This window comes from Flavobacterium tibetense, from assembly GCF_003293845.1.
Lineage (GTDB): Bacteria > Bacteroidota > Bacteroidia > Flavobacteriales > Flavobacteriaceae > Flavobacterium > Flavobacterium tibetense.
In genome coordinates this window covers 115343-172178 of sequence record NZ_QLST01000007.1, presented here as the reverse complement: position 1 = coordinate 172178, position 56836 = coordinate 115343, and the positions used below count along the sequence as shown (strand labels likewise).

General features: G+C 34.3%; 46 protein-coding genes, 2 tRNA genes, 2 rRNA genes and 1 riboswitch (1 of these 51 only partly in view). Of the genes, 13 read left to right on the top strand and 37 right to left on the bottom strand.

What is annotated here, in order from left to right:
* From DPN68_RS07335 to DPN68_RS07315, 5 genes are all read right to left on the bottom strand, one after another.
* A 23S ribosomal RNA gene (locus DPN68_RS07335) occupies window positions 1–1952 on the bottom strand; the annotation flags it as partial.
* Between the two features lie 136 nt (window positions 1953–2088).
* Window positions 2089–2162, bottom strand: a tRNA-Ala gene (locus DPN68_RS07330).
* A gap of 85 nt (window positions 2163–2247) precedes the next feature.
* Window positions 2248–2321: transfer RNA gene (locus DPN68_RS07325), tRNA-Ile, on the bottom strand.
* An 82-nt stretch (window positions 2322–2403) separates the two neighbouring features.
* Window positions 2404–3921: ribosomal RNA gene (locus DPN68_RS07320) — 16S ribosomal RNA — on the bottom strand.
* Between the two features lie 1126 nt (window positions 3922–5047).
* Window positions 5048–6280, bottom strand: coding sequence for an ABC transporter permease (locus DPN68_RS07315; RefSeq protein WP_113988999.1), 1233 nt, complete (start codon window positions 6278–6280; stop codon window positions 5048–5050).
* Between the two features lie 11 nt (window positions 6281–6291).
* On the opposite strand from DPN68_RS07315, the gene DPN68_RS07310 reads away from it, so the two are divergent.
* Window positions 6292–7539 carry an exo-beta-N-acetylmuramidase NamZ family protein gene (locus DPN68_RS07310; protein WP_113988998.1) on the top strand — a complete coding sequence of 416 codons (1248 nt, stop codon included), beginning with the start codon at window positions 6292–6294 and terminating at the stop codon, window positions 7537–7539.
* A gap of 9 nt (window positions 7540–7548) precedes the next feature.
* Window positions 7549–8271 (top strand): hypothetical protein, encoded by a 723-nt coding sequence (locus DPN68_RS07305; protein WP_113988997.1) that lies wholly within the window; start codon window positions 7549–7551, stop codon window positions 8269–8271.
* A 57-nt stretch (window positions 8272–8328) separates the two neighbouring features.
* Here DPN68_RS07305 and DPN68_RS07300 read toward each other — a convergent pair whose 3' ends face one another.
* Window positions 8329–8823: a YkgJ family cysteine cluster protein gene (locus DPN68_RS07300; RefSeq protein WP_113988996.1), complete on the bottom strand. Its 495-nt coding sequence runs from the start codon at window positions 8821–8823 to the stop codon at window positions 8329–8331.
* Window positions 8824–8897: 74 nt separating this feature from the next.
* Between DPN68_RS07300 and DPN68_RS07295 the strand changes: the two genes are divergently transcribed.
* Complete coding sequence (locus DPN68_RS07295; protein ID WP_113988995.1) at window positions 8898–9602, top strand: class I SAM-dependent methyltransferase; 705 nt, start codon at window positions 8898–8900, stop codon at window positions 9600–9602.
* A 76-nt stretch (window positions 9603–9678) separates the two neighbouring features.
* On the opposite strand, the gene DPN68_RS07290 is transcribed toward DPN68_RS07295, so the two are convergent.
* From DPN68_RS07290 to DPN68_RS07280, 3 genes are all read right to left on the bottom strand, one after another.
* Window positions 9679–10080, bottom strand: a complete 402-nt coding sequence (locus DPN68_RS07290; protein ID WP_113988994.1) for a DUF2059 domain-containing protein — start codon at window positions 10078–10080, stop codon at window positions 9679–9681.
* Between the two features lie 64 nt (window positions 10081–10144).
* Window positions 10145–10522, bottom strand: a complete 378-nt coding sequence (locus DPN68_RS07285; RefSeq protein WP_113988993.1) for an energy transducer TonB — start codon at window positions 10520–10522, stop codon at window positions 10145–10147.
* 4 nt (window positions 10523–10526) lie between these two features.
* On the bottom strand, window positions 10527–11159 hold the full coding sequence (locus tag DPN68_RS07280; protein ID WP_113988992.1) for a 7-carboxy-7-deazaguanine synthase QueE: 633 nt from the start codon (window positions 11157–11159) through the stop codon (window positions 10527–10529).
* A gap of 183 nt (window positions 11160–11342) precedes the next feature.
* On the opposite strand from DPN68_RS07280, the gene DPN68_RS07275 reads away from it, so the two are divergent.
* Window positions 11343–11705 carry a cupin domain-containing protein gene (locus tag DPN68_RS07275; RefSeq protein WP_113989005.1) on the top strand — a complete coding sequence of 121 codons (363 nt, stop codon included), beginning with the start codon at window positions 11343–11345 and terminating at the stop codon, window positions 11703–11705.
* A gap of 9 nt (window positions 11706–11714) precedes the next feature.
* On the opposite strand, the gene DPN68_RS07270 is transcribed toward DPN68_RS07275, so the two are convergent.
* Window positions 11715–13055, bottom strand: a complete 1341-nt coding sequence (locus tag DPN68_RS07270) for an FAD-dependent oxidoreductase (RefSeq protein WP_113988991.1) — start codon at window positions 13053–13055, stop codon at window positions 11715–11717.
* Between the two features lie 151 nt (window positions 13056–13206).
* Between DPN68_RS07270 and DPN68_RS07265 the strand changes: the two genes are divergently transcribed.
* The 4 genes from DPN68_RS07265 (at window position 13207) to DPN68_RS07250 (ending at window position 16974) form a co-directional block, all read left to right on the top strand.
* Window positions 13207–13842, top strand: coding sequence for a flavin reductase family protein (locus DPN68_RS07265; protein WP_113988990.1), 636 nt, complete (start codon window positions 13207–13209; stop codon window positions 13840–13842).
* Window positions 13842–13979, top strand: coding sequence for a DUF2256 domain-containing protein (locus tag DPN68_RS07260; RefSeq protein WP_113988989.1), 138 nt, complete (start codon window positions 13842–13844; stop codon window positions 13977–13979). The genes DPN68_RS07265 and DPN68_RS07260 overlap by 1 nt, the downstream gene beginning before the upstream one ends.
* 169 nt (window positions 13980–14148) lie before the next feature.
* The gene (locus DPN68_RS07255) at window positions 14149–15441 is read left to right on the top strand and encodes a DASH family cryptochrome (RefSeq protein ID WP_113988988.1); all 1293 of its coding nucleotides are present in this window, start codon (window positions 14149–14151) and stop codon (window positions 15439–15441) included.
* Window positions 15442–16974 carry a cryptochrome/photolyase family protein gene (locus DPN68_RS07250; RefSeq protein ID WP_113988987.1) on the top strand — a complete coding sequence of 511 codons (1533 nt, stop codon included), beginning with the start codon at window positions 15442–15444 and terminating at the stop codon, window positions 16972–16974.
* Between the two features lie 21 nt (window positions 16975–16995).
* Here DPN68_RS07250 and DPN68_RS07245 read toward each other — a convergent pair whose 3' ends face one another.
* The 13 genes from DPN68_RS07245 to DPN68_RS07185 all read right to left on the bottom strand — a co-directional run bounded on the left by DPN68_RS07245 (window position 16996) and on the right by DPN68_RS07185 (window position 30595).
* Complete coding sequence (locus DPN68_RS07245; RefSeq protein WP_193477855.1) at window positions 16996–17526, bottom strand: hypothetical protein; 531 nt, start codon at window positions 17524–17526, stop codon at window positions 16996–16998.
* Window positions 17527–17613: 87 nt separating this feature from the next.
* Complete coding sequence (locus tag DPN68_RS07240; RefSeq protein WP_113988986.1) at window positions 17614–18690, bottom strand: agmatinase family protein; 1077 nt, start codon at window positions 18688–18690, stop codon at window positions 17614–17616.
* A 91-nt stretch (window positions 18691–18781) separates the two neighbouring features.
* Window positions 18782–20074 carry a kynureninase gene (gene kynU / locus DPN68_RS07235; protein WP_113988985.1) on the bottom strand — a complete coding sequence of 431 codons (1293 nt, stop codon included), beginning with the start codon at window positions 20072–20074 and terminating at the stop codon, window positions 18782–18784.
* Between the two features lie 131 nt (window positions 20075–20205).
* Window positions 20206–21255 carry a tRNA preQ1(34) S-adenosylmethionine ribosyltransferase-isomerase QueA gene (gene queA / locus DPN68_RS07230; protein ID WP_113988984.1) on the bottom strand — a complete coding sequence of 350 codons (1050 nt, stop codon included), beginning with the start codon at window positions 21253–21255 and terminating at the stop codon, window positions 20206–20208.
* Between the two features lie 146 nt (window positions 21256–21401).
* Window positions 21402–22682, bottom strand: a complete 1281-nt coding sequence (aroA, locus tag DPN68_RS07225) for a 3-phosphoshikimate 1-carboxyvinyltransferase (RefSeq protein ID WP_113988983.1) — start codon at window positions 22680–22682, stop codon at window positions 21402–21404.
* Complete coding sequence (locus DPN68_RS07220) at window positions 22682–23008, bottom strand: DMT family transporter (protein ID WP_113988982.1); 327 nt, start codon at window positions 23006–23008, stop codon at window positions 22682–22684. Before DPN68_RS07220 ends, aroA begins: the two co-directional genes overlap by 1 nt.
* 73 nt (window positions 23009–23081) lie before the next feature.
* A complete protein-coding gene (locus DPN68_RS07215) occupies window positions 23082–23408 on the bottom strand; it encodes a nucleotide pyrophosphohydrolase (protein ID WP_113988981.1) in 327 nt (108 codons plus the stop codon).
* 1 nt (window position 23409) lies between these two features.
* The gene (locus DPN68_RS07210) at window positions 23410–25332 is read right to left on the bottom strand and encodes a DUF3857 domain-containing protein (RefSeq protein WP_113988980.1); all 1923 of its coding nucleotides are present in this window, start codon (window positions 25330–25332) and stop codon (window positions 23410–23412) included.
* Between the two features lie 9 nt (window positions 25333–25341).
* The gene (locus DPN68_RS07205; RefSeq protein WP_113988979.1) at window positions 25342–27240 is read right to left on the bottom strand and encodes a DUF3857 domain-containing protein; all 1899 of its coding nucleotides are present in this window, start codon (window positions 27238–27240) and stop codon (window positions 25342–25344) included.
* Window positions 27240–27692 carry a D-aminoacyl-tRNA deacylase gene (gene dtd, locus DPN68_RS07200; RefSeq protein ID WP_113988978.1) on the bottom strand — a complete coding sequence of 151 codons (453 nt, stop codon included), beginning with the start codon at window positions 27690–27692 and terminating at the stop codon, window positions 27240–27242. The genes DPN68_RS07205 and dtd overlap by 1 nt, the downstream gene beginning before the upstream one ends.
* A gap of 97 nt (window positions 27693–27789) precedes the next feature.
* Complete coding sequence (gene rsgA, locus DPN68_RS07195; RefSeq protein WP_113988977.1) at window positions 27790–28770, bottom strand: ribosome small subunit-dependent GTPase A; 981 nt, start codon at window positions 28768–28770, stop codon at window positions 27790–27792.
* Window positions 28771–28911: 141 nt separating this feature from the next.
* Entirely contained in the window at window positions 28912–29433 is a 522-nt protein-coding gene (locus DPN68_RS07190) for a hypothetical protein (protein WP_113988976.1), read from the bottom strand.
* 79 nt (window positions 29434–29512) lie between these two features.
* Window positions 29513–30595: a bifunctional 3-deoxy-7-phosphoheptulonate synthase/chorismate mutase type II gene (locus tag DPN68_RS07185; protein ID WP_113988975.1), complete on the bottom strand. Its 1083-nt coding sequence runs from the start codon at window positions 30593–30595 to the stop codon at window positions 29513–29515.
* 258 nt (window positions 30596–30853) lie between these two features.
* Here DPN68_RS07185 and gldA point away from each other — a divergent pair, with 258 nt between their 5' ends.
* Window positions 30854–31756, top strand: a complete 903-nt coding sequence (gldA, locus tag DPN68_RS07180) for a gliding motility-associated ABC transporter ATP-binding subunit GldA (protein ID WP_113988974.1) — start codon at window positions 30854–30856, stop codon at window positions 31754–31756.
* A 24-nt stretch (window positions 31757–31780) separates the two neighbouring features.
* Here the strand turns inward: gldA and DPN68_RS07175 are convergent, their stop codons facing one another.
* The 8 genes from DPN68_RS07175 to DPN68_RS07140 form a co-directional block, all read right to left on the bottom strand.
* Complete coding sequence (locus DPN68_RS07175; protein ID WP_113988973.1) at window positions 31781–32164, bottom strand: tetratricopeptide repeat protein; 384 nt, start codon at window positions 32162–32164, stop codon at window positions 31781–31783.
* A gap of 170 nt (window positions 32165–32334) precedes the next feature.
* On the bottom strand, window positions 32335–33291 hold the full coding sequence (gene metF, locus DPN68_RS07170) for a methylenetetrahydrofolate reductase [NAD(P)H] (RefSeq protein WP_113988972.1): 957 nt from the start codon (window positions 33289–33291) through the stop codon (window positions 32335–32337).
* Between the two features lie 76 nt (window positions 33292–33367).
* The gene (gene metH, locus DPN68_RS07165; protein ID WP_193477853.1) at window positions 33368–36082 is read right to left on the bottom strand and encodes a methionine synthase; all 2715 of its coding nucleotides are present in this window, start codon (window positions 36080–36082) and stop codon (window positions 33368–33370) included.
* Window positions 36083–36102: 20 nt separating this feature from the next.
* Entirely contained in the window at window positions 36103–37095 is a 993-nt protein-coding gene (locus tag DPN68_RS07160; RefSeq protein WP_113988971.1) for a homocysteine S-methyltransferase family protein, read from the bottom strand.
* 95 nt (window positions 37096–37190) lie between these two features.
* A riboswitch (SAM riboswitch) is annotated at window positions 37191–37301 on the bottom strand.
* A gap of 152 nt (window positions 37302–37453) precedes the next feature.
* Window positions 37454–38626 carry a trans-sulfuration enzyme family protein gene (locus DPN68_RS07155; RefSeq protein ID WP_113988970.1) on the bottom strand — a complete coding sequence of 391 codons (1173 nt, stop codon included), beginning with the start codon at window positions 38624–38626 and terminating at the stop codon, window positions 37454–37456.
* 115 nt (window positions 38627–38741) lie between these two features.
* A complete protein-coding gene (gene thrA / locus DPN68_RS07150; protein WP_113988969.1) occupies window positions 38742–41156 on the bottom strand; it encodes a bifunctional aspartate kinase/homoserine dehydrogenase I in 2415 nt (804 codons plus the stop codon).
* Window positions 41157–41163: 7 nt separating this feature from the next.
* The gene (locus tag DPN68_RS07145) at window positions 41164–42129 is read right to left on the bottom strand and encodes an alpha/beta fold hydrolase (protein WP_113988968.1); all 966 of its coding nucleotides are present in this window, start codon (window positions 42127–42129) and stop codon (window positions 41164–41166) included.
* 67 nt (window positions 42130–42196) lie between these two features.
* Window positions 42197–43489 (bottom strand): O-acetylhomoserine aminocarboxypropyltransferase/cysteine synthase family protein, encoded by a 1293-nt coding sequence (locus tag DPN68_RS07140; RefSeq protein ID WP_113988967.1) that lies wholly within the window; start codon window positions 43487–43489, stop codon window positions 42197–42199.
* A gap of 608 nt (window positions 43490–44097) precedes the next feature.
* Between DPN68_RS07140 and metK the strand changes: the two genes are divergently transcribed.
* Complete coding sequence (metK, locus tag DPN68_RS07135; protein WP_113988966.1) at window positions 44098–45348, top strand: methionine adenosyltransferase; 1251 nt, start codon at window positions 44098–44100, stop codon at window positions 45346–45348.
* A gap of 66 nt (window positions 45349–45414) precedes the next feature.
* Here metK and DPN68_RS07130 read toward each other — a convergent pair whose 3' ends face one another.
* Window positions 45415–48165 carry a TonB-dependent receptor gene (locus DPN68_RS07130; protein ID WP_113988965.1) on the bottom strand — a complete coding sequence of 917 codons (2751 nt, stop codon included), beginning with the start codon at window positions 48163–48165 and terminating at the stop codon, window positions 45415–45417.
* Between the two features lie 40 nt (window positions 48166–48205).
* Window positions 48206–49093: a GLPGLI family protein gene (locus DPN68_RS07125; protein ID WP_113988964.1), complete on the bottom strand. Its 888-nt coding sequence runs from the start codon at window positions 49091–49093 to the stop codon at window positions 48206–48208.
* Between the two features lie 223 nt (window positions 49094–49316).
* Between DPN68_RS07125 and DPN68_RS07120 the strand changes: the two genes are divergently transcribed.
* Genes DPN68_RS07120 through DPN68_RS07110 form a run of 3 tightly spaced genes read left to right on the top strand, consistent with a single transcriptional unit; the run spans window position 49317 to window position 51106 of the window.
* Window positions 49317–50027, top strand: coding sequence for a hypothetical protein (locus DPN68_RS07120; RefSeq protein WP_113988963.1), 711 nt, complete (start codon window positions 49317–49319; stop codon window positions 50025–50027).
* Window positions 50027–50641: a deoxynucleoside kinase gene (locus tag DPN68_RS07115; RefSeq protein WP_113988962.1), complete on the top strand. Its 615-nt coding sequence runs from the start codon at window positions 50027–50029 to the stop codon at window positions 50639–50641. The genes DPN68_RS07120 and DPN68_RS07115 overlap by 1 nt, the downstream gene beginning before the upstream one ends.
* 21 nt (window positions 50642–50662) lie before the next feature.
* The gene (locus tag DPN68_RS07110) at window positions 50663–51106 is read left to right on the top strand and encodes a hypothetical protein (RefSeq protein ID WP_113988961.1); all 444 of its coding nucleotides are present in this window, start codon (window positions 50663–50665) and stop codon (window positions 51104–51106) included.
* A gap of 112 nt (window positions 51107–51218) precedes the next feature.
* On the opposite strand, the gene DPN68_RS07105 is transcribed toward DPN68_RS07110, so the two are convergent.
* From DPN68_RS07105 to DPN68_RS07090, 4 genes are all read right to left on the bottom strand, one after another.
* Entirely contained in the window at window positions 51219–53678 is a 2460-nt protein-coding gene (locus DPN68_RS07105; protein ID WP_164496741.1) for a beta-mannosidase, read from the bottom strand.
* 54 nt (window positions 53679–53732) lie between these two features.
* The gene (locus DPN68_RS07100) at window positions 53733–54410 is read right to left on the bottom strand and encodes a copper homeostasis protein CutC (protein ID WP_113988959.1); all 678 of its coding nucleotides are present in this window, start codon (window positions 54408–54410) and stop codon (window positions 53733–53735) included.
* A gap of 143 nt (window positions 54411–54553) precedes the next feature.
* Window positions 54554–55555 (bottom strand): isoaspartyl peptidase/L-asparaginase, encoded by a 1002-nt coding sequence (locus DPN68_RS07095; protein ID WP_113988958.1) that lies wholly within the window; start codon window positions 55553–55555, stop codon window positions 54554–54556.
* A 6-nt stretch (window positions 55556–55561) separates the two neighbouring features.
* Window positions 55562–56836 carry the 3' portion of a glycoside hydrolase family 20 protein gene (locus DPN68_RS07090; protein ID WP_113988957.1) on the bottom strand. Its footprint extends 999 nt past the window's final position, so 1275 of the gene's 2274 nt are visible here — the last part of the coding sequence; its start codon lies beyond the right edge, outside the window; it ends in the stop codon at window positions 55562–55564.

The following is a 56836-nucleotide window of genomic DNA, read 5'->3' as shown; positions in this document are numbered from 1 at the left end:
GACAAGGAATTTCGCTACCTTAGGACCGTTATAGTTACGGCCGCCGTTTACTGGGGCTTCAATTCAATGCTTCTCCGAAGATAACATCTCCTCTTAACCTTCCAGCACCGGGCAGGTGTCAGGCCCTATACTTCATCTTACGATTTTGCAGAGCCCTGTGTTTTTGATAAACAGTCGCCTGGACCTTTTCACTGCGGCCAGCATTGCTGCTGGCGACCTTTCTCCCGAAGTTACAGGTCTATTTTGCCTAATTCCTTAGCCATGAATCTCTCGAGCACCTTAGGATTCTCTCCTCAACTACCTGTGTCGGTTTACGGTACGGGTACTTATAATCTAAGTTTAGAAACTTTTCTTGGAAGCCCTTAGGCACACTATCCCCTTGGCCGAAGCCTCAGAGTACTATCGTATTTCACCAAAATCTACGGATTTGCCTATAGATCTTATAGCTAAGTACTTCAACGAACTATTCCGTCAGTTCGCGGTGCTTTCATCACTCCGTCATTCCATCACAATTATAAGTAGTACGGGAATATTAACCCGTTGGCCATCGACTGTCCCTTTCGGGTTCGCCTTAGGACCCGACTAACCCACAGCTGATTAGCATAGCTGTGGAAACCTTAGTTTTTCGGTGTGCGGGTTTCTCGCCCGCATTATCGTTACTTATGCCTACATTTTCTTTTCTAAACAGTCCAGCATGACTCGCATCACACCTTCGACCCAGTTTAGAATGCTCCCCTACCACTTTACTTAACGTAAAATCCATAGCTTCGGTAGTATGCTTATGCCCGATTATTATCCATGCTCGTCCGCTCGACTAGTGAGCTGTTACGCACTCTTTAAATGAATGGCTGCTTCCAAGCCAACATCCTAGCTGTCAATGCAGACAAACCGCGTTTTTTCAACTTAGCATACATTTGGGGACCTTAGCTGATGGTCTGGGTTCTTTCCCTCTCGGACATGGACCTTAGCACCCATGCCCTCACTGCTGGTAAACATTATATAGCATTCGGAGTTTGTCAGGAATTGGTAGGCGGTGAAGCCCCCGCATCCAATCAGTAGCTCTACCTCTATATAACTTATACCCAGCGCTGCACCTAAATGCATTTCGGGGAGTACGAGCTATTTCCGAGTTTGATTGGCCTTTCACCCCTACCCACAGGTCATCCGAAGACTTTTCAACGTCAACCGGTTCGGACCTCCACTATGTGTTACCACAGCTTCATCCTGCCCATGGGTAGATCACACGGTTTCGCGTCTACCATTACTGACTATGGCGCCCTATTCAGACTCGCTTTCGCTACGGATCCATGACTTAATCACTTATCCTTGCCAGCAACGGTAACTCGTAGGCTCATTATGCAAAAGGCACGCCGTCACCCCACGAAAGGGCTCCGACCGCTTGTAAGCGTATGGTTTCAGGATCTATTTCACTCCGTTATTCACGGTTCTTTTCACCTTTCCCTCACGGTACTGGTTCACTATCGGTCTCTCAGGAGTATTTAGCCTTAGCGGATGGTCCCGCCAGATTCAGACAGGGTTTCACGTGCCCCGCCCTACTCAGGATACCACTATCGATATCTTCTCTTACCCATACAGGACTATCACCCTCTTTGGTTTACCTTTCCAGGTAATTCCGGTTCAATCCGCATCGAATATCGTGGTCCTACAACCCCAAAATTGCCGTAACAACTCTGGTTTGGGCTAATCCGCGTTCGCTCGCCACTACTTACGGAATCACTTTTGTTTTCTTCTCCTCCGCCTACTTAGATGTTTCAGTTCAGCGGGTTTGCTCTCCTATCGGAGTGACATGTCTTCAACATGCCGGGTTGCCCCATTCAGGTATCTACGGATCAATTCGTGTGTGCCAATCCCCGTAGCTTTTCGCAGCTTATCACGCCTTTCATCGCCTCTGAGAGCCAAGGCATCCCCCATACGCCCTTATTTTGCTTATGTGCCGCCTATTCATATAAATATAAATAGGACTTTCTATATAAATACGCAATAAATTACGCATTTAATGTATTTTCTACTTTTTAAATATTTGCTTTTCTCAATATGTCAATGAACTTTTTTCGCTTTAGCGAATAGTGGAGAATATCGGAGTCGAACCGATGACCTCCTGCGTGCAAGGCAGGCGCTCTAGCCAGCTGAGCTAATCCCCCGTTTTTCAGTCGGCAGTTAACAGTTTGCAGTTAACAGTAACTTAAACGGTTAGCTAACCCCTAGAATTTCCTTAGTTATAATCAGTAGTCCCGCCCAGACTCGAACTGGGGACCCCTACATTATCAGTGTAGTACTCTAACCAGCTGAGCTACGAGACTCTGTATTGTAACTTGTATTATTTGAATTAACAGCGAGAGTAAAACCTAGAAGATAAAGAACCTATCTCTATCATTTCTCTAGAAAGGAGGTGTTCCAGCCGCACCTTCCGGTACGGCTACCTTGTTACGACTTAGCCCTAGTTACCAGTTTTACCCTAGGCAGCTCCTTGCGGTCACCGACTTCAGGCACCCCCAGCTTCCATGGCTTGACGGGCGGTGTGTACAAGGCCCGGGAACGTATTCACCGGATCATGGCTGATATCCGATTACTAGCGATTCCAGCTTCACGGAGTCGAGTTGCAGACTCCGATCCGAACTGAGACCGGTTTTGAAGATTCGCATCTAGTCACCTAGTAGCTGCTCTCTGTACCGGCCATTGTAGCACGTGTGTGGCCCAGGACGTAAGGGCCGTGATGATTTGACGTCATCCCCACCTTCCTCACGGTTTGCACCGGCAGTCTCGTTAGAGTTCCCGACATGACTCGCTGGCAACTAACGACAGGGGTTGCGCTCGTTATAGGACTTAACCTGACACCTCACGGCACGAGCTGACGACAACCATGCAGCACCTTGAAAGACGTCCGAAGAAGGCCTAGTTTCCTAAGCTGTCGTCTCCCATTTAAGCCCTGGTAAGGTTCCTCGCGTATCATCGAATTAAACCACATGCTCCACCGCTTGTGCGGGCCCCCGTCAATTCCTTTGAGTTTCACACTTGCGTGCGTACTCCCCAGGTGGGATACTTATCACTTTCGCTTAGCCACTCAGTCCGAAAACCAAACAGCTAGTATCCATCGTTTACGGCGTGGACTACCAGGGTATCTAATCCTGTTCGCTCCCCACGCTTTCGTCCATCAGCGTCAATCGTTGGTTAGTAACCTGCCTTCGCAATTGGTATTCCATGTAATATCTAAGCATTTCACCGCTACACTACATATTCTAGTTACTTCACCAAAATTCAAGCCCTACAGTATCAATGGCAGTTTCCTAGTTGAGCTAGGAGATTTCACCACTGACTTATAAGGCCGCCTACGGACCCTTTAAACCCAATGATTCCGGATAACGCTTGGATCCTCCGTATTACCGCGGCTGCTGGCACGGAGTTAGCCGATCCTTATTCCTACAGTACCGTCAAGTCCCTACACGTAGGGAGGTTTCTTCCTGTATAAAAGCAGTTTACAATCCATAGGACCGTCTTCCTGCACGCGGCATGGCTGGGTCAGAGTTGCCTCCATTGCCCAATATTCCTCACTGCTGCCTCCCGTAGGAGTCTGGTCCGTGTCTCAGTACCAGTGTGGGGGATCTCCCTCTCAGGACCCCTACCCATCATTGTCTTGGTAAGCCGTTACCTTACCAACTAACTAATGGGACGCATGCTCATCTTATACCGTTGGAACTTTAATTACCAAGTGATGCCACTCAGTAATACTATGAGGTATTAATCCAAATTTCTCTGGGCTATCCCTCTGTATAAGGTAGATTGCATACGCGTTACGCACCCGTGCGCCGGTCTCAAGGAAGCAAGCTTCCTCTACCCCTCGACTTGCATGTGTTAGGCCTGCCGCTAGCGTTCATCCTGAGCCAGGATCAAACTCTTCATCGTAGTTTTTAAATATTGTACGATAAAGGCTAGGTTCATTCTTTAATTCTTAAAAGCCTTACTCTCTCTTAATTTTTCGATTTACATTGCTGCAAATCGTGCTGTCAATCCAATATGTCTATGAACGTGTCATTCTGTTTTTGTTCGCTACTGTTTCAGTTAGCGGGTGCAAAAGTACAACTCTTTTTTAATCTAGCAAGCTTTTTTGAAAAAATTTTTTGATTATTTTTCCTAAACCACTTACCCAACATTTTTAAGAACCTGCACTCCCCAATTCCTTAGTTTCGGGTCGGCAAAGATACTACCTTTACTTTTTATTATCCAAATCTTTTTTCAACTTTTTTTAAAGTTTTTTAGACTTGTTTAACTCTCCAGTTTGTGTGTGAACTTCTGCTTTAATGCGGGTGCAAAAGTAATACTCTTTTCTTTACTCGCAAGGCTTTTGCAATCTTTTTTTTTCTTTTTTTTGATACTTTTCTTAACTTGTTGATAACAAGGATTTAATATAGGAAAGTTTTTTTAGTGTTTGCCACAAAGGCACGAAGACGCGAAGGTTTTTTTTGCGGGTTGTGGGTTGATATACTTGTAACATCCCCCCTAGCCCTTCCGATTAGGAGGAACACATCTTATTGTATATTTGTTTGTTAAACATATAAGTCATAAAAGTTTTTGTTACTTATATATAATAATAATAGGTAAAGTTCATAAAAGTGGTTAGTAAGTAGACACACTTAACGAAACATCCCCCTAACCCCCTTCGAAGAGGGAATTAATTCCACATAATATATAAGTGTGGTTTTTCGCTGCGCTCAAAACATGCGCCTGCTACGCAGGAGATTCCTAATCTGCGGAATGACAAGAACAAAAACAATCCCGAAGCTTAGGGACAAGAACAAATTCAAATGCAAGGGCAATTATTTTCGCTTCGCTCAAATGTTAGCCCACTTCGTAGGAGATTCCTCGTAAACTCGGAATGATACGATAATTAGAAATGGGATAGTTTTATGGAATGCTGGGCGTCTTGACTAGCCCCTATGGGAACAGCATCCTTTTATAAACCTGTCAGGTTTGTAAAAGATAGAGTGGACAGCGGGACCAAAAGTTTTTATGGAATGCGAAACGGCTGCTTCTAATTAAACTTAATGGCTTTTACTGGAGAAATCTTGGTAATAATATAAGATGGCACTAGTAAAACTAATAAACAAATTAATATAGTACCCAGGTTTAAAGCGATTATTGTAATAGGATTGATGTCGACTGGGGCTACTGTTACGTAATAGCTTTCGGGTGGAAGTTTGATGATTTCGAAATATTTTTGGATGAATAGTAATCCGATTCCGATGGCGTTGCCCCAGAAAAGTCCTCTTAGTATTAAATAAGAAGCATTGTACAAGAAAATTTTTCTGATGTTCCAATTGTTGGCGCCGAGTGCTTTTAGAATTCCAATCATTTGTGTACGCTCGAGAATTAACACCAACAAAGCTACTATCATATTAATAGTGGCGACAATTATCATCACTACTAATATAATAATGATGTTGAAATCAAAAAGTTTGAGCCATTCGAAAATGCTGAAATATTTTTCTTGAATGGTTATACTATTATATGTAGGTGGAATTTCTTTGTAAATGGCTTGTCCGGCTGTTTCGATTAGGTTGAAATCTTTGATGAATACTTCGAAAGCACCAACTTCTGTTGGCTTCCATTTGTTGATTTGTTGGATGTGACGTAAATCGCCGATTACATAATTCGCATCGAATTCTTGAAAACCTGAATTGAAAATTCCAACGATTACAAAACTTCTCAAATTATAGCCCGAACCACTATCTTTGATAAAATACGTTCGGCAGGTGTCTTGAATGGTTAATTGTAAGCGATTGGCAAGAAATTCGGAAATTAAAACTTCGTCTGTTCTTTTATTGGCAATATTTGGGATTCTTCCTTTAACAAGGTATTCTTTTAAGTTATTCCAGCGATATTCAACACCAACACCTTTGAATAAAACACCTTCTACTGTTTCTTCTGTGCGAATCATTCCTGTTTTGTTGGCAACTGCTTGAATATGCTCTACTGCTGGAACCGAAGTAAATTTGGGATAAAAATCTTGTTCGGTTGAAATTGGCACGGTATTTACTTGTGATTGGTTGTCGTCGTAGTTTGAAATAATAACATGACCATTAAAAGCAGCTACTTTTTCGCGAATTTTATTTTGGAGTCCAACGCCAGTAGCCACGGAAACCAACATCATAATAATGCCTAATGCAATAGCAACAATGGCAATTTTTATAATTGGCGAAGAAATACTACTTTTATAGCTTTTAGCAGCAATTAGTCGTTTGGCTATGAAATATTCTAAATTCAAGATATTCTAATATGAAAATTGAGTTCAAAAATACGTTTTTATTTATTTCTTTACTATTAATTTTAGTTGGATGTTCAACAACTAAAAACAATGTAGTTTCAAATACGGATAAAAAACCGCTTCCTTCGAGTACCAATACAAAAGATAGAAAATTCAAAACAGGTGCCGAAAACTTTGAAAGTTATTTGCCGTTATTGAAAGATAAACGCGTTGGGATTGTTACCAATCAAACGGGAATTCTTTCGAAAGAGAAGCATTTGGTTGACTTTCTATTAGAACAAAACATTAATCTTCAGAAAATTTATGCTCCAGAACATGGTTTTAGAGGAACGGCTGATGCTGGCGAATTAATCGTGGACGGAAAAGACACCAAAACAAATTTGCCGATTATTTCCCTTTACGGAAACAACAAAAAGCCAAAACCTGAGCAATTAGAAGGAATTGACATCTTGGTTTTCGATTTGCAAGATGTGGGTGCGCGATTTTACACTTATATATCTTCATTGCATTATGTGATGGAATCTTGTGCGGAAAACAATATTCCGCTTTTAGTTTTAGACCGACCCAATCCGAATGGAACTATTATTGATGGTCCGATTTTAGAGAAGGAACATACCAGTTTTGTTGGGATGCATGAAATTCCGGTTTTGCATGGCATGACGATTGGTGAATATGCCAAAATGATTAATGGCGAAAAGTGGTTAAACCCTTCGACAAGCTCAGGACTTGAGTTAAAATGTGATTTGACGGTAATTCCCTGTTTGAACTATTCGCATGACATGAAATATAGTTTACCTGTGAAGCCTTCGCCAAACTTACCAAACGATCAATCGATTAATTTATATGCAAGTTTGTGCTTTTTTGAAGGTACGAATGTAAGTTTAGGTCGTGGTACCGAAAAGCAATTCCAAATTTACGGTTCGCCTTTTTTACCTGAAAGTGAATTTGATTTTAGCTTTACTCCGAAACCGAATTTTGGCGCAAAAGACCCAGTTCATAATGGAAAAGTTTGTTTTGGTGAAGATTTAACCGAAATTAGAAAAGTACACCGATTGGAATTAAAATGGCTATTGAAAGCCTATGAAAACACAGCCGATAAAACCGTTTTCTTTACTGATTTCTTTACCAAATTAGCCGGAACCAAAAAACTCCGCGAACAAATTGAAGCTGGAATGACCGAAAAAGAAATTAGAAAAACTTGGCAAGAAGGTTTGGAACAGTTTAAGGAAGTGAGAGCGAAGTATTTGATTTATGAATAGAAGAAAATTATGAGAACGATTAAAACATTACAACTATACATATTTATAGCTTTAACTCTATTTTTATACAATTGTGAAAATAAAATCAATAGCGAAATCAAACTAAACGGTTGTTATGGATTGACAGAATATTTTCAGTCCGAAAACACAAATTCAGATTACATAGAAACATTTTTACTAAAAATTAACAAAGACAAAGTAAAAATATTTGGAACTGTGGAAACTTGGGGAAAAGAATATAAATATAAATTAAACAAAACAAAAGACACTATTGAACTTGAAAACAATTTTAAGGTTTATCAAAAACAAAATAACAGTTCTATTATTTGTTTAAAAACTCAAATGGGCAATAAGACAGAAATTTTTGAATATCAAAAACTTCCAAACCTTGAAAAAATAATTGACAATAAAGGAATTAATAGTATTATTCTGTCTGAATATTTAAACAAATCAATAATTACAGGAAAATACAAATACAAAAACACAATTATTCATTTTAATGAAAATAGCGGAGTTGAAAATTTTGAAAAATTTAGTAGTTACAATGTTATTCCAAGATTAGGAACCAATTCATATTATGATAACCATATAATTCAAACTAATAATGGAATTTGGAAGTATCAAAAACAAAATGGAAATTTAATACTCACTAAATATTCAAATAATAGAGATGAATTTGAAAGTTTTATTTTAGGAGAAGAAAAAATTGAACTTAAAAAAGTAGTCAAGTAATTAGTATTTCAAAATTGCGAAAAGACTGAACACTTTCAACTGAACACTGAACACTCTTTAGAGAGGCAACTTCTCCTTCATTTTCTCCACAATATTATAAGCTGCTGGACAAATCGCTACATTTAGTAACGTTAAATCGGTGATTTGATTGAATTTCTTTCTATCGGTGTGAGGGAATTCTCGGCAGGCTTTTGGACGCACATCGTAGATGAAACATTTGTTGTCGCTATCTAAAAACGCACATGGCACACTTTTCAATACATAATCGTTATCTTCATCAATACGAAGATATTGGTCGATAAATTGTTGTGGTTTTTGACGGAAACTTTTCGAAATTCGTTCAATATCAGCCGAAGTAAACAAAGGTCCAGTTGTTTTGCAACAATTGGCACACTCCAAACAATCCGTTTTTTTGAATTCGGCATCGTGCAACTCTTGCATTACATAATCCAAATTCTTGGGTGTTTTCTTTTTTAGCTTGTCAAAATACTTTTTGGTTTCGATATGCGTATCTTTGGCAAGTTTTCCGAGTTCGTCGATTTTTGGTTTCAAGTTTCAAGTTTCAAGTTGGACCACAAAGTTAAGAACTTGAAACTAAAAAAACCTGAAACTTTAAACAAAAAGAAATGAAAGACCTTTTCGGAAAAGCCATTTTAGATTACCAAACCAATAATTCTCCTGAAGATTTAATTACAGAAACTTCTATTTCGGAAGCCGATGAAATGAGTGTTGCATATTTGTTTCGTGATTTTAAAAACATGCCAAAATTGGAGCAAAAAGCGTTACAATTAGCGAAAGGAAAAGTCTTAGACGTAGGCTGCGGCGCGGGAAGTCACGCTTTGTATTTGCAAGAAAAAGGATTAGATGTAACCGCAATTGATATTTCGGAAAACGCGATAAAAGCTTGTGAGTTAAGAGGTTTGAAAAACTGTAAAGTTTCGGATGTTTTGGATTTAGATGCTTCAGAAAAATTTGATACCATTTTACTTTTAATGAATGGAACTGGAATTTTCGGAAAAATGATTCATGTTTCCAAATTTTTACAAAAATTAAAATCACTTTTAAACGAAGGCGGACAAATTTTGATTGATAGTTCGGACTTAATTTATATGTACGACCAAGACGAAGATGGTGCTTATGAAGTTCCAGCGAATGGTTATTATGGCGAATTAACGTTCACTATTCAATATAAAGGAGAAACTGAAGACACTTTTGATTGGTTATATTTGGATTATAACACGCTACAAAATGCAGCAATTGCGAATGGCTTAACATGTGAATTGATTTTAGAAGGAAAACATTTTGATTACTTGGCAAAACTTACTTATTAAATTCCAATAAAAAAATCCCAAATTCCAATTGATTTTTCATGTGGAATTTGGGATTTATTTTTTTCTAAACTCAGTTTTATTGCATGTATTTCATCATGATGCCTTGTAGTTGCATTCCAATGGTTTGTTGCATTGCCATGTTTTTTTCGGCTAAAATTCCAGCTTTTTCTTTGATTTTTTTACCTGTTAGCGTGCTATAAAATTTAATCATTTCTTTTATATCATCGTGCGTATAAACTTCCATGAAATTCTTCACTTGCTCTTCATTAATTGAATTGATTACTACATCAAATTCTTTTAAAAATTCTGCATGTTTGCTTTCTGGGATCATTCCGAGTACTTGTTTTTTTACAGCGTCCATTGATGTGTTTGCCCCAGACATTTCAATAACTTTTTCTACATCAGCTTTAAATGCATCTTGAGCCATGACAAAGTTAGTGGCAACAAAAAGTGTAAGTGTGAAAATAATTTTTTTCATAATTTAATTTTAAGAAGTTACTGGCAAAAGTAAAAAAATTAATTAAAAAAATAAAAAAGACAAATTACTTAAAAGTCAATGGCATTTTTAAATTGACACTAACTGGTTTTCCTCCTCTCGATGCAGGTTGCCATTTTGGAGATTCACGAAGTACGCGAATTAATTCCATTGCAGAGTTTGTCCCTAAATCTCTAAGTATTTTAATGTTTTTTACTTCACCATTTTGATTTATTGTGAACTCAAAAATAATTTGTCCGCTTTTTTCAACAGTTTTGGTGTCAAAATTCTTTATGATATAATCGTAAAACTTTTCTAATCCGCCATTTTGAAATTTAGCATCAATAAAATCGCCTCCTAAATACACTTCATCTTCTCCTCCAATTTGAGAAAAACCTATATTAGAAAACAAAACAAATCCAATTATCAGTAAAAACTTCTTCATGTATTTAAGGAATATTCAAATATTTATGCGTTTGTAAAGAAACGCGCCACTTTGGGTTGTTCATTACATAATCCACAATTAACGGTGTCATTTCTTCTTTTTTACTCCATTCGGGTTGTAGGAATAAAATGGCGTTTGGATTTACTTTAGCCGCCTGTTCTTCGGCAAAAATAAAATCGTGCTTGTTGTAGATGATTACTTTTAATTCATCGGCAATATTATACGCACTTTGAACCGGTAATTTGTTTTTCTTTGGCGATAAACAAAACCAATCCCAAGTTCCTGTAACTTCATAAGCTCCTGAAGTTTCAATATGTACTTTTAGATTTTGCTCTTTTAGTTTAGAAGTCAATAACGACATATCCCAAGTTAAAGGCTCGCCACCAGTAACTACAACGGTATCAGCGTATTTTTTGGCATTGGCAACAATAATATCGGTTTTTGTTGGTGGATGCAATTCCGCATTCCAACTTTCTTTCACATCACACCAGTGGCAACCTACGTCGCAACCACCAATTCTGATGAAATAAGCAGCGGTTCCAGTATGAAAACCTTCGCCCTGAATGGTGTAAAATTCTTCCATTAGAGGTAACATTTCCCCTTTTTCTACTGCCAATTGTATTTCTTTCTGTAACATTTTCTAATAAAATAGTGAGCAAAGATACGATTTCATTTAAGAAGTTAGAAGTTAGAGGTTAGAAAATAGATGTTGGGTGTTGGCTGATGGATGATGAAGTTGGGAGATAAAATAGTTGTACGAATTTCTTTTCTATGCTTTACATTTATTATTTTTGAAAATATTTATAAAGAAAAAATGAAAATGAAAAAATATTTTATCCAAAAAGAACCGTTTGTGGTTCCAACGACTGATGGTAAATTAATTGAAGAACATCACGGATTAGCAACTACGAATAATTCCGCGATTTCAATTGCTCATATGATTGCACCACCAGGTTGGAGCGAACCTTTTCAAACACCTAAATTTGATGAATATACGTATATCATCAAAGGAAAAAAGCAGTTCATTATTGAGGGCGAAACTGTAGTTTTAGAAACAGGTCAATCGATTAAAATTGAGAGAAATACGCGTGTTCAATATTCCAATCCGTTTGATGAAATTTGTGAGTATTTGGCGATTTGTACGCCAGCTTTTAGTATGGAAATGGTGAATAGAGAAGATTAAACCTCTTTTTTATTTTAATAATTCTAAAATCTTATTTTCTACTAATTCAGAATTCCAATTTTCCTGAATATTATCCATTTTCAAAACTTCTTGCATGATTTCATTTTGAAAATCACCAATTGCCATAGCTTCTGAATACGGTTGTAAACTAAACGTTACTCTGCTATAAAGTGGCATCCATTTATCAGGATGTTTATCAGAAAACCATTTTTCGATTTTCTTTTGCAACAAGAATTTTTCATCCGCGGTTTTGTTGCTCATTTCTTCAAAATTTCTTCTGGAAAGTTCAGCAATAGCATCCGCATTTGGTTTTCTTGATATTTCGTAGGCTTTGAAAATTTGGTTCCAATCGTCGCCGTATTGTTGCATCATTTCATTTAAAATGGTAATATCTTCAAAACCGGCATTCATTCCGTGACCGTAAAAAGGCACAATCGCATGAGCTGAATCGCCAATTAAAGCGACTTTATCTTCAAATGTCCAAGGAAAACATTTCATTATTGCCAAATAACTTGTTGGATTTTTAAAGAAATCGCGCACTAAATCTGGAATCACTTCTTTGGTATCAGGGAAATATTTCGCAAAAAAGTCAACTAAAGTAGTTTCGTCTTTTAAAGATTCAAAAGAATTATCACCTTCAATTGGCATAAATAAAGTACAAGTGAACGAATTATCAAGGTTAGCCAATCCCATCAACATGAAATTTCCTCTGGGCCAAATGTGTAAGGAATGAATATCAATTTTTGGAGAACTATCAGCATTCGCAGGAATATGCAATTCTTTGTAACCAATTTCCATGAATTCTTGTGAATAATCAAACATAGATTGACGTTGCATTCTGTGTCTTATTCTCGAAAAAGCACCATCCGCTCCAAAAACTTTGTCGTATTTTAATTCCGTCCAATCGCCTTGCTCGGTTTCGCCTTCCCACAAAGATGCGGTGGCTAAGGTTACATCCCAAATTTTACGTTCGAAGAAAAACGCTACACCTTTAGCTTCTGCTAAATCCACCATCTTTCTATTCAAAATGCCTCTTGATAAAGAAAAAATTGCTTCGCCTTCTTTTCCATAATTTTGATAATTCAGTTTTCCATCTTGCAAATGAATGGCTCTTTTATCAACTGGAATTCCTATTTTTCGAATTTCATCATCCAAACCAATATCTTCCAATGCTTTCCAACCGCGATTTGACATCACCAAATTAATGGAACGACCCGAAAATTCAACCGTTCTTATATCAGGACTTCTGTCGTAAACATGAACGGTGTGTCCGGCTCTTTTTAAATAGATTGCCAATAAAGTTCCTACTAATCCAGAACCTACAACAGCAATTTTTTGTGGCGTTTGCATGAAGATTTTATAAAAAATTTGGACTACAAAAATACGTAATAATAAATTTCTAAGCCTCAATTTTATTAGATTTTTCTCTTTAGAAATTAAATTTTGTTTAATTGTTTTTAATTTTTATTAAACAAAAATGTATCTTTGAATAAAAATTGCTATGAGAAAGATTACTAAAGAGGATTTATCACAAATATCGAAAGTTCCTAGATTGAACTTGGTTAATTGTGTTACAGGTTATAAATCGGCTAACTTAATAGGAACTTGTTCTGAAAATGGCACTTTAAATGTTGCCATTTTTAGCAGCGTTACGCATTTAGGGAGCGAACCACCTTTATTGGGATTCATTTTGAGACCTACAACGGTTCCAAGAGACACTTATAAAAACATAAAAGAATCCGGATTCTTTACTGTAAACCACATTACCGAAGACATGATTGCTGATGCGCATCATACATCTTCAAGTTATGACGAACACATTTCAGAATTTGACAAAACCAATTTAGAACCTGAGTTTAATGATAATCACAAAGCACCTTTCGTAAAAGGAAGTCCGGTGCAATTACTTTGTAAATATGTGAACGAATACAAAATTGAAGAAAACGACTGTATTCACATCATCGCTTCGGTTGAGACTATTTATGCTGATAAAAAACTATTTCATGATGATAATTGGATGCAGTTAGACAGAGGGAATGTAGTAGCAATTAATGGTTTAGATGGTTATGCCGTTCCAAAATTAGCAGACCGATTTCATTATGCGCGACCAGATAAACCAACCACTTCGATGCTATAATGGCACATAAAAAAGTAAATCTTCCCGAAAAAACCTGTAAAACCTGTCAACGTCCGTTTTCATGGCGCAAAAAATGGGAGAAAAACTGGGAAGAAGTTGTGTATTGTAGTGATAAATGCAGAAAAAATAAGAATTGATTATCGGATTTTCGGATATTCGGAACACAGATTTGAAAAATAAGAGAAATATTTAAAATCTTTTATGAACTTTTTTCACAAAGTTATTCCACTAAAAAAACTTATGTGACTTATATGTTTAAAAATAAACCTTCGCGACTTAGCGTCTTTGCGAGCAAAAGAAAAGAATATGAATGGATTAGTATGGTTTAGAAACGATTTGCGCACGATTGACAATCATTCGTTGTACAATGCCTGTAGGGAAAATGAAAAAGTAATTGGAATTTATTGCCTAGATCCAAGACATTTCGAAACTACACAATATGGATTCAAGAAAACAGAAAAATTTAGAACTCAATTTCTTCTGGAAACCTTAACCGAATTACAAGAAAATTTAGCTGAGAAAAAAATCACATTATTAATTTATTACGGTTATCCAGAACAATTGATTCCTGAAATAGCGGCTAAATATCAAATTAATTCGATTTACATCCAAAACGAATTGACACAAGAAGAAGTTGATGTTGAAACCGAAGTGCGAAATTTGATTCCAGCGGTGAATTGGAAAACGTATTACGACCAATTTCTATTTCATCCTGATGATGTGCCGTATGAAGATTGGGAGAAAATTCCAGAAGTTTTTACAGAATTCAGAAAGCAATTGGAAAAGAAAATTCGAGTGCGACCAACCGTTTCCATCTCAGCAAAACCGATTGCTAATGTAATTGAAGAAAAAACTAATACTCCAACTTTAGAAGATTTAGGATTTGATGTGTTTAAGCAACCAAACAAAACCGCATTCCCATTTAAAGGTGGCGAAAATCAAGCGAAAAAACGAATCAAAGACTATTTTTGGGATACTAAAAAACTTTCTGTTTACAAAAAAACACGAAATGGTTTGGTGGGAAAAGACTACAGTTCAAAACTTTCGGCTTGGTTGGCAAACGGAAGTATTTCGGCGCGCATGATTTATTGGGAAGTGCAACAATTTGAGAAAAAAGTAGTCAAAAACGAAGATACGTATTGGTTAATTTTCGAGTTGATTTGGCGCGACTATTTCAAATACATTTCGCTAAAACACGGAAATAAAATTTTCCAGTTGAACGGTATTTTACAAAAAGAATACGATTGGAACCAAAATACAAAAGCTTTCAACCAATGGACAAACGGCACCACGCCAGAACATTTTGTAAATGCCAACATGATTGAGCTGCAAAAAACAGGTTGGATGAGCAATCGCGGCCGTCAAAATGTAGCGAGTTATTGGGCAAAAGAATGGGAACAAGATTGGCGTATTGGCGCTGCTTATTTTGAAAGCATGTTGATTGATTACGATGTTCACAGCAATTACGGCAATTGGATGTACAACGCTGGTGTTGGCAACGATCCAAGAGACAGAAAATTCAACATCAAACGTCAAGCAGAAATGTATGATGGCGACGGAAAATTTCAAAAAATGTGGTTAATTCCTGAATTATTTTAAATGAAAATATTACGATTACTTTTGGGCGACCAACTCAATTCGGAACATTCTTGGTTTGATGAAGTCAATCCGAATGTGATATATGTGATGGCAGAAATGCGTCAGGAAACGGATTATGTGAAACATCATATTCAAAAAGTTGTGGCGTTTTTTCTTTCCATGCGAAATTTTTCAGAGGAATTGACAAAACGAGGTCATCAAGTGGTTTATTATACAATTTCGGATGCCAATAATCCTCAGAATTTGGAACAATTAATTTTGGATTTGGTTGAAGAACATAAAATCGAGCAATTTGAATACCAATTACCTGATGAATATCGTTTGGATGAACAATTGAAATCCATTTGTGAAAAACTTGCTATTCCAACAAAAATAGTGGATTCTGAACATTTTTATACTTCTAGAAATGAACTAGCGGATTTTTTCAAAGGCAAAAAGCAACTTTTGATGGAAAGTTTCTATCGTATGATGCGAAAAAAACACGATGTTTTGATGGTCGGCGATCAACCGTTAGACGGAAAATGGAACTTTGATCACAACAACCGTAATCAATATAAAAACGAAGTTCCGATTCCGTTTCCTTTGGAATTTCATAAAAAAGTGAGTGAAATTATTACCGAAATTGAAGCGCAAAACATTGAAACTTTTGGAAGTATTGATGTCGAAAATTTCAATTGGCCAACTTCAAGAAACGAAAGTTTGCAATTGATTGACTATTTCTGTGCGCATTTGTTGGCGCATTTTGGAACGTATCAAGATTCGTTGTTTTCTGGACATAAATTTCTGTTTCATTCGCGTTTGTCTTTTGCTATGAATTCCAAAATGATTAGTCCGAAAGAAGTGGTTGATGCAGTGATTTCGTACTATTACCAAAATCAAGAAACGATTGAATTGGCACAAGTAGAAGGTTTTGTGCGACAAATTATTGGTTGGCGCGAATATGTTAGAGGAATTTATTGGAAAGAAATGCCCAATTATGCCCAAATGAACGCCTTAGAAAACTACAATCCACTACCCGATTTCTTTTGGACCGGAAAAACTAAGATGAAATGCCTACAACATTCGATTTCCCAAAGTTTATCGGAAGCGTATGCGCATCATATTCAACGTTTGATGGTTATTGGCAATTTTTCTTTGTTAGCGCAATTACATCCTGATGAAGTTGACGCTTGGTATTTAGGCGTTTACATTGATGCGATTGAATGGGTAGAAATGCCAAATACTCGAGGCATGAGTCAATATGCTGATGGCGGCATTGTGGCTACGAAACCTTATGTTTCTTCGGGAAGTTACATTAATAAAATGAGTAATTATTGTGGTAGTTGCCATTACAACGCAAAAGAGAAATTGGGCGAAAAAGCTTGTCCGTTTAACAGTTTGTATTGGCATTTTTTGGACGAGAAAAAGCAGCATTTTGCCAATAATCAAAGAATGAGCATGATGTTAGCCTTACTAAGAAAAATGAAACCTGAAGAATTAGCTACAACGAAAGAAAAAGCAATTTCTATTTTGGAGGATTTGGGGAGTTTGTGAAATAGTTTGTGATTGATTTAATTAGATTTGTTTATCTTCTATTATTTCTATTTTATTTGTTTCACTATCGTAAATCATAGATAAATGTCTCTCCCAATTTAAAAATTCTTCACAGATAAATTCGAGTTTTGTATTATTCCATTTTTGAAATTCAATCATATCCATTTCTATAGGACTTTCAATTGGTTCTTTAACTTTTATAAATGTTGTAATTTTTTCAAAATTAGAGTTATCTGCAAGAATAAAATCACCATTTGGTGCAACAGTCAAATTTTTATATAGTGGTTGATTTTCTAAATCTGTCAAATTTCCAGTTTGTAAGTCAATTTGAAACAAATAGTCAGAAGTTAAAACCAAAATGGTGTTATTAGGTTTAGAAATAGCAACTTTTTTTGGTGAACCACGAAACTGTCCACACCATTCAAAACAGTCTTCATCTGTGAATTTAACATAAGTCCAACTTTGTGAATTCCATACGCTTTCATTGTCGTAAACTCTTTCGGAGTATTCTCCTGAATATGGTTGACTTATTAATTCTGCTTCAATTATCATTTGTGACTTCTATCTTCAAAATACTAGGCATTCAACCACAATAAGAAACCAAAACAAGTCCAATTTCTTATTGTGATAAATTAAATTTTACTTATTAAACTGAATCTTATCCCCTACATTCATTTTTTGAGATTTAGCAAAAGCGCCACACATGTGAAACAACATTCTTGCGCCTACGTTTCCGTCCCAATCGTCATCGCCTGGTGCTACTTCTACTAAATCAAATCCGATGATTTCTTTATTGGTTTCTGCTAAGCGACTGAACAAATACGCGGCTTGCTCAAATGAAAATCCGCCCGGAACTGGAGTTCCTGTATTGGGGCAATACCAAGGATACATGCCGTCAATATCAAAAGAAATACAAACCTTTTCTGGTAACGAAGCGATGATTTGGTCGCATTGTTGTTGCCACGTTTTGCCTTCGAAAACTTCTTGTTTTAGATCGCTATCGGTGTGCACTAAAACTCTATCTCTCAAAGCTACTTCTACTTCCTGCTCACAAAAATCACGAATTCCAACTTGTACAATCTTAGAAATTTGCGGAATTTGTAACGCATTATACATAATAGAAGCGTGTGAATACGTGAATCCTTCATAAGCAATTCGTAAATCCATGTGCGCATCTAAATGCAAGATTCCGAAGTTGTCGTATTTGGTTGCTAAGGCTTGGTAATATCCTAATGGTGTTGAGTGATCTCCTCCTAAAAGAACTACTTTTTTTCCTTTGTTCATCCAATTTAGCGTTTGCTCACGAACAGCTTCCACCATATCAGAACACGCATAATTGATTTTTTCCAAATCTTGAAGCATCGAAGGATGATGATCTAAGATTTTACCTTTCTCCAATGCCTCAATAATAGGTGCCGCTTGTTTTTTATATTTCTTAGAATTTTTCTTTAGTTTCTTTGGTGCTTCATCCATGAAAATGCCTAATTTCCATAACTCAGGAAACTCTTGATGGTGTAAATCCACTTGGAATGAAGCTTCCATAACGGCATCAGGACCTTTAGATGCTCCTGAACCATAACTTACTGTTACTTCCCAAGGCACTGGAATTACAATAATTTCGCTTTGTTCTGCCGAAAATGGCAAACCAAAAATAGTTGCTTCTGCCAATCCTGGTTGCGAAGGGTCGAAAGTATTGATGATATCTTGTTTTGTCATGACTTAAAGGTTTATTCTTACAAAGATACGAATAAAATAAAAAAGTTGAACGTATTAGGTTCAACTCTCTTTTCTATAAAACTCAATATTTCTATTTTCCTAAAATTCCTTTTTTCAATATTTGTCCGAATTCATACATGTCTTCGAAAGAACAATAAAAAGGAGCTGGTGCTAAACGAATTACGTTTGGTTCTCTCCAATCGGTAATTACACCATTTTTCATTAAATACTCAAACAATGCTCTACCTTGACCATGAAGAAATACGGATAATTGACAAGCTCTTTCTTCTTGATTACTAGGTGTGATAATTTCGAATTCTGTTCCATCAATTTCTTTGTCGATTTCATGTAGTATGAATTCTAGATAAGCCGTGATTAGGTTTCTTTTGGCAATTAACTTATCCATACCAACTTCCGCAAACATTTCAACAGATGCCAGATAAGGTGCTAATGACAAAATGGGAAGATTACTAATTTGCCAACCATCTGCGCCACGAACAGGATCAAATTGCGGTTCCATTTTAAAACGTCGCTCTTTGTTATGTCCCCACCAACCAGCGAATCTTGGCAACTCAGTATCATTGTGATGCATTTCGTGTACAAAACAACCAGACGCATTTCCAGGTCCAGAATTCATGTATTTATAACTACACCAAGCGGCGAAATCTACTTTCCAATCATTTAAGTGCAATTTTACATTTCCAGCGGCATGCGCTAAATCCCAACCTACATAAGCGCCTTGTTTGTGCCCTGCCTCTGTAATGGTTTTCATATCAAAAACTTGTCCGGTATAGTAATTTACACCTCCAATTAACACCAAAGCCAATTCTTCACCAACTTCTTCAATTTTAGACAAAATATCTTCTAGCCGAATATTGTGTTCGCCTTCTCTTCTTTTGATTTCTACAATTGCTTCTTTAGGATTAAAGCCAACTGTTTTAGAATGAAAATCAACTTGACTTTGGAACATGTATTGGTCACTTGGGAAGGCTTTTTCTTCGCAAATGATTTTAAATTTTTTGGTTGTTGGTCTGTAAAAAGAAACCATTAACAAGTGTAAATTCACTGTAAGGGTATTCATTACAGTGATTTCTGAAGGTTTTGCACCAACGATTTCGCTTAAAGGTAGCGCAAATCTTTCGTGATAATCCCACCAAGGTTTATCGGCATAAAAATGACCTTCTACTGCTAAATTAGCCCAGTCACTCATGACTTCATCTACGTAAGTTTTTGTTCTTTTGGGTTGTAATCCAAGAGAATTTCCTGTAAAATAAATGACTTGTTTTCCATTTACTTTAGGAAAAATAAATTCCTCTCTATATTTTCTTAATTCGTCTTTAGCATCTAAACTTTGGGCGAATTCTTTTGAATTTTCAAAAATCATGGCGTTTGGATTATTTCGTTTGTAAAAATAGTTAAAAGATACAAGCTTACAAAAACAAAAAAGGAAGTATTTTGGATTTCAGAAACAAAAAATCCCAGCAAAAACTGGGATTTAAAACTTATATAATGTTATTACAAAATCAACATGGCATCACCATAAGAATAGAATTTATATTTTTGTTCTATTGCTTCCGCATACGCTTTTTTCATTAAGTCATGACCGCAAAATGCAGAAATCATCATTAACAAAGTAGATTTTGGCGTGTGGAAATTGGTAATCATAGCATCTGCAATACTAAAATCGTATGGAGGATAAATGAACTTGTTTGTCCAACCTGTGTATGGATTCAATGTTCTTTGTGAAGAAACCGAACTTTCCATGGCACGCATAGAAGTTGTTCCAACGCAACAAACTTTATTCTTTTTAACTTTTGCTTTATTAACAATATCACAAGCTTCTTGGGTGATAATCATTTCCTCAGAATCCATTTTGTGTTTAGACAAATCTTCCACCTCAACTGGGTTAAAAGTTCCTAAACCAACGTGTAACGTTACTTCTGCAAAATCAACTCCTTTGATTTCTAAACGCTTCAATAAATGCTTTGAAAAGTGTAATCCAGCAGTTGGTGCTGCTACTGCTCCTTCTTCTTTTGCATAAATCGTTTGGTAACGCTCAGCATCTTCTGGTGTAACTTCTCTGTTAATGTATTTTGGAATTGGCGTTTCGCCTAGTTCTGTTAATTTAATTCTGAATTCTTCGTAAGAACCATCATATAAAAAACGTAACGTTCTTCCACGAGAAGTGGTATTATCAATTACTTCAGCTACTAATGAATCATCGTCTCCAAAGTATAATTTGTTTCCAATACGAATTTTACGAGCTGGATCTACTAAAACATCCCACAAACGTTGTTCTGCATTCAATTCTCTTAATAAAAAAACCTCGATGCGAGCACCTGTTTTTTCTTTATTTCCATACAAACGCGCTGGAAAAACTTTCGTATTATTCAACACCATTACATCACCTTCATTGAAATATTCCAATACGTCTTTAAATAATTTGTGCTCAATTAATCCCGTTTTTCTGTGAATCACCATTAAACGTGATTCGTCACGGTTTTCAGCAGGAAATTCTGCTAATAATTCTTCAGGAAGATTAAATTGAAAATGAGATAATTTCATAGTTTAGTATTAAGTATTAAGATTTTAGTATTAAGACGTTTGTCTTACCAAAAACGATTGCAAATATACAATGTGAAAATAGGGGTTGTCAAGTAAAATGTGATTTATTTTGATTTAATTTTAATAAACCTAGTAAATCCAATGAACTATGCTATTTTAATTATGAATCCGAACTGTTCTAAATCTTTCCAAAAGTCAGGATACGATTTTGAAACTACTTCAGCATTATTAATAACCAAAGGAACTTTCAATGCTAATGGTGCAAAAGCCATTGCCATACGATGATCTTGATAGGTAGCCACCCCGTCCTTCGGACACCCCTCCAAAGGATGGGAATTTCCACTTTTAAATAAATCGTGAGGTTTCAAATGTAAAGAATCATTAGTTACTGAAATTTCAGCGCCTAATTTTGTTAGTTCGGTTTTTAGAGCTTCAAGTCTATCAGTTTCTTTGATTTTTAAAGTGTGTAAACCGGATAAATCGCAACCAATTCCTAATCCAAAACAGGTTACCGCGATGGTTTGAGCGATGTCGGGGGCATTGTTTAGTTTAAAGTTTAAAGTTTTAGGTTTAAAGTTCTCAACTTTATGTATAGTTATTTCGTTACTATTGAAAACTGTTTCAACTCCAAAGTTTTTATAAATTGCTACCAAAGCACTATCCCCTTGCAAACTGTTTTTTTTATAACTTGAAAGTGTGATTTGGGTTCCAACTTCTGACAAAGCGATGATGGAATACCAATAGGAAGCAGATGACCAATCGGATTCAATTGTTATTGGGTGTTGGGTGATGGGTGATGGGTGATGGGTGACCTTGATTGTGTTATTTTTAAAAGAAGTTTTTATACCAATTTCTTCTAATAAAGCCAAGGTCATTTTGATGTATGGCACAGAAGTGATTTCTCCTTCCAATGTTAATTCTAGTCCATTATTTAATTTTGGTGCGATTAAAAGTAACGCTGAAATATATTGGCTACTTACATTTGCAGGAAGAGATACTTTATTTTCTGTTAACTTTTCTCCTTTTATTCGGATTGGTGGAAAGCCTTCGTTTTCTTCGTAAGTGATTTCAGCTCCTAACTGATTCAATGCATTGACCAAAATTTTAATCGGTCGTTCTTTCATTCTTGATGAACCTGTTAAAACAACTTCTTTACCTTCTTGAATAGCGAAAAAAGCGGTAAGAAATCGCATGGCGGTTCCGGCGTGGTGAACGTCTATTTTTTGGGTGATGGGTGATGGGTGATGGGTGATAGTTAATGCTTTTTGCATTACTTCGGAGTCATCGGAATTGGATGTGTTTTCCAAGACTAAATTAGGAAATAAAGCTTGTAGTAATAACAATCTATTGGTCTCCGATTTGCTACCGGTAACTTCAACTTTTGACTTTTGACTTTTGACTTTTGACTTTTCTAAATGTAAATCCATTATTTGGTTACTATTTTTAGTCCAATGATAGATAAAATTAAAGTAGTAATGAAAAATACTCTCCAAAATGTTGCCGGTTCTTTGAAAACAAAGATTCCTACTAAAACACTTCCTACTGCACCAATTCCTGTCCAAACTGCATAAGCGGTTCCGATAGGTAATTCTTTGGTCACTTTTACTAATAATAGCATACTAATGGAAAGGCAAATCAAAAAACCCGTATACCAAAACCATACCATAGTTCCAGAGGCTTCTTTTGCTTTCCCCAAACAAGTGGCAAATGCTACTTCAAATAATCCTGCTATAATTAGTAAAATCCAGTTCATAATTTTGGGTAATGGGTTATTGGTAATGGGTAAAAGTAAAGTTCAACCCAAAATCTCATTCTGAGCTTTTACTTTATTTCAATTTATCATTGGTGTGATGACGGTCGTGATCGCGTTTGGTTTTTACATCCATTTTTTTGTCAAATGCGGCTTGTAAATCCACTCCTGTTTGATTGGCAAGACATAAAACCACAAAAACAACATCGGCTAGTTCTTCGCCTAAGTCTTTATTCTTATCACTTTCTTTCTCAGACTGTTCGCCATACCGACGCGCAATAATTCGGGCAACTTCACCAACTTCCTCTGTTAGTTGGGCCATATTGGTCAATTCATTAAAATAACGAACTCCGTGTTCTTTAATCCAAGTATCTACTTCTTGTTGGGCGTTTTTTATATTCATATTATGATTTCTTTTTTAATATGATTTTTTCCAAATGTTTATTTACCATCATTTCATAAAACTCTCTTAATGCTCCATAATGATTAGCTGGAATCATAAAAGTATTAATATCAAAATTTGATACAACTTGGATTTGGTTTCCGTTATTAGAAATATTAAACTTAAAAGTTCCAAAATTTTCAATCATAGTCATTGATATAGGCTCAGGAAGAAACTCAACTTCATAACCTTCTGGAATTTTAATATTAATGTTATAATTATCTTTAATAGGAAAATTAAAGTCTACTGGGAATTTTCTATATTCTGCTTTAAATGGATTTTCTTTTTCTGTCAAAAACAAAAAAGGAGTTACATAAATCTTATTCCCAATTACTTCAATTGAGTTATTATCATAAAACTCAAAAGTTTCTACAATATTTTTTGAATAATCATTAACATTTTCAACTTTATAGTCTTCAATTTCAAATCCTATTTTCTCTTTTTCAACTTTTTCGATATAACTTTCTTTAGATAATTTTGCATTTCCATTCCTAAACAAATAAGCATAATAATCAGAAAATTGCTTTCTATACTTGCCTTTTATTTTCCCTTCCTCTGTAATTTCCGCCATTAAAATATTATTTTCTTTAGAATGAGTTACGTTTAAAAGATTTACTGATGCAGAACTACCATAATTTCTAATGATTCTTCCAACCCAGTTTAATGCACGTAAAGGCAGCATACCTGGTAGCAAATTTTTCTCTGTTGCGTCAAGAAAAATAATATTGTCTTTTGTTTCCACAGCTGCTACAACATAATTATATGCAGTTCTATTTGGAAAAACTGCTATTCCGTTTGATCTTGTACTTATTAATAGTGGACTTGCATCAATACCTGCGTATTTTAACATCGATATAAGCATTAAATTTATTTCAGCTACATTTCCTTCATTTTGCTTAAATGCTTTACGAACACCATCAGAGGTATATATCCCTAATTTATTATTCCAAGTCATCTTGTTTTTAACAAATTCATAAATGGCAATTATTTTTTCTTCTTTACTTGTGGTACTTTTTAAAAGCTCATCAATTTCTGATTTAAAATAATCATTTTTAGCAATCTCACTTCCAAAATTTTCATTTTCAAAAATATTCTTAACTATATCATCCCATGTTACAGATAAATTTACTTGAGATTGTCCTGGGTATTGAACAGAGGATAATTCTAATTTTAAAATTGTTGTATAATTATCCGTATTTATTACATAATCTTCACCTTTAAGCGCTGGAACATTTGATGCACTATAAACTTGCCTTTCTACTTGATTACTATGAGAAATTCTTTCGTACCCTGTAAAAATTGTATTGAACTTAAAATAACTAGGAATACTTACAATATACTCAACATAATTTATTGGAATATCACTTTGGAAATAAAAATCGTCAATTACACTAATATAAGGAGAAGTTTTTTGGACTTTAAATTCTATAATTGAACCTTCTTTAACTTGTGGAAAAGTAATTTTCTTTACATTCCAATTTTTATTAATTTTTTCAACAAACTCTCCTTCGCTTTTTAATTTCGTCTTAACAATTTTACCATCTACTAAATTAAACGTGTAAGCATCTGTTATCAAAATTTTTTCATTTGTTGTTCCTCCTACATACATAGAAAAACTTTGATCTGCATATTTCAATCCTTCTTTTTTATAAATTTTTATGCGATAAGATACATCTGTATCTAAAGTCCAATCAGATGTCATACCCGATCTAAATGATGTCATACCTTTTTTAAATATGACAGCAGCAGCAGCGCTTGTATCAGTTGGATGAAACGTTTGCTCTAACTCTTCTACAGTAACTTTACCCAGTTCATACTTTTGAGAAAAACTTACACATGTGATACAAAAAAATAGTAATAATAATTTTAGACGTGAAATTTCCATTAATTCAGTTTATTTAGTTAGTACAATTTTAGCATTGTCATATCTAGCAATTTGATCTCTAAATGTTCTATATTTTTCAAACTCGCTAGCATTTAACTCCGCTTTTTTAATTTCCAAGACTCTTGAAAAAGTTAATTTATTATCATTTATCTTTTTTATTTCTACTTTATAAAGTCCAAATTCATTTTGAATCAATACATCTTCAGGTAAAAAATCTATTTTATAACTTATTGGAATATTGATTTCAAAAGTATCATTTTCCTGAAAACCTCTACTTATTTCGAAAGGATGTTTTCTATTTCTTGCTTTTTTGGGAACATTAATATTCCTGTTAAAAGCATTTACTACAAAAAAGACAGATTGATTAGCAGTTGTAACATAGTTTTCGACTTGTGCTTCAATTTGCTCTATAAACTTAATTTGCTCTCTATTATCCTCTAAATTAGATTTGGTAATTTTTAAATTAGTTAAACCTGAAAAATCTGATTTATAATAATCCATTAAATCTGCATGTGACATACTCTTCAGTTGATATTTTTCATAGAATAAACCCGAAGATTCAATTGTAAATGATGCAACTAATTTTCCGTTTTCATCAATTGTGTAAGTCCCATTTGTTGATTGAATAGTTTGTTTTTCATTCCATTCGTTTGTCTTTACAATTTCCCCGCCTTCAGGTTTAATTAATAATGCATATCTATCATCCGTAAAATCACCTCCGTATGCAAAAGGACTTGTTTGGCTAGTACATTCTAAAAATTTCAATTCATTTTTGTAAGGAATGCTTAATATTACATGATTTCCTTGCTGAGAAACGAAATCCTTATCAAAATCACGTTTATCACTATCACCATAAATAACGGTATAATAAGATGGGACACCTACATTTTCAAGTAAAATTCTAGTATAATTAGAAAGTGCTTTACAATCTCCATATCCTAAACGGTCTACATCTTTGGCTAGCATAGGTTTCCACCCTCCAATACCTAATTGTATACTAACATACCTTGTCTTACTTTGAACAAATTGATAAACAATTTTAGCTTTTTCTATAGGGTCTTCTATTCCTTTTGTTAGCTCTTTAATTTTATTAATAGTCTCTTTGCTTATTTCTGATTTATCTTCAACTAAATCGCGATACCACACTTTTCCAAATTCTTCCCAACTCGAAGCAGTTCCTTCAACTCCTTCCAAATTAAACTTTTCTAAACTGAATTTAGCCATTGGAAAAATCTTACTCATATCTGGAGTGTTTTCTTCTCTTTTTTCAGCTGTTATATTTTTTGCAATAAATTTTAATGAATGATTTAATTCTTCTATAACAATATCTGAACCATCAAAATTATTTAACTTATACTTGAAGCCTAAATTTTCAGGATAAAAAATCGTAAATTCCGTATGCTCAATACCTTGCAAATAACGTTCAATTGGAGTCCAACTCGGAAGAAAAGCCGTGTTGATGGTTTCTACTTCACTTGTGTATTCAATTGTATAAGGATATTGTGTTGGCGTAAAATCTAAATACAAAATTCTTCCATCTGTCAATACCGAGAAGCCATCTGCTATACTTTGATCTTTGAAATCTTTTTTCCTAATTTTCTTAATTTCTTTACCAAAAGCATCATAGATTGTCGCTTCAATATTTTTAATTCTTTCTGATTTTGAATAATATTCAGATGCATCTACACCTCTATTCCCGTATTCATTTAGTACAGTTACAATTCTTTTTGTTTTTGTAGTATATAATTGTCTCGAATTGATATTAATTACAACTTCTTGTAAACGAATCACACTATTTGCATTCTCTTTTAATTCTTTTGGAATTGTTAAAGCAATACGCTTATCAACTTGGGCACTTATACTGTTTATTACTAATAAAAAAACAGCTAAAAACTTTATTTTTATCATTACTCTTTATTTTTCGTGTCAATTATTATAGTCACTGGGCCATCGTTTACAAAACTTACTTTCATATCGGCACCAAATTGTCCCGTTTGTACTTTTTTTCCTAATTCTGTTTCCATTTGTTTTACAAAGCTTTCATACATTGGAATCGCTATTTCTGGTTTTGCCGCTTTTATATAACTAGGTCGATTTCCTTTTTTTGTTGCTGCGTGTAAGGTAAACTGAGAAACAACAATGATTTCTCCATCAATATCTTTTAACGACAAATTCATCACATTATTTTCATCACCAAAAATTCGCAAATTGGCAATTTTTGCGGTTAACCATTCAATATCCTCATATTTATCGGCATCTTCAATCCCAATTAAAACCAATAAACCTTTTTGAATTTGGGCTACAATTTCTTTGTTAATTGTTACTGATGCTTGTGAAACTCTTTGTATTACTGCTTTCATTTTTTATAAATAAGATGTGTAAATCTCATCTTTGCTTTCTAGACGCGATAAATCAAATCTTTAACTATTTATTTACTAGACGCGATAAATCGCGTCTCTACGATTTACGGGTTTCGTCGCTTGCTCTTCGCTCGGCATCGTACATGTCGGCTCTGTAATTATCTTCGTCTCCTTCTAAAATTTGGGTGTAACTTTTATATCTTGACCAGGCAATTTCATCTTTCTCCAATGCGGTTTTTACAGCACAATGCGGTTCGTCTTTATGCAAACAATTATTAAATTTACATTGGTCTTTCAACGCAAAAAATTCTGGAAAATAATCGCCAATTTCTTGTTTTTCCATATCTACAATTCCAAAACCACGGATTCCTGGTGTGTCGATAATTTTGGCACCAAAAGACAAATCAAACATTTCAGCAAAAGTTGTGGTATGTTGGCCTTGTGCGTGTGATGCAGAAATTTGTTTGGTTTTTAAATTCAATGAAGGCTCTAAAGTGTTTACCAAAGTAGATTTTCCTACTCCAGAATGCCCTGAAAACATGGAAACCTTGTCTTTCATTAACGCTTTTAGTTCATCGATTCCTTTTCCTGTTTGGGCAGAAATCCGCAAACATTTATACCCAATTTCAGAATAAATATGCTGTAAATAAAGTTGTTCGTCTAAAGTAGTATCGTCTAAAGTATCAATTTTATTAAAAACTAGCACCGCTTCAATTCCGTAAGCTTCTGCTGTAACCAAAAATCTATCGATAAAACTAGTTGTTGTTGGTGGATTATTAATGGTTACCAATAAAAAAACCACATCAATATTGGATGCAATAATATGCATTTGATGGGATAAATTCACGGATTTTCTAACAATGTAATTTTTTCGGTCGTGAATGGTTGTGATTACTCCAGTAGTTTCGTCTGTTGTGTTTTCGATATCATAATCTACAACATCGCCTACAGCAATAGGATTGGTACTTTTGATACCTTTCATTCTAAATTTACCTTTTATACGGCACTCTAAAAAATCACCATTCTCAGTTTTAATGGTGTACCAACTTCCGGTAGATTTATAAACGATTCCTGTCATGTAAAGTTTGAAGTTAGAAGTCAGAAGTTAGAAGCACCTAATTTCTCTTCATTTAATTAGCAAAGATAAACTTTCTGCTAAAATATTATAAAAAAAGGACAACCTTTTGGGATTGTCCTTCATTTTTATTTTTGAAAAATATTAGTACTTGTAACCAATACCCTTTTTGATAACTTGAGAACCTCCTAATGAGTTTGATGAAGCTCCAACAGTTGCTTTATCAGCCGTTTGTAAAATAAATGGACATCCCATTTTAGCTGCTTCGATTTTTAATTTCTTTTCAGCTTTTTTATCTCCAGTATTTCCAGTGTGGTAATTGATTAAACCTGTTTTACCTCTTACTTCGTCAACTTTCTTTAAACCAGCGATATAAGATTTATCTTCAAGGATAACTACTTTAGCCCAATCAGCCTCACCATTGATAACAATTTTTTCAGTAACCTCTTCAACTCTACCTGACTTTCCATATACAATTTTCTCAATTGCATATTTACCAATAGTGTTTTCAGCGTCTTCACCGTCATATTTAAAAACAACAGTGTATTCTTCTAAACGGATAACTTTACCGTCAACAACTTCACCATTGTGTTTGTAAATCTTGTCAACTTGAGCGTTTGCAGCAAAACCAATCATGGCTACTACTAAAAGTAAAAATTTTTTCATCTTTTTAAAATTTTGTTTAATATTTTTTTGAACTTGTGCAATATTACAAAAAAATACTTTTCAAAATGCGTGCCACAAATTACTTATTCACAATTTTCTCCTGATGACTTATACTCTCTTGATGAATCGCTTTGAAAATTTTTAAAATAAATTCTTCACTTAGTCCTTTTTCGCTGCCTTCTAAAATCATTTTACCTAAAATTTCATTCCAACGTTTGTTTTGTAAAATGGCAACGTTTTTTTCTTTTTTAAGTTGCCCAATTTTTTCAGCGACTACCATTCTTTTCCCCAAAAAATCAATGAGTTTACTATCTAATTCGTCAATATAAGCGCGTTGCATGGCTAAAGCTTTGTTCCATTCTGCATTTTCATCCGTTGGTTTACGCATTTTTAAATCAATAAACATTTGTTTCAATGTTGCTGGCGTTACTTGTTGAGCTGCATCACTCCAAGCATTATCTGGATCAATATGTGTTTCAATAATTAATCCGTCGTAATTCAAATCTAAGGCTTGTTGCGAAACTTCTTGAATCATATCTCTCCTTCCAGTAATATGCGAAGGATCACAAATCAAAGGTAAGTCAGGAAAACGGTTTTGCAAATCAATTGCAATTTGCCATTCGGGATTGTTACGATATTTTGTTTTTTCGTAAGTGGAAAACCCTCTATGAATAACGCCTAACTTTTTGATATTGGCATTATACAATCGTTCCAATCCGCCCAGCCACAATGATAAATCAGGATTTACTGGGTTTTTAATTAGAACAATTTTATCCGTTCCGTTTAAAGCATCTGCAATTTCTTGAACTGCGAATGGGTTTACAGTAGTTCGAGCACCAATCCACAATACATCAATATCATGTTCAATGGCTAATTTTACGTGAGCAGCTGTAGCTACTTCCGTTGCCATAAGCAATCCTGTTTCTGCTTTTGCTTTTTGCAACCATTTTAATCCAATTTCTCCAACACCTTCAAAACCACCTGGACGCGTGCGAGGTTTCCAAATTCCTGCACGAAAAATGGACACATCTGAATTTTTTAATTCATGTGCAATTTTCAAAACTTGTTCTTCGGTTTCAGCACTACAAGGTCCAGCTAATACTAATGGATGATCTAATTTAAAATCATCTAACCAAGTACCGAGCGATTTACTATTTTCCATACAATTTGGGTTACAAAATTTATTTTTAAAGCAAAAAAAAATCCCGAATAGGATTCGGGACTTGACTTTATTTCATTAGAAAAACTAACGGCAAATTCCGAACACATCCATTACTTTGGGTGCCAATATTGATTTGCGCTATTTTTTACTACTTTTTTCATTATTTGAATACAAAATTAAGGAAATTTATCGTTACTAAAAAAACAAAAGTGAGTTGAAGTATATTTTTTCTACTTTTGTTAACTTAAAACTAGAATCATGTCAATTGAAGTTCAAAATATTTCCAAAAATTACGGTGCTCAAAAAGCGCTTGACAACATCTCTTTTTCAATTAAAAAAGGAGAAATTGTAGGTTTTTTAGGTCCAAATGGTGCTGGAAAATCTACACTAATGAAAATCTTAACTACTTACATCACTGCTGATGAAGGTGAAGCTAAAGTAAATGGTCATGATGTTTCGAACGACACTAAAAACGTGCAAAAATCGGTAGGTTATTTACCTGAACATAATCCTTTGTATTTGGATTTGTACATTCGTGAATATTTGGCTTTTAATGCCGATATTTATAAAGTATCCAAAAGTAGAATTGAAGAAGTGATTCAATTGACAGGTTTAACACCAGAAAGTTCTAAAAAAATTGGTCAACTATCGAAAGGATATCGTCAACGTGTTGGACTTGCTTGTGCCTTGCTTCATGATCCTGAAGTTTTAATTTTAGACGAACCAACGACTGGTTTAGACCCTAATCAATTGGTTGAAATTCGTGAACTAATCAAAAATATTGGTAAAAATAAAACGGTTTTTCTTTCTACACACATTATGCAAGAAGTAGAAGCTATTTGTGAGCGTGTTATAATTATTAACAATGGTAAATTAGTAACCGATAAAAACTTGAATACTTTAGTAAAAGAGCAAGCCGAACAAACTATAGAAGTAGAGTTTGACCAATTACTTTCAAGTACAGATTTTGCAACGTTAGAAAATCTTACCAATACCAATAAAATTAACGATTTCACTTGGGAACTTACTTTTGAATCGGATGAAGATAAACGAGGAAAAGTATTCGATTTTGCCCAAGAAAAAGGATTCAAAATTTTACAATTAAGTTTAAAGAATAAAAACTTAGAACAAATTTTTAGAGAAAAAACAGCAAAAAAATAACCTACTTTTCAGTAGGTTATTTTTTTATCTTGAAACATATTGTTTTTGTAGTTTTTCTAAATCATTATAAATTATTGACAATGCATATCTTGATAGCTCTGAGTCCAATTTATCATTGTAAATAAAATCCTCTTCATTAAAACCTTGTTTGGTTATAGCTTCCTTAATGTACTTTAACGCTGATTTTTTATCATTGGATTTAAAGTAACAATTTGCCAATTCCACGTAAACATCCTTCAATTCTTTTACATTGGTTTTTTCGATGTACGTTTTATACATTTTTATGGCTTCCGTGTAATTTTTATCATGAACAAGATTTCTTGCTTTAGATAAAATAGAATCTGTTTCGTTTGCCAAAGTAAATTGACAGAAGAAAACTGCTAGCAGAATAAGAGTAATTTTTTTCATGGCGCACTTCATTTAAAATTCAACACCATAAACTTAGTTCATTTTTTACAATAAAAAAAACTTTTATTCAATTATTTTGAAGTTAATTGTGATTTTTATTAAAAATTTTAACTTATTAATTACAAATTGCATAACATAAAATTATTTTTAATAGAAAATTATCAGTAAAATCAAAAAACTTCCCTAGCAATTGCTTTTACATTCTCTGCTTTTCCCATAGAATAATAATGCAAAACAGGGATTCCTGCGGCTACCAATTCTTTACTTTGTTGTGCACACCATTCTATACCAATTTGTTTTACAGCATCATTATCTTTTGCCTTCACCACTTCCATAATTAAATCATCTGGCAATTCTAAACTAAAGCGATGCGGAATTAAATTTAATTGCTTTTTGGTAGCGATAGGTTTTAATCCCGGAATAATAGGAACAGTAATTCCTGCTGCTCTGCATTTAGCCACAAAATCGAAGAATTTTTTATTATCAAAAAACATCTGGGTGATGATATAATCAGCTCCATTTTTAATTTTTTGCTTTACGAAATGAATATCACTATCTAAACTTGGTGCTTCCATGTGTTTTTCGGGATAACCTGCAACTCCTATGCAAAAATCAGTTTTAGTGGAATTCTGCAAATCCTCATCCAAATAAATTCCATTATTCAAATTGCTGATTTGCGTTACTAATTCCGAAGCATAGGCATGTCCTTCTTTTTCAGGTTTGAAGTAAATTTCACTTTTAACCGCATCACCACGAAGTGCTACGACATTATCAATTCCTAAGAAATCCAAATCAATTAATAAATTCTCTGTATCTTCTTTGGTAAAACCACCACATAAAATATGCGGAATGGCATCCACTTCGTATTTGTTCTGAATTCCGGCACAAATCCCAACCGTTCCTGGTCGTTTTTTAACGATTTTCTTTTGCAACAAACCGTTTGGCATTTCTTTGAATTCATACTCTTCACGATGATAGGTTACATCAATAAATGGCGGATTAAATTCCATTAACGGATCTATACTATCAAAAATAGATTGAATATTTTGTCCTTTTAACGGTGGTAAAATTTCGAAGGAGAACAAAGGTTTTCCGTTGGCGTTTTGTATATGTTCAGTTACTTTCATATTTTATGTTTTGGGTTAATTGTTTATTGTTTGTGGTTTCCAAGTTTGAACCATAAATAACAAACTATAAACTTCTTTAATCTGCTAAGTTGGGTGACAGCCATTTTTCGGCTTGTTCTACACTACTATTTCTTCTTTTGGCGTAATCTTCTAATTGGTCTTTTTTAATTTTTCCTAAACCAAAATATTTACTTTCTGGATTCGCAAAATAATATCCTGAAACTGATGACGCTGGCCACATCGCCATACTTTCGGTTAATTTTACTCCTATTTCTTGTTCCACATTTAATAATTTCCAAATCGTTGGTTTTTCTAAATGGTCTGGACAAGCAGGATAACCTGGAGCAGGTCGAATTCCTTTATATTTTTCTTTAATCAATTCATCATTTGACAACACCTCATCAATAGCGTAACCCCAAATTTCTTTACGAACTTTTAAATGCAAATATTCTGCGAAAGCTTCTGCTAATCTATCTCCCAAAGCTTTTACCAAAATCGAATTGTAATCGTCTAATTGCTTTTCAAATTCCGAAGCTTTTTCATCTACTCCAAAACCGGTTGACACACAGAAACATCCAATGTAATCTTGTTTTCCAATTTCCTTTGGAGCAATAAAATCCGCTAAAGCAATGTTTGGAGCTCCAACCGTTTTTTGTGATTGTTGTCTTAAAGTCAGAAACTTCTCGACTGCGCTCGAAGTGACAAGTTCTATATCATCATGATTAATTGTATTCGCTGGAAAAATCCCTAAAATTCCTTTTGCAGTGAACCATTTTTCCGAAACAATTTGAGCAAGCATTTTTTGTGCGTCTTTGTATAAATCAGATGCTTGTTCGCCTACAATTTCATCCTTTAAAATCGCTGGATATTTTCCGTATAATTCCCATGATTGAAAAAACGGTGTCCAATCGATAAAATTTACCAATTCAGATAGTTCAACTTCAACGGTTTTAGTTCCGATGAAATTTGGTTTTATAGGTTCGTAATTATCCCAATCGATTTTGAATTTATTTTTACGCGCTTCTTCAATCGATAAGAAATTTTTCTCACGACTTCTGTTTAAATATCCTTCTCGAAGCGCATCATATTCTTCACGAAGTGATTCTGCATAAGTAATTTTAGTATCAGGTTGTAATAAATTGGTTGCAACCGTTACCGCGCGAGACGCATCATTAACATGAACCACGGTTTCTTTATATTCTGGAGCAATTTTCACAGCCGTATGCGCACGAGAAGTTGTCGCACCGCCAATCATTACTGGAATTTTGATATTCAACTTATCCATTTCTTTGGCCAAATACACCATTTCATCCAACGAAGGGGTAATTAAACCACTCAAACCGATAATATCTACATTTTCTTTAACCGCAACTTCAATGATTTTTTCAGGAGGAACCATCACTCCTAAATCAATGATTTCGAAATTATTACAAGCTAAAACTACTGAAACAATATTTTTACCAATATCATGTACATCTCCTTTTACAGTTGCCATCAAAACTTTTCCTGCACTTGACGAAGTGGAACCATCTTTTGAAGCTTCAATATAAGGAAGCAAATAAGCGACTGCTTTTTTCATCACACGAGCTGATTTTACTACTTGTGGCAAGAACATTTTTCCTGAACCAAACAAATCACCCACCACGTTCATTCCAGCCATCAAATTGATTTCGATAACTTCGATTGGTTTTTTGGCCAACTGACGTGCTTCTTCAATATCAATTTCGATAAATTCGTCGATTCCTTTTACTAAAGAATGTGTTAATCGTTCCTGAACCGAACCATTTCTCCATTCCGCAATAGCTTTTTCATTCGATTTTACATCGCCTTTGAAACTTTCGGCTAAATCTAATAAACGTTCGGTAGCATCTTCTCTTCTATTTAATAAAACGTCTTCAACGTGTTCTAATAAAATGGGGTCAATTTCATCGTAAATTTCCAACATTTCGGGATTCACAATTCCCATCGTCATTCCGTTTTGGATGGCATGATACAAGAACGCGGAATGCATCGCTTCACGTACTTTATCGTTTCCACGGAAAGAAAAAGACACGTTACTAACGCCTCCAGAAATATTTGCATACGGAAGATTTTCACGAATCCATTTTGTTGCTCGGAAGAAATCTAAGGCATTTAATTTATGCTCTTCCATTCCAGTTGCGACTGGAAAAATATTGGGATCAAAAATGATATCTTCAGCAGGAAAACCAACTTGGTTAACCAAAATGTCATAACTTCTTTTGCAGATTTCGATGCGTCTTTCATAAGTATCAGCCTGACCGTTTTCGTCAAAAGCCATAACGATTACTGCAGCTCCGTATCGCTTGATTAATTTAGCATGATGAATAAAAGTAGCTTCTCCTTCTTTTAGGGAAATCGAATTTACCACACCTTTTCCTTGAATCACTTTTAAACCCGCTTCAATGATTTCCCATTTTGAAGAATCAATCATAACAGGAACTCTTGCAATATCGGGTTCGGCTGCGATTAGATTTAAGAATTTTGTCATAGCATAAATGCCATCTAACATTCCTTCATCCATATTGACGTCGATGATTTGAGCGCCACCTTCTACTTGAGCACGCGCGATATCTAAGGCTTCATCATATTTTTCTTCTTTGATTAAACGAAGAAATTTTCTAGAACCGGTTACATTTGTTCGTTCTCCAACGTTTACAAAATTCGTTTCTGGAGTTACAATCAAAGGTTCTAAACCTGATAATTTAAGCCCCCTAACCCCCGAAGGGGGAATCGAAACTGAGAGGTTTTTATTTATATTTGATTCAGACATTTTACAAAATTTTTAACCAATTAAACGGATTTCAATTGTTGCGTTCTAGGTTTGAATTCTTTTGCTACCTCAGCAATTAATTTGATGTGTTCTGGCGTTGTTCCGCAACATCCACCTATTATATTCACTAAATTTTCTTGTAAATATTCGCGAATTAATTGTTGCATTTCCTCTGGTGTTTGGTCATACTGCCCGAAGGCATTGGGTAAACCCGCATTTGGATGGGCTGAAATATTTAATGAGGTATTATTCCCCAATGCTTTTAAATACGGTTTCAATTGGTCAGCCCCTAAAGCGCAATTAAATCCAACACTCAACAACGGAATATGCGAAATCGAAATTAAAAAAGCTTCCACGGTTTGTCCCGATAATGTTCTTCCAGAAGCATCGGTAATTGTACCTGAAACCATTACTGGAATATCGATATTGCGTTCCTCTTTCACTTCCTCAATTGCAAATAAAGCGGCTTTTGCATTTAAAGTGTCGAAAATCGTTTCTACTAAAAGCAAATCACAACCGCCATAAATTAACGCTTCGACTTGTTGTTTGTAAGCAATTTTCAAGTCATCAAAACTCACCGCACGAAATCCAGGGTCATTTACATCTGGTGACATTGATGCTGTTCGGTTTGTTGGACCAATAGAACCAGCTACAAATCTTGGTTTATCTGTAAATTCATCCGCAACTTCACGGGCGATTTTAGCCGATTGAAAATTCAGTTCGTAAACTAAATCTTCTAAATAATAATCCGCCATTCCAATAGTTGTTCCCGAAAAAGTATTGGTTTCTACAATATCAGCTCCTGCTTCAAAATAAGCGCGATGGACAGATTTTACAGCTTCTGGTTGGGTAATGGAAAGCAAATCGTTGTTTCCTTTTAAAGGATGTGGAAAATCTTTGAAGCGCTCGCCTCTAAAATCTTCTTCTTCGAATTTATAACGTTGCAACATCGTTCCCATAGCTCCGTCGAGCACGAGAATTCGTTTTTTGATTTCTTCTTGAATTTTTGACATATTTTTTTGTTACACAGAGTTACGCTAAGTTTTCACAGAGTTTCACAAAGTTTATATTATTAATATGTTATCAAGAAATTGGAGAGGATTTCCTTAGGTTATCTGCTTCCGATAAATAATCGGAATAGAATGTAGCACCTTTCCACAAGCGCGGGAGGTTGCTAAGCTTTCGTAGGGTCTATTCCCTCCAGCTTTCGTGATAACAAACAGTATGTTTATGAACACTGCAAATGTAGTGACAAAATTGAAATTATGAAATATTTTCTAAAATTTCATTAAAAAAATATTGTTTATAGATTTATATTCCTTCTTTAATCTTAAATTAAGAATATAAATCTATAAAATAATTTAAAAAGTTTTATTCTAACGCTTGTTTCAAATCATTAATTACATCTTGAACCGTTTCCAAACCCACAGAAACGCGCACTAAACCATCCGTAATACTTACTGCTAATCGTTCTTCTTCCGTCAATTTACTATGCGTTGTTGAAGCTGGATGTGTTACAATCGAACGCGTGTCTCCTAAATTCGCAGACAACGAACATAATTTGATTTTATCTAAAAATTTTCTACCTGATTCAATTCCGCCTTTGATTTCGAAAGCTACGATGTTTCCACCTAATTTCATTTGCCTTTTTGCGACTTCATATTGCAGATGCGATTTCAAAAATGGATATTTCACTGAAGCCACATTGGGATGGTTTTCTAAAAATTCGGCCACTTTTAAAGCGTTTTCGCAATGTTTTTCGATACGAACTGGCAAAGTTTCTAAACTTTTTGACAACACCCAAGCATTGAAAGGCGACAAAGCGGGTCCGGTATTACGAGAAAATAAATAAATCTCTCGAATTAAATCAGAACGACCAACGGTTACTCCACCTAAAACTCGACCTTGACCATCGATTAATTTGGTGGCAGAATGAATCACTAAATCCGCTCCAAATTGAATTGGATTTTGAATGTATGGCGTTGCAAAACAGTTATCGATAATTAAAATTAAGTTGTGCTTTTTGGCTATTTTTCCCAATAATTCCAAATCTAAAATATCAACCGCAGGATTCGTTGGCGATTCTGCGTAAAGGATTTTCGTATTTGGTTGAATAAAATTTTCAATCGTTTCTGGTTTGTTAACATCAAAATAACTCGTTGTAATATTCCATTTCGGAAAATATTTAGTAAACAGCGTATGTGTCGAACCAAAAACACTACTTGCTGAAACGATATGATCGCCCGAATTCAATAAAGCAGCAAAAGTTGAATACACCGCTGCCATTCCTGTTGCGAAAGCGTAACCGTCTTCTGCTCCTTCCATTAGGCAAATTTTCTCAACAAATTCAAATGTATTGGGATTTGAAAATCGGCTGTAAATATTTCTTTCCTTTTCTTCCGCAAACGAAGCGCGCATGTCTTCGGCATCTTCAAAAATAAAACTAGACGTTAAATATAAAGGAACGGAATGTTCTAAATATTGGGTTCGTTCTAATTGCGTTCTGATGGCTTGGGTTTCTAATCCTAAATTTTGATTGCTCATGGTTTTGTTTTTTTAAACATATAAGTCATATAAGCTTAATTTGACCTATAAAGAATAATTAAAGTTTATTTAAGTTTAAAAACCTACAAGGTTATGAAAACCTTGCAGGTTGAGTTTATAATTTTTTTTCAGATAAGCGTAAAATGTCGCCAAAAACGCCTCTTGCAGTTACGGATGCTCCTGCTCCAGCGCCTTGAATCACGATAGGTTGCTCGCCGTAAGATTCTGTATAAATTTCGAAAATAGAATCCGAACCTTTTAACGAACCTAAAGCAGACTTGGCTGGAACGGATATTAATTTCACTTCCAATTTACCTTTGTCTTGTTGTAAATCGCCTGATAATTCGCCGATGTAACGTAACACTTCATTTGGACCTTGAGCATCTTTGATGTTTTGGTAAATTCCGTCTAATTCTGATAAACGCTTTAGAAAATCAGTTGCACTTCCTTCTCGTAAAGGTTCTGGAATTAAATTTTGGATTTGGATTTCTTCGAATTCGTTTTGTAGATCTAATTCGCGGGCTAATATTAATAATTTTCTTCCTACGTCGTTTCCGTTTAAATCTTCTCTTGAATCAGGTTCTGTGAAACCTTTATCGATGGCTTCTTGTAATACTTCACTAAATTTCTTATTTTCAACTGAAAAATTATTGAATAAATAACTCAAAGTTCCAGAGAAAACACCTTTTATTTTGGTGATATTTTCACCTGATAAATGCAATAATTTTATTGTATCAATTAAAGGTAATCCAGCACCAACATTAGTTTCGTACAAATATTCTTTTTGATTGTCTTTTAAGACTTTTCGTAGTTTCCTGTAAAAATCAAAACTTACGGTATTCGCGACTTTATTGGAAGAAATCAAATCGAAACTATTTTCGGCTAATGAAATGTAATTTTCAATGAAAGTCGAGCTTGCGGTATTATCAATCGCGATTAAATTTTCTAGATGATGTTCTTTCGAATAAGCGATAATATCTTCCACTTTATAATCTTGACCTTTGTCTTCTAAAGTAGCTTTCCAATTTTCGTTAATTCCGAATTTATTCAACAACACTTTTTTCGAATTCGCAATGGCAAATACATTCAGTTTTACACCTTTTCGAGTTTCAATATTTTTAGCTGATTCTAAAATTTGGGAAATCAAAGTGCCGCCAACCGTTCCGTGACCGAAAATGGCGATGTTGATTTTTTTCGCTACACCAAAAATTTCACCATGAATTACATTCAAAGCGCGTTTGAATTCATCTTGACTAATCACCAAACTGATATTTCTTCCCGTAACCGTATTATTCAATAAAATTGGTGTGATTTTATTTCGGATTAAAGCGGTGTATGGTTTGTGGAAATTCGTTAAATCTTGCCCAATAATCGAAATCACAGCAATGTTATCGTTTACCGAAATTTTATTGACATCTTTCGTGTAAAAATCGGTTTCAAATTCTTTTTCTAAACCAACCAAAGCTTTGGAAGCCTTGTCAGAATTGACTACCAAACCAATTCCTCTTTCTGAAGAACCTTGTGAAATAATACTCACACTAATATCATTTTCAGCCATCACACGGAAAATTCTTGCATCAACACCTGTTTTTCCTAACAAACCTCTTCCTTCTAAATTAATCAACGACACATTCGTTAAAACCGAAAGCGATTTGATACCTTCATTGGTTTGTTCCGCAGTGATTAACGTTCCTTCATTTTCAGGATTGAAGGTGTTTAAAATACGCAATGGGATGTTTTTTTCTACCAAAGGAATAATGGTTTTGGCATGTAAAATTTGCGCTCCAAAGTTTGCCAACTCATTCGCTTCATTGAAAGACAATCGCTCGATTTTTTTTGCATCAGTCACTAAATCTGGATTAGCTGTGAAAATTCCGTCAACGTGTGTATAATTTTGGAATTCTTCGGCATTTAGATAGTTTGCTAATAAGGAAGCGGTGTAATTACTGCCGTTTCTACCCAAAGTCGTGGTTTCGTTGTGTAAAGTTGAACCAATAAAACCCGTAACAATATTCACTTTATCCGAATTTTTTTCGAAATAATCTAAGACATTTTTCTTTGAAACAGCCTCGATTGGTTGCGCGTTTCCGAAGTTGATATCGGTTTTTATTAATTGACGAGCATCCGTAAATTGTGCTTTGATATTGTTTTCGTTCAAGACATTAGCCAAGTATTTTGCTGAAAGAATTTCGCCATATGCAATGACTTGGTCTTTGATTTTTTCGCTGTAATCTCCTAAAAGAGAAACGCCTTCTAATAATTTTTGTAAAACCGAGAATTCTTCTTCGAAGATGTTTTCCTTCAAACCTTCCAATTGGTATTTTTTGAATTGCTCGAAATCTGCTTGAAAATTGATGTTGGCTTGTGCTTTTTTTAATAGAATTACCAATTCATCTGTAGCATTTCCTCTTGCTGAAACGATCACCGCAATAGGTTCGTTATTGAAATATTTTTGAGCAATTGTTTGCACTACTTTTTGCAATCCTTCTCCGTTTGCTAATGATTTTCCTCCAAATTTTAATATTTTCATTTGTTTTCTAATTAAATATAGGTTTAAGTATGTTGTTTAATTGTTCAAATTCAATCAAGAAAGCATCGTGTCCGTGAATGGATTTGATTTCGTGATAAAATGCATTGTTTTTGTAATTTTTGATTTCCTGGAAAGCCGTTTTAATTTCGTTTGCCGTAAAAAAATAATCGGTATCCACACTGATTAAATGAATGTTTGATATGATGCTTTTTATGACTTCTGCTTGATTTTTGTTTTTAAAAATATCGGTCGTTTTCAATAAATGATTCATGAGTTTGTAAGCCGAAAGTTGGAATCGATTTTGCAATTTTTCGCCATGATGCAACAACCAACTTTCCACTTGAAACAATCCTTCCGAATTTTGCAATTGGGTATGGAATTTTTCTTGCAATGATTCAGGTGTTCGGTATAATAACATGGCGTGAATTCTGGCATCGTGAATTGGATTTTTGGAATTATTCAGAATCAAATCTTGAATTAGCACATTTCCAATCAACCAATCAGAAGCTTTCCAACTTGTTGCAACCGGAATTAAATTTGCAATTGCTTTTGGTCGAATTGCTGCCATTTCCCACGCAATTGCTCCGCCTAAACTTCCACCAATCACTGCAAAAACTTGATTCACTTTAAACGAATCGACTCCTTTCCAGAATAAATTCGCAATATCGTAAGTAGTGAAATCTTGATAATTTTCAATCAAATTTTCCGCATCTTGGTAACCATTTCCAGAAATATTGAAGGCTAAAACTGCGTATTTTTTGGTATCGATAATTTTATCCTCGCCAATTAAGGATTGCCACCAACCGTTTTCACCAAGAACTTGCGAATTTCCTGTTAAAGCATGATTCACCACCACCAAAGGAGCTGAACCAACTGGTTGCCCGAACAATTGATAGGACAAAATCACTTTTGATTGCACTACTCCATTCTGCAATGGAACATTTTGGAACACTATTTTTTGAATTGTACCCATCTTTCTTTTTAAAAAAGACTGCTTCAAGAAAACCTTTCAGCAGTCTTCACTTTCAAACAAACAAAAACTAAACTAAATTTTGAACTGGCAATTTTTCGAAAACACTTTGTAAATCGGTTTTCAAGTCTTCGATATCTTCTAATCCAACGGATAAACGAATTAAATCTTTCGTTACTCCGGTTGTGATTTGTTGTTCTTCTGACAATTGTTGGTGCGTAGTACTTGCTGGGTGAATGATTAATGATTTCGTATCACCAATATTCGCCAACAAAGAGAAAAATTGAGTCTCATCAGCTACTTTTTTAGCTGCTTCATAACCACCTTTTAATCCAAAAGTTACGATACCACTTTGTCCTTCTGGTAAGTATTGTTGCGCTAAATCATAATATTTTGAAGAAATCAATCCAGGATAATTTACCCAAGCCACTTCGGGACGTTTTTGTAACCATTTGGCTAATTCCAAAGCATTTTCACTGTGCTTTTTGATTCGGATAGCCAATGTTTCTAAACCTTGAATAATTTGAAATGCATTAAACGGACTTAAAGCAGCTCCTAAATCGCGTAAGCCTTCGATTCTAATTTTTGCAATGTACGAAGCTACTCCTAAAACTTCATAATATTTTAATCCGTGATAACCTGCTGAAGGTTCTGTGAATTCTGGGAATTTTCCGTTGCTCCAATCAAAATCTCCTGCGTCGATGATGACACCTCCAAGAGAAGTTCCGTTTCCACCGATGTATTTGGTTAATGAATGAATTACGATGTTGGCTCCGTGTTCGATTGGGTTTAGCAAAAAGGGTGTTGCCACTGTGTTATCCACAATAAAAGGCACTTTGTAGGTTTGTGCTGCTTTTGAAATGGCTTTTAAATCGAGTACATCTAATTTTGGATTTCCTAAACTTTCGGCAAAGAACACTCGGGTATTTTCTTGAGCTGCGTTTAAGAAGTTTTCAGGATTTGATGGATCTACGAAAGTTGTTGTGATCCCTAATCTTGGCAAAGTCACGTTTAATAAATTATATGTTCCGCCGTATAAACTGTTGGAAGCTACAATATGGTCACCAGCTTTTAATAAAGTTAACAAAGCAGTTGAAATTGCTGCGGTTCCTGAAGCAGTTACGACAGCTCCAATTCCACCTTCTAATTTGGCTAAGCGTTGTTCTAAGATATCGTTTGTTGGATTATTTAATCTTGTGTAAATGAATCCAGCTTCGGCTAAACCAAAAAGATTAGCTGCGTGATCTGAGTTATTGAAAACGTAAGATGTGGTTTGGTAAATCGGAACCGCTCTAGTTCCAGCGTTTTTAGTTGTATCGTGTCCTGCGTGTAAAGCGTTTGTTGCAAATTTATTTGTGCTCATGATATTTTAAGTATTAAGATATTTGTATTAAGTATTAAGATTATTTTCGAAGTTTGCTTTTCAGCTACACATTCGACAACATCGTCTTGGATTGTAAATTGCTATTTTCATAATTGTTGTGTTTTTAGAAATAAAAAACCTCTGTTTTCGACAGAGGTTGTATTGTATTAATTTACTTTTAAAATTATGCAATAGGTTTCCTCTGCGGATTGTTCCACATCATTATACACATATTGCACATTGTAAAGTTCATTTTCTTTTCTTTTAATTTGACAGGGCAAAACTAGATTTATTTTCTGCAATAAAAAAATAAATAGATTATTTTTCTAAATTTTGTTACTTAAAAACAATTATTTAGATTATTATTAATTAAAACACAATTCAATCAGAAAATCATTCATAAAAATTATCTTTTTGTAATTTTTAAATTAAAAAAGTTAACAACCATTTTAAATTCAATTTCATTTCATACATTTGCAAACGAAAACAAGAGGAAAAATTTGAACTGATTGCAACCTCATTAAAAAAATGCTAAAGCAGTATTACTACTCCTTTACGCAATCCCTGCAATTATTTTTTCCTCGCTTAATATTTAAAAATATTTTATTATGGCTTATTTATTTACGTCAGAATCAGTGAGTGAAGGACATCCTGACAAAGTTGCGGATCAAATTTCAGACGCATTAATTGATAACTTTTTAGCATTTGACCCTGAGTCAAAAGTAGCTTGTGAAACGTTAGTTACAACAGGCCAAGTAATTTTAGCTGGAGAAGTAAAATCAAACACTTATTTAGATGTACAAACTATTGCAAGAGATGTAATCAAGAAAATTGGTTACACAAAAAGCGAATATATGTTTGAAGCAAATTCTTGTGGAGTTTTATCTGCAATTCATGAGCAATCTGCTGATATTAACCAAGGTGTTGACAGAGCAAGCAAAGAAGAACAAGGAGCTGGTGACCAAGGAATGATGTTTGGGTACGCAACAAATGAAACTGCTGAATTCATGCCGTTAGCATTAAAACTATCTCATCAATTATTACAAGATTTAGCTGATTTAAGAAGAGAGAACAACGAAATCACTTACTTACGTCCAGACGCTAAATCTCAAGTTACTTTAGAATATTCTGATGATAACAAACCTGTTCGTATTGATGCTATCGTAGTTTCAACACAACATGATGATTTTGCTGATGAAACCACGATGTTAGCAAAAATCAAAAAAGACATTATTGAAATTTTGATTCCTAGAGTGATTGCTAAAAATCCTCAATATGCTCATTTATTCAATGATGCAATTAAATACCACATTAACCCAACAGGAAAATTCGTAATTGGAGGACCTCACGGAGATACTGGTTTAACGGGGAGAAAAATCATCGTAGATACTTATGGTGGAAAAGGAGCTCACGGTGGTGGTGCTTTCTCAGGAAAAGATCCATCTAAAGTAGACCGTTCTGCTGCTTATGCGACTCGTCATATTGCTAAAAACTTAGTAGCTGCTGGTGTGGCTGAAGAGATTTTAGTACAAGTTTCTTATGCAATTGGAGTTGCCGAACCAACATCAATCAACGTAAATACTTACGGAACTGCAAAAGTGAATTTAACAGATGGCGAAATCAGCAAAGTAGTAGAGAGCATTTTTGACATGCGTCCGTACTTTATCGAACAACGTTTGAAATTAAGAAATCCAATTTATAGCGAAACAGCTGCTTATGGTCACATGGGAAGAACTCCTGAAACCGTAACCAAAACATTTACTGCTCCAGGCGGATTAACAAAAACAGTTACTGTAGAGCTATTTACTTGGGAAAAATTAGATTTCGTAGACAAAGTAAAAGCGGCTTTTAAATTATAGAACATATTTTCAAACAAAAAAGGCTTCAAGAAATTCTTGAAGCCTTTTTTTATATAACTAACCTATTTATAAATTGTATTTCAAAGAGAAAATCAAATATCTTGGTTGTACAAAGAATTGAGAAGAATTAAAACTTACTACATTAAAACTGTCAGAATTAATTGATTTTGTGTTTAATAAGTTGGTTCCGCTAATTCTATATTCCAATTTGGAATCTTTTTTTCTGTAATTGATACTTGCGGTTAACAAGTCAAACGTATTATTTACATTACCATCTCTAGATCTAAAATCATTGTACGTATAAGTTGATGTTAGCGCCAAACCTTCAATAATTCTATAATCTAATGTAATTGATGGACTATGCGTTGTAAATATTGCATTTGGGTTTTCGTTAATAATTATATTATAAGCCGCTTCTAAATTTGGAAGCTTTTGGAATTGTGTTCCAAAACTTAAGCGGTATAATTGACTCCAGTTTTCAATTTCTCTTGAAAAATCGGATGATGGGTTTGCAGGATCAGAAGGATTTACAAATAGCTGATTGTTTTTTGACCAAGCAATATTAGTACTAGCACTTGCTTTGTAGTATTTTTTAAAAGAACGTTGGTAAGAAAACGTACCAGAAACTGTTTCATTTGAAAAATCACCATTAACTCTTTCACTAATTTGACTTATTCCATTAAAAAACGAACGATTTACTACAGGATCTGTTGTTCTTGTATAATTAAGTAAAGCAAAAATTGTAGTGTAATTAAACAAATTGTACTTAGAATAATTCAAACGATGATTCTGTTGTAATGCATTGTCGATAAAACGATTTCCCGCACTTAACGAGTTAAAATTATTTAAAGTAAAACCTTCTACCAATGTATTTACATCGTTAAAAAAGTTACTCATTCGGTAATTATACGTTAACGATTCGGTCTTCTTAATTTGCCATTGTGCAAAAACATCAGGTAAAATTCGGAAGAAATCATCGCGAACTCTAGAATTCAATTGGTCGTTATAAATATTGAATTGGTGAAAATTCAAACCAGGATTAAAAGTTAATTTTTTACCAACTGTAAATTTGTAATGCACTCCTAAATAAGCGTCATTGAAGCCGTATTGTACATCGTTATCAAAAATTAAATCACCATTATCTGGTAATTGGTATAAAGTTCCGTTGTCTAATAATTGAAAAATTGATGAATTATAGGTTTGATATGAATTGGTATTTCCTAAAGTTACGTTTAAGATACTTTTATTATTAATCGTATAATAATAATCTGCTTTTGCATCTACTTTATTGGTTTTTACGAAACGTTCTTGACGAATATCGTAGCGACTTTGTCCTGATTGAAATCCGATTCCTGGAAAGGGATCTTCTAACAAACTAGGATTATAAAATGGATCTTCATCTTGGTATAAATGTTGGACTTCCAAAACAAATGTATTTTTTGTGTCTTTCGTCCAAAACATATTCAAACTTTGTTGAAAAGCAACTGGATCTTGTTCTTTAAAAGAAATAATGTTATTTGTTCTATCAATGTCTCCAGATTGTGTAAAAATAGTAGATTGTGTATTTACGATATTATCTTCCGTTTGATTAGAACGACGAACCGTTGCATCATAATCCAATTGGAAATCAGCGTTTTTCTTGTATTTAGAACCGAATTTAAATACAGCTAAATTATCTCTTAAATTAGAAACATCTGTTCGTTCTTCAATAACTTGTAATTCTGAAGAGTTCGGTTGAAAAATACCAAAATTGGAATTAGTATTTGTGATTGTTTTATTGGAAGAAATTACACCAAACCCACTAACATTCCATTTTTTTGTAATTTCATTTGTTAAATTTACCGCACCAAATTTACTATCAATTTCCAAGGCTCGGTTATTTTGTGTAGTTGAAATCCCTAAGCTATTAGAAGAAATTCCAATATTTGTTCCGCTTCTTGCAATGGTATTTCTAGCGCCACCAGTTAATCGGAAAAAATCACGAATAGAAAATGGCACTTCGCCAATGTTGTTAAAATTAGCAATTACATTAACCGTAGTTTTTGGACTGTAATAGAATATTTTGGGATTGATTACGAAGCGTTCGTCTGGGCCGCCACCTACCAAAACATCACCAAACCAAAATTTATCTTTTCCTTTTTTTAGTTTGATATTAATTGCAATATTTTCTTCGTTATTCTCTAATCCTTTTAACTGAGAAACTTCGTTGAAATTTCTTAAAACTTGCACTTTATCAACTGCATCTGAAGGAATATTTTTAGAACCAATTTTAGTATCGCCTTCAAAAAACTTCTTTCCTTCTACTAATAATTGAGTTACTCTTTTTCCTTCAACTTCAATTTCACCATCTTCATTCACTTGAACTCCGGGTAATTTTTTAAGAATATCTTCTAATTTTTGTTCGGTTCCTGTCTTAAAAGAATCTGCGTTGTAAATAATGGTATCGCCACTAATCGTAACAGGCATTTCTTGTACTACCTCAACGCCATCAAGCATCATACCGCCTTCTTTTAGTGCTAACACTTTTCTGATGTTTTCAGTTCCAGTGATCAATTCAATATTTAATGGCTGATAACCCAAGAAACTCACTTTGATTTGGTAAGTGGAATTGGCTTTTAAGCTGATTTGGAATTTTCCTTGTTCGTTTGAAATGGCATAACCATCCATGGCTTTGGTTTCTTGGTTGATAACCATAACATTTGCCATTTCTAGTGGATTACCAATGGTATCCTGAACAATTCCTTCTAATCTAATATTTTGTGCTGTTGCAAAGTATGATGATGCCAATAATAAGACAACAAATAGTTTTTTTATCATGATATGTTAAAGTGAAATTAAAATTTTAGCAAACAAACAATTAACGACCCATTCTGAAGCCGCCACCGCCTTGTCTACCCATTTCTCTCCACTCTTCCATCTTTTCAGCTACAATTTTATCGTATTCTTGTTGCGAAACTATTTTACCTTTTTTCGGCGCTTTAATTTCTTTCTTTTCCTTCGGATTCATTACGATTTTAGAACATAAAATAACCGTTTTTCCGTCACTAACTTCCAAAATTAAACCTGGTAAACCCCAGTAATTTTCTGGACCTTGACTAATTGGAATGTCTGGCGTGTACCAAGCCACAACTTCAATTTCTTTTGGCATTTCCCATTGGTCCATGAAGTTCGTGTTACCTGCAGCTTTTTCTTCTTTCTTTTGGTCACCTTCTTCTTTCTTGTCTTCCTCTTGTTTTTTAGCGCGGTAATTTCTAAAATCCGATTGACTTACTGGTCGAACAGCAGTAGCTTTAAAACAAGTATAATTTCCAATTTGCTTAGATTCTCCAGACAATTTCCAATCTAACTTTGGTAAAGAATCTTGAATCAAAAATTCCTTTCCTGCAAATTCTTTATCTACCAAAAATAATTTGTCTTTTACGTTTTTATAATGCGTTCCACCGCCGCCCATCATCGATGACATGAAACGAAATCCACCTTGTTGTCCTGGCGACTCAATTTTCTCTTCTTCCGTGTAAGTTGAAGCATTTCTATCAAACGTTAAGATGAACGTTTTTTCAAACATAGCCTTCATACGCTCTTCAATGGTCTTTTGCATTTCAGGAGTAATTTCTCTATTGCCTCTGAAATTTGAAGCCATGTCGGAAGTACTAGTTTTAGACTCATAAACAGCCATTCCTTGGAAATTTTGAGCACTTAAAACAGACGCTACAAACAAAGAAAAAGTAATGATAATCTTTTGCATTTTTATAGTTTTTAGGTTTAATTTTTTGATGTTCGTAATAGAAATTTATATATAGACTGACAAAACTGATAATTGTTACAGAAACTTTAATTAAAATTAAGTTAAAATATTATCTTTAGACTTTATTTCATTCAAATGGTTTAATCTAATGAAGCATTTTTTGTGTTTGTTTTTCTTTATCAGTTATTTTGGTTCTAGCCAAACGACTATAAATGCAATCTTCATGGATAGTTTAACTGTAAACGCTACAGAATTTATTGGTTTTGATGCCTATAAAGACCATTACTATATTACAAATAATGTATTTCACAAGCAAACTACCCAACAAAACTTGGTTTATAAGAATGTGGCATTAGGTAAAATAACAAAAATTGATGTTTTAAATCCGCTTCAACTGGTTTTACTTTATAAAGATTTTAATGCTGTTGTTCTTTTGGATAATCAATTGAATGAAACCAACCGCATCTTAGGCAACACAATTGAAACGCCTATTTCTTTCGAGTTTACTGGATTAGCGAGTGGTAATCAATTTTGGTTTTTTGATGTTTTTAGTCTGAAAATTGGTTTGTATCAATTTAAAAATAATAGTTTAAAATTTATTTCGACACCATTGGTAGCAATTCCAAAAGTCCATCAAAACAATTACAATCATTACCTATGGATTGACACTAATAATGATTTTTTCACCATTAATCTTTTTGGAAAAATTAGTAAGCTAGGAAAAATTCCAGTAGCTGATACTATTAAGATAATTGATGCTGGAAGACTTTTATTAAAAATAGACCAATCGCTTTACTATTATAACCTTACCGATAATAGCAGTAAAAAAATTGAACTTAGTGAAAATTCGTTTACTAATTTTTTCTTTAAAGATGGAATTTTGTCTATTTTTACCCAAAACAAAATTACTAACTATAAAATTATTCTACCGTAATGCACATAGCAGTAGCAGGAAATATTGGAGCAGGAAAAACCACGTTAACCCGATTATTAGCCAAACATTTTAAATGGGAACCGCACTTTGAAGATGTAGTGGACAATCCGTATTTGGATGATTTTTACCATCAAATGGAACGCTGGAGTTTTAACCTTCAGATTTATTTCTTAAACAGTCGTTTTCGTCAAGTATTGCAAATTCGTGAAAGCGGGAAGAAAATTATTCAAGATAGAACCATTTATGAAGATGCTCATATTTTTGCACCCAATCTTCATGCTATGGGATTAATGGCAAATAGAGATTACAACAATTATACTTCATTATTCGAATTAATGGAAGGCTTAGTTGGTGCACCTGATTTATTAATCTATTTAAGAAGTTCCATTCCTAATTTAGTAAGTCAAATTCACAAAAGAGGAAGAGATTACGAAAACTCCATTTCTATTGATTATTTAAGCAGATTAAACGAACGCTATGAAGCTTGGATTCAAACCTACGACAAAGGGAAATTAGTAATTATTGATGTAGACAACATTGATTTTGTAAACAGTCCAGAAGATTTAGGAATGATTATTAATCGAATTGATGCCGAAATTAACGGATTATTTTAGTTCTAATTAAATATCTAAACAATGAAAATACAAACTAAATTAATAACATGTATCTTGATATTTTTTTTATCAACAAACCTTACAAAAGCTCAATCTACAATTAATGAGATTACAAATGAGTTTTTTAAAGTCTACGAAAAAAATCCTAAAAAAGCGGTTGACTATATTTTTAGCACAAATAACTGGATGTCAAGAGAAAAGAATTATGATGTTGAAAATGTTAAATCACAATTATCAAATTTTATTGGATTGGTTGGAGATTATTATGGTTACGAAAAAATTACAGAAAAAAATTTAGGTGAAAGTTTAAAACTTGTTAGCTATATAATTAAATATGACAGACAACCCATTCGATTTACTTTTCTTTTTTACAAGCCTAAAGACGTGTGGAAAATACAAAACTTCAAATTTGATGATAACTTAGATGCTGAAATTGAAGAATCAGCTAAAATCAATAATTTATAGAACGCCTCGACTGAGTCGTTTTTTTGCGATGATTTGTCATTCTGAACTTGTTTCAGAATGACAAAGACATCTTTAGAAGCTGAAACAAGTTCAGCTTGACAGAACTACTTCTTTATTTCATAGTATCAAACAACGATTTTACTTTTATCTCTTTTACAGCTTTCGACAATTTGATAATTCGCTTTTCATTGGGCAATAAATCAAAATAATTATCCTCAAAAAAAGTATCATTTTCCGAAGAAAGAAAAACATTTTTGGCTAAAACATCAGTAGAAATTTCAATAGTAACTTCATCAATGTTTCGAATTTGAATATTCGGCTTTTGAAGTTTTAAATCTTTAGGTTTTACAAAGAAAAAATTAGATTTTATATCATTAAACGCTACTTTTAAAACGGTTTGTTGCAAATCGAATTGCTCTAAATCTACTTTCGGAATTTCATGAACATTGGCACTTGAATTTCCTTTAACACTAATTTCTTTGAAAGTTTCCCAAAGTGATTTTCCATCAAAAGAAAGCAATTCCAATTCTAATTTTCCAGAAAAACTTTCGAGATTATCATTAACCAAATAAATCTTATGCTTTTCATTTTCATCAGCAACCGAAAGCAACAAATTCTCAAAACTTTGCTTCGCTTGATAATGAAACGCTTTCCAATTGCCATAATAATCCAGCGAACTCCATGAAGTAACGGGCCAACAGTCGTTTAATTGCCAATACAATGTTCCCATGCAATACGGCTTGGCTCTTCTGTGCGCTTCGATAGCGATTTTCATGCCACGAGCTTGTAATAATTGGGAAACATATAAATAATCTTCAAAATCTTTTGGAACCACAAAATCGCGTTCCATGTGTTCATTGATGGTTTCATAACCTGTTGGATGTTTTTGGTGATTCTTAAAAGCTTCGGAAGTAAAATTTAAATCTTCTTTATTCATTACTTTTTGTAACGTTTCTAAATTTGGCATGCCCTGAAAACCGTATTCGCTTACAAACCTTCCAACTTTCTCTTCATAAATTTCAAAAGGTTCTTTTCCCCACCAAACGCCCCAATAGTGTACATCGCCTTGGGTTAAACTTTCTTTTCTTCCCCAACCTTTTGACGGAGACGATGACCAATAAATATTCTTTTCTTTCGGAAGCAAACTGTCTAATGTTTGCGGAATCATCTCGTGAAAAACTTTTTTGTAATCGTTCCAAATTTGGGTCGAATCGGCTTTGGAATAATTAAATTGTTTCTGCCAACCCCAATTATGCCAACCTTCGTCATTTTCATTATTGCCGCACCAAATGGCAATACTCGGGTGATTTTGTAACCGATTTACGTTATCAATTACTTCCTGTTTTACATTTTTCACAAATTTTTCATCACCTGGATACATGGAACAAGCAAACATAAAATCTTGCCACACTAAAATTCCGTTAGCATCGCAAGCTTCATAAAACGCATCATCAAAATAGACTCCGCCACCCCAAACACGAAGCATGTTCATATTCGCTTTTTTAGCATTTTCAACCAATGAAAAATAAGTGGAATCAGAAACTCGTGGTAAAAAATTATCTGGCGGAACCACATTTGCGCCTTTCATGAAAACCGGTTTTCCATTTAATTTGAAGTAAAAACTAGTTCCAACTTGATCTTTTTCTTGAATTAATTCGATGGTTCGTAGACCAATTTTAAGTTCTTTCTCTTCAATTTTTTGTTGGTTTTGTTCCAATGAAAAACGAAAAACATATTGATGTGGCACGCCCAAACCATTACTCCACCATAAAATGGGATTTTGAATGGTTATTGGAACTTTAACCACATTTTGTCCTTTTTTCAACTCATAAGGAAACGGTTTTTGACCTAATTTGATTTGGTACTTTCCTGATTTTTGGGCGAAAATAGTAAAAATGAAATCCAAATCAGCCACCGATTCATTCAACACTTTTTGCTCGTACTTTACACTTTCAATTTTAGCCGAATTCCAAAATTTCAATTGTACTGGTTTCCAAATTCCAGCTGTGACGAATCGTGGTCCCCAATCCCAACCAAATTGATATTGGGCTTTTCTGACAAAAACACGTTCTTTTTCGGGTAACGTATAAGATAATTTTTTCGCTTCATCTTTTCCTTTTTGAACTGCGGAATGAAAAACAACTTTTAAATGGTTGGTTCCAATTTTCAAATGTGTTTTAACAGCTATTGTCCATTTTCGGAACATATTATCCGTTTCTAAAACTGCTTTTCCGTTTAAATAAACCGTCGCAAACGTATCCAATCCTTCAAATTCTAAATCGATATTTTGATTTTTTAGTTCGAATTTGGTTAGTGAAAAATACGTTTCATATTCCCAATTTTCATTTTCAATCCATTGCAATTGCTTTTCATTGGTACCAAAAAAAGGATCGGGAATTAATTGGTTTTGGAATAAATCCGTGTGAATAGTCCCGGGAATGGTTGCCTTGTGTTTTTTTGTTTCGTTTTGTTTGCTGAATGTCCAGTTTTCTGTTGACAAATTGCGATAGGAAGTTTGTGCTGAAACGGAATAGCAAATAAAAATTAGAAACAATGTTATCTTTTTAAACATATAAGTCATATAAGTTTTTAGAGTGAAAGCTTAATTAAAATTAACGAAGTTCATTTAAGATTGTAACTTTTTCTTTAGTTGAATAATTTCTTCTGGATTAGCAATTTCACTTCCATCTGTAATTGCGGATGAATGATACCAATTGGCATTTACCAATTTATCTAATTCCGAAATGTTTGTGGAACGCAATCCACCACCAGACATTATTTCGATGCGATTGTTAGCCTGAATGACTAATTGTTGCAACACTTCTTTTCCTTCCATGACATTTGGGAAAGTTCCAGAAGTTAGAATGTTTGAAAATCCGCACGAGATAACATCTTCCAATGCTTTTTCGTAATCTAAAACTGCATCAAAAGCACGATGAAATGTACAAGGCAATGGTTTCGCTAATTCCACTAAAGCTATATTTTGTTCGATATGAATTGTTTTCTCCTCATTCAAAACTCCAAAAACAAATCCGTTGACTCCTAACTTTTTGATGGTTTCGATTTCCAATTTCATTTGTTCCAATTCTGCTTCTGAGTAAACGAAATTCCCTCCTCTTGAGCGAATCATTACATACAAATCGATAGTCAAATTTTCGCGAGCTTGTTTTATCATTTCGATAGTTGGAGTTGTGCCGCCAACCGACATATCAGCGCACAATTCTACTCTATCGGCTCCTGCTTTTTGTGCGATGAGAGCAGATTCAAGATTAAAACAAGCGATTTCTATTTTTTTCAAATTCATAAATATATTTTAAACCACATAGAAACATAGTTTTTTTTTGAAAATAATAAGTCGTTCCACTAACATAGGAAACATATACTTTGTGAATCCATAATTGGACTCTATCAACCTTTTTTATCTATGTTTCTATGTGGTTAATAAAACTAAGTTTTTAAGTAATAATTCGCATCGATTAATTTATTTCCGGCTGCATCATGAACAGCATAATTGAAACCTCCTTGCACACAGTACGAACCATATTCCCCTTTTTTATTCAAAGCGATGAACCCAACTTGGATATCTTTTAGGTTTTTTCCTCGATTTTGAGTCAGTTTTACGATTCGCATCACCGCTTCTTCACATGCTTTTTGGGGTGATTTCCCTTGACGCATGAGTTCAACAACCAAATGACAACCTGTAATTCGAATAACTTCTTCGCCGTGACCTGTTGCTGTTGCTGCTCCAATTTCATTATCCACATACAAACCAGCACCAATAATTGGGGAATCACCCACTCTTCCATGCATTTTAAAAGCCATGCCACTTGTAGTACACGCACCCGATAAATTCCCTTGCACATCAAGCGCAATCATTCCAATAGTATCGTGGTTTTCAATATTGGCTTTCGGCACATATTCACTAGTTTTTAGCCATTCTTTCCATTCTTTTTCGGAAGCTTCTAGTAATAAATTTTCTCTTTTAAATCCTTGAGATAAAGCAAATTGTAAAGCACCTTCACCAACTAACATCACATGAGGCGTTTTTTCCATCACCATTCTAGCCACGGAAATAGGATGTTTAATATGTTCCAAACAAGCTACTGAACCAATATTCGAAAATTCGTCCATGATACAAGCGTCTAGTGTCACTTTTCCCTCTCTGTCTGGGCGACCGCCATAACCAACGCTTCTTTCATTGGGATCACCTTCTGGAATTTTTACGCCAGCTTCTACAGCATCAAGAGCACGACCTTTATTTTTCAGCACTTCCCAAGCGGCTTCATTGGCTTGTAAACCAAAATTCCATGTTGAAAGTACAATTGGTTTGTTCGTTTTTCCTGAATTAATATCGATTTCAGTTTCCTCAGATTTCCCATTGAAAGCCTGAAACGCTACGCCAGCAGTTGCTAACGCTGTTGTTTTTAAAAAATTTCTTCTGTTTGTCATATTTTTTTATTCAATACCAATTTCATCAACAAATAGCCAAGCTTCTGAACCTGAACCAGGATTTCCATCTGTTATTTTACCAAAGTTTGTTGCAATTACTTTTACAAATTGGGCTTTTCGAGAATTAACTTCTAAAACTACTTCACCTATAACGTCTTGAATTTCGGATAAACTTAATTCAGAAACACTTTCGAAATTTTTACCATCATTTGAAAGGAATACTTCAATTTTTTTTGGATAATATATCCAACTTCCTTTACTTTCAAGCACGCAAAGAATTACTTTGTTTATTATTTCCGTTTTGCCCAAATTGATAGTTGCATTTAAATCTTTTCCAGAAAAACCTAACCAATCACGACCAAATTTACTTCTATTTCCAATTAATCCATCAACTAAGGTTAAAGCACCACCAATGTTGTAATTTTCATGAAGTTGGTTTATTAAACTAATGCTTTTCCCTACAGCTTTACTCCAATAAAATTTCTGTTCAACAATTGCACTTTTTTGTTTTTCATTTTCAAATAAGGCGGCTTTTATTGTTTGACCTTTTTTTATTTCTATGGGCTTTAAATATTGGATTGAATTTGAATTTGGATCAGAACCATCAGTTGTGTAACGAATTCCATTGGAGTTAGTAGCTGAATTTAATTCGAATAGCACACCTTCTCCATTTTCAGCACGATTTACTTTGGAAGTTACTTCAAATATAGCTCTACTATAGTTGATTCCTTTTTTATCATAAATTTCGAAATGTGAAATCAATCTTTTTTCAAATTCTTTGTAATTATTTGGGTTTGAAGTTCCCCATAATACTTCAGAAAGTGCTGCTATTCTTGGAAAAACCATATATTCAACATGTTCTGGTGTGTTGATGTATTCCGTCCAAACGTTAGCTTGAGCGCCTAAAATATATTTGGATTCTTCTGCGGAAAGTTCCTTTGGAATAGGATTGAAAGAATATACTTTTTCCACATTGGTATAACCGCCAAAAGCAATCGGTTCGTTTTTAGGTTCGCCTTGATAATGGTCGAAATAACAATGTGAACCTGGCGACATGACAACGAAATGTTTTTGTTTGGCTGCTGCGATTCCGCCTTCGGTGCCACGCCAACTCATTACGGCTGCATTTGGTGCTAATCCGCCTTCTAAAATTTCGTCCCAACCAATGATTTTTCGCCCTTTACTATTGACAAATTTTTCGATTCTTTGGATGAAATAACTTTGTAGTTCGTGTTCGTCTTTCAATTTTTCATCTTTGATTGTCTTTTGACAATGCGGACA

Excerpts from the sequence above, each read along its gene's own strand:
- metK (WP_113988966.1), top strand. The coding sequence starts at position 44,098 with ATGGCTTATTTATTTACGTCAGAATCAGTGAGTGAAGGACATCCTGAC.
- DPN68_RS07295 (WP_113988995.1), top strand. The coding sequence starts at position 8,898 with ATGAAAGACCTTTTCGGAAAAGCCATTTTAGATTACCAAACCAATAAT.
- DPN68_RS07100 (WP_113988959.1), bottom strand. The coding sequence starts at position 54,410 with ATGAATTTGAAAAAAATAGAAATCGCTTGTTTTAATCTTGAATCTGCT.
- thrA (WP_113988969.1), bottom strand. The coding sequence starts at position 41,156 with ATGAAAATATTAAAATTTGGAGGAAAATCATTAGCAAACGGAGAAGGA.
- metF (WP_113988972.1), bottom strand. The coding sequence starts at position 33,291 with ATGAAAGTAACTGAACATATACAAAACGCCAACGGAAAACCTTTGTTC.
- DPN68_RS07190 (WP_113988976.1), bottom strand. The coding sequence starts at position 29,433 with ATGAAAAAATTTTTACTTTTAGTAGTAGCCATGATTGGTTTTGCTGCA.
- DPN68_RS07275 (WP_113989005.1), top strand. The coding sequence starts at position 11,343 with ATGAAAAAATATTTTATCCAAAAAGAACCGTTTGTGGTTCCAACGACT.
- DPN68_RS07105 (WP_164496741.1), bottom strand. The coding sequence starts at position 53,678 with ATGTTTAAAAAGATAACATTGTTTCTAATTTTTATTTGCTATTCCGTT.
- DPN68_RS07130 (WP_113988965.1), bottom strand. The coding sequence starts at position 48,165 with ATGATAAAAAAACTATTTGTTGTCTTATTATTGGCATCATCATACTTT.
- DPN68_RS07160 (WP_113988971.1), bottom strand. The coding sequence starts at position 37,095 with ATGTCAAAAATTCAAGAAGAAATCAAAAAACGAATTCTCGTGCTCGAC.
- DPN68_RS07125 (WP_113988964.1), bottom strand. The coding sequence starts at position 49,093 with ATGCAAAAGATTATCATTACTTTTTCTTTGTTTGTAGCGTCTGTTTTA.
- rsgA (WP_113988977.1), bottom strand. The coding sequence starts at position 28,770 with ATGACAGGAATCGTTTATAAATCTACCGGAAGTTGGTACACCATTAAA.
- aroA (WP_113988983.1), bottom strand. The coding sequence starts at position 22,682 with ATGGATTTACATTTAGAAAAGTCAAAAGTCAAAAGTCAAAAGTCAAAA.
- DPN68_RS07185 (WP_113988975.1), bottom strand. The coding sequence starts at position 30,595 with ATGGAAAATAGTAAATCGCTCGGTACTTGGTTAGATGATTTTAAATTA.
- DPN68_RS07215 (WP_113988981.1), bottom strand. The coding sequence starts at position 23,408 with ATGAATATAAAAAACGCCCAACAAGAAGTAGATACTTGGATTAAAGAA.
- DPN68_RS07095 (WP_113988958.1), bottom strand. The coding sequence starts at position 55,555 with ATGACAAACAGAAGAAATTTTTTAAAAACAACAGCGTTAGCAACTGCT.
- DPN68_RS07265 (WP_113988990.1), top strand. The coding sequence starts at position 13,207 with ATGAGAAAGATTACTAAAGAGGATTTATCACAAATATCGAAAGTTCCT.
- DPN68_RS07290 (WP_113988994.1), bottom strand. The coding sequence starts at position 10,080 with ATGAAAAAAATTATTTTCACACTTACACTTTTTGTTGCCACTAACTTT.
- DPN68_RS07220 (WP_113988982.1), bottom strand. The coding sequence starts at position 23,008 with ATGAACTGGATTTTACTAATTATAGCAGGATTATTTGAAGTAGCATTT.
- DPN68_RS07145 (WP_113988968.1), bottom strand. The coding sequence starts at position 42,129 with ATGGGTACAATTCAAAAAATAGTGTTCCAAAATGTTCCATTGCAGAAT.
- DPN68_RS07310 (WP_113988998.1), top strand. The coding sequence starts at position 6,292 with ATGAAAATTGAGTTCAAAAATACGTTTTTATTTATTTCTTTACTATTA.
- dtd (WP_113988978.1), bottom strand. The coding sequence starts at position 27,692 with ATGAAAGCAGTAATACAAAGAGTTTCACAAGCATCAGTAACAATTAAC.
- queA (WP_113988984.1), bottom strand. The coding sequence starts at position 21,255 with ATGAAATTATCTCATTTTCAATTTAATCTTCCTGAAGAATTATTAGCA.
- DPN68_RS07120 (WP_113988963.1), top strand. The coding sequence starts at position 49,317 with ATGGATAGTTTAACTGTAAACGCTACAGAATTTATTGGTTTTGATGCC.
- DPN68_RS07260 (WP_113988989.1), top strand. The coding sequence starts at position 13,842 with ATGGCACATAAAAAAGTAAATCTTCCCGAAAAAACCTGTAAAACCTGT.
- DPN68_RS07210 (WP_113988980.1), bottom strand. The coding sequence starts at position 25,332 with ATGGAAATTTCACGTCTAAAATTATTATTACTATTTTTTTGTATCACA.
- DPN68_RS07250 (WP_113988987.1), top strand. The coding sequence starts at position 15,442 with ATGAAAATATTACGATTACTTTTGGGCGACCAACTCAATTCGGAACAT.
- DPN68_RS07270 (WP_113988991.1), bottom strand. The coding sequence starts at position 13,055 with ATGCAAACGCCACAAAAAATTGCTGTTGTAGGTTCTGGATTAGTAGGA.
- DPN68_RS07285 (WP_113988993.1), bottom strand. The coding sequence starts at position 10,522 with ATGAAGAAGTTTTTACTGATAATTGGATTTGTTTTGTTTTCTAATATA.
- gldA (WP_113988974.1), top strand. The coding sequence starts at position 30,854 with ATGTCAATTGAAGTTCAAAATATTTCCAAAAATTACGGTGCTCAAAAA.
- DPN68_RS07115 (WP_113988962.1), top strand. The coding sequence starts at position 50,027 with ATGCACATAGCAGTAGCAGGAAATATTGGAGCAGGAAAAACCACGTTA.
- DPN68_RS07280 (WP_113988992.1), bottom strand. The coding sequence starts at position 11,159 with ATGTTACAGAAAGAAATACAATTGGCAGTAGAAAAAGGGGAAATGTTA.
- DPN68_RS07245 (WP_193477855.1), bottom strand. The coding sequence starts at position 17,526 with ATGATAATTGAAGCAGAATTAATAAGTCAACCATATTCAGGAGAATAC.
- DPN68_RS07140 (WP_113988967.1), bottom strand. The coding sequence starts at position 43,489 with ATGAGCACAAATAAATTTGCAACAAACGCTTTACACGCAGGACACGAT.
- DPN68_RS07175 (WP_113988973.1), bottom strand. The coding sequence starts at position 32,164 with ATGAAAAAAATTACTCTTATTCTGCTAGCAGTTTTCTTCTGTCAATTT.
- DPN68_RS07155 (WP_113988970.1), bottom strand. The coding sequence starts at position 38,626 with ATGAGCAATCAAAATTTAGGATTAGAAACCCAAGCCATCAGAACGCAA.
- kynU (WP_113988985.1), bottom strand. The coding sequence starts at position 20,074 with ATGATTTTTGAAAATTCAAAAGAATTCGCCCAAAGTTTAGATGCTAAA.
- DPN68_RS07205 (WP_113988979.1), bottom strand. The coding sequence starts at position 27,240 with ATGATAAAAATAAAGTTTTTAGCTGTTTTTTTATTAGTAATAAACAGT.
- DPN68_RS07240 (WP_113988986.1), bottom strand. The coding sequence starts at position 18,690 with ATGACAAAACAAGATATCATCAATACTTTCGACCCTTCGCAACCAGGA.
- DPN68_RS07110 (WP_113988961.1), top strand. The coding sequence starts at position 50,663 with ATGAAAATACAAACTAAATTAATAACATGTATCTTGATATTTTTTTTA.
- DPN68_RS07255 (WP_113988988.1), top strand. The coding sequence starts at position 14,149 with ATGAATGGATTAGTATGGTTTAGAAACGATTTGCGCACGATTGACAAT.
- metH (WP_193477853.1), bottom strand. The coding sequence starts at position 36,082 with ATGTCTGAATCAAATATAAATAAAAACCTCTCAGTTTCGATTCCCCCT.
- DPN68_RS07305 (WP_113988997.1), top strand. The coding sequence starts at position 7,549 with ATGAGAACGATTAAAACATTACAACTATACATATTTATAGCTTTAACT.